This is a genomic window from Sphingobacterium sp. ML3W (genome assembly GCF_029542085.1).
GTDB lineage: Bacteria > Bacteroidota > Bacteroidia > Sphingobacteriales > Sphingobacteriaceae > Sphingobacterium.
Genome location: NZ_CP107036.1, coordinates 2479142 through 2536468 on the forward strand (window position 1 = coordinate 2479142; position 57327 = coordinate 2536468).

A 57327-nucleotide genomic window follows, 5' to 3' on the forward strand; every position below is an offset into this window, starting at 1 on the left:
GGATCTGAATGCTGCCCTGGGTAAGATTTTGCGCATTACAAAAGATGGACAACCTGCATCGGGCAACCCATTTATCGGAAAAGCAAATGCACGACCAGAAATCTACAGTTATGGACATCGTAATCCGCAGGGGCTTGCTTTCCATCCTGAAACTGGTGATTTATGGGAAACTGAGTTTGGTCCACGTGGTGGGGATGAGCTTAACAAAATCCAGGCAGGCATCAACTATGGCTGGCCAACCATAACTTACGGAATTGAATATAAAGGGGATAAAGTTGGCGCAGGAATACAGCAAAAAGAAGGACTTGAACAACCAGTTTATTATTGGGACCCTGTGCTCTCTCCAAGTGGAATTACATTCTATACTGGACAAAACATTCCTGAATGGAAAAACAACCTCTTTATTTGCGGTTTAAGTAGCACGCATATTGCCAGAATTATTTTGAAAGATAATAAGGTTGTTGGCGAAGAACGTCTATTAGGCAGTGAAGGACAGCGGTTCAGAGATATTACACAAGGGCCGGATGGTGCCTTATATGCCATTACTGATCTTGGCAGACTATATAAAATAGATAAAAAGTAAATAAAAAAACAGCGATGTCCGAAAAGGTCAGACATCGCTGTTTTTTTATTCGTATCCCCTACAATTTTTCTTCAAACATCGACTAAGCTGTGGGTCGTCTTTACTTTTGGAAAGCTTCCTCAATGATGCTTTCAGGGAATTTAGCCATTAACCCTTTAGTTGAAACTCGCGTTTTCCTCTATTTTCTCAATTTTATTACTCCCATTACAAAATACTAAATCACAAAAAGTCACTGGGCACAATCTAAAGTTTGGCTCGATTATTGATCTAATATAATCGAAACAATAAAATATTATATGGTAAAAAAAGAAAAAATGAAAAAATTATTAGAAATTAACCCCTTATCATTCTATGTGACCAACTGGGGATTTATCAACAACACCGAACCAAAAAGAACGCGCAAAACCAACCAACCCTCTCCGAAAAATTAAGCGTTCTCCTCCAAACAATTTCAATCAAATTTATTAAAATCATCTGCTGATATCCTCCATACGGATATTAAGTAAGAGATTTATTCTTTTACTTATTCCGTAATTAGAGGATATCAAATTATGCAAAATAAATTGCCAATAAAATCACAATAACGATACAGGCTATCATGATGTATTTATTCAATTGGCTATTTTTCTCTCCTTCATCACTTTTATAGTGATAATCACGTTTATTCGGCAAATTCATAAGTCTGTTTTTATTAATGATGAAGTTACGGACTTTTTTCCATATTATTCATGATGATAAGGTTCACCTTTCATAATTGAAAACGCCCGATAGAGTTGTTCTGTAAAGAATAAACGGATCATCTGATGCGAAAATGTCATTTTTGACAAGGACATTTTGGAACTGGCACGGTCATAGATCTTTTGATCAAACCCGTATGGACCACCAATAATAAACACCATATGTTGCACACTATTGATCATCATTTTCTCCAAATAAGCAGAAAAATCCAAAGAGCGAAACTCTTTACCAAACTCATCCAGTAGTATGACCATATCCTGTGGCTGTAATTGTTTTAAAATCAATCCGGCCTCTTTGTCTTTCTGCTGCTCCTCAGAAAGACTTTTGCTATTTTTAATGTCCGGTATCACAACGATATTAAAGTTGACATAGAACTTTAGTCTTTTGATGTATTTGTCGATTCCTTCGATCAAGTATTTATCATCTGTCTTTCCAATACAAAGTAACGTTATTTTCATAGTATCAATCAAGTTCCCAAAGTTCCGATTTTATTTAAAATATACGTAAACAAAAAGCCACAAAACAATAAACAAAGATATTCGTTTAGTTATAGAACATTTATTTTCGCAACATATGCACAAAAACCAAATTTTAGTATGAAAAAAAATAAATCAATCTTTCTTATTGCCTTAAGTTTAATTAGCTTTCGAAGTTTCAGCCAGGAAGCTCCTACGGATACCACTAAAACATGGACAATCAAAGGTGAAAACACTTTTTTGATCAACCAGAGTTCCTTCTCCAATTGGGTCGCAGGGGGTGTCAATTCATTTTCGGGAAATCTTACATTAAATTATGATTTCAATTATAAGAAAGACAAATGGTCTTGGGATAACAAAGTATTAGCTGCCTATGGTTTAACTTTCCAAAAGGAATCGGACTGGCGCAAAAATGATGATAGATTAGTATTGAATAGCTTACTGGGACATAAAGCCTCAGAATATTGGCTGTATACCTTTTTTCTGAACTTTAACACACAATTTGCGGATGGATTTGATTATACCAAAACTCCCAAAGAGCGTATTTCGCGATTCCTAGCCCCAGCGTATTTAAGCTTTGGACCAGGTTTTGCCTACAAAAAATCTGACAACTTGAGATTTAATCTTTCACCTGCGGCAGTAAGATTCGTTTTTGTCAATGACACCCTCCTTTCTACGAGATACGGACTGGATGCGGGTAAAAAAGTAAGAACTGAATTCGGCGCATCTTTTGATGCCTATTATAAAGTAAACCTAATGGAGAATGTTTCCTTTGAAAATATCTTAAAACTTTATTCAAATTATCTGGATAAACCGCAGAATATTGACATAGACTATACCGCAAATCTCTTCATGAAGGTCAATAAGTTTATCACTGTAAACGCAGGGGTACAGATGATTTACGATGACAATACAGCCATTCCTGTTATCAAAGAAGGAAAAGAAATCGGAAAAAGGAACTCTGCTTTACAGATCAGACAGATCGTCGGCGCTGGGGTGACTTACAAATTCTAGTTGACTCAAGTAAAAATATACAACAATTCGTAGAAGATAACGAAGATAGCTACGATGGTTGATTAAACCTAGGTCAAAAAAAAGCCGAAATATGATATTTCGGCTTTTCCATTTATGGATACTGATGTAAAATTACAGATTAAAAAGGTGCATCGTCAGGCATATCATTCATGCGGGAAGGCATAGTAATGCCTCCGCTAAAGCCTGCTCCACCGAAGTCTTCACCAAAATTTGGTGATGGATTCAATGCCGAGGCAGAAAATGTGGTTGGAGCATCTCCAAAACCATCACCGCCACCCATTCCAGAAAACTCGTCTTCAAGATCGACAAATTTAACGAATTTACCTACGAAACGAAGTGGTACGATCCCTGTTTCACCATTACGGTGCTTGGCGATAATAACTTCACCGACACCAGCTGTTGGGCGTCCCTCTTCATCTTCAGTCAAACCATAATACTCTGGTCTATATAAGAAAAGTACCATATCGGCATCCTGCTCGATAGATCCTGATTCACGCAAATCCGATAGCATCGGCCTTTTACTATTTCCTGGTCTCGACTCCACGGCACGGCTTAACTGCGATAATGCCAGTACCGGAATGCTCAATTCTTTCGCAACGGACTTCAAAGCACGGGAAATACTACCGATTTCTTGCTCACGGTTACCACCGCCCTTGCCTTCAGCTTTACCATGCATCAATTGCAAGTAATCGACAATCACCATCTGGATATCATACTGTGCTTTCAGACGACGGCATTTTGCTCTAAATTCAAATACGTTCAATGCAGGAGTATCATCAATAATGATCGGTGCCTCCGTCAATCGACCGATACGTGAATGCAATTGCTGCCATTCGTGATCGGCAAGATTTCCTTTTTTCAGTTTCTCTTGTTCAATTTCAGTTTCACCAGCGATAAGACGATTAACCAACTGAACAGAGGACATCTCCAGCGAGAATACCGCAACAGCCTTACCATGTTCAACAGCAGCATTTCGTGCTACAGACAATACAAATGCTGTTTTACCCATGGCTGGACGGGCGGCGATAATCACTAAGTCAGAAGGCTGCCAACCGGAAGTCATGCGATCGAGTGCAGTTAAACCCGACGGCACACCTGTCAGACCATCTGTACGATCACGCAACATCTCAAGATTGGATATTGCTTCACGCATAATGTCATCCATCTTCCGCGAATCTCTTCTCAAGTTATTTTGTGCAATATCAAACAAGCTCTTCTCGGCATGATCCAAGAGATCAAAAATATCCGATGTCTCATCATATGAACTATTGATAATCTCAGTAGACACTTTGATCAGCTCCCTTTGAATATATTTTTGTGAAATAATACGCGCATGGTATTCGATATTAGCAGCAGAGACAACCCGATCGGTAAGCTGCGTGATATAATAAGCTCCACCTACCATTTCCAGTGCCCCCATTCTACGTAACTCGGATGTGACTGTCAAAATATCAATCGGCGAAGTCTTTTGAAATAAGCCAAATATAGCTTCAAAAATTTTCTGATGTGATTCCTTATAAAAAGACTCTGGTTTTAGAATATCAATAATCTCGCTCAGTGCATTTTTTTCAAGCATCAATGCGCCCAAAACAGCTTCCTCAAGATCTACTGCCTGGGGCGGTAGCTTACCCAAGCCGCTTACCATGTTGTTTAATTTGGTACGGCGCTCACCATAATTACCTCTTTTGTTATTATCCGTATTATTCGCTTCAAAATTGCTCTCGTTCATCATGATATTATATCAGAAATATAGCTTCCCAGCTCTTAAATTTAAGATGGGATAACAAATGTATAAAAAATAAAATTCACAAAGACGCTGAATTACAAACAGCATAATTAGTTCGTCAGACACCAACTGTCAAAACGCTTTGAAGGACACAGTTTTAACGATGCACTTTTCAACATTAAATGTTGAAAACATGTTGAAAATAAAAAACAGGCACTTAAAATCAATACATTAAAAAGTGTTGATAACTTAAGGTATTGTGAATAACCAAAATGATCGAAATTCAAAATGATTGGGTTTAATTCTGCCTGAACACCACGCTAGCATTGCTTTGTTAACGCGGAAAAGGCTTCAACTTTAAATCAAAAAACAAATCCCATTTTAAGCATTAAAAATATACTTATATTGTATATTTGTAAAATGACGCACGATTCTTCAACATTAAAGCCCTATAAAGATGCCAATGATGGCAAGAAAAAACAGGTAGCGGATATGTTCAACAATATTTCCCATTCCTATGATTTCTTAAACCACTTCATGTCCTTGGGGATTGATATTATATGGCGAAAGAAAGCCATTAATGCCCTAAAGTCCATTAATCCTCAGCTCATGTTAGATGTGGCGACCGGAACAGGTGATTTTGCATTGGAATCCATCAAGATATTGAATCCAAAAAAAATAATTGGAGTCGATATTTCTCAAGGAATGCTTGATGTGGCTAAAAAGAAAATCGCAAACAAAGGACTGGAAAATCAATTTGAAGTACAATTAGGCGATTCGGAAAGGCTTCAATTTGAAGACAATACCTTTGACGCTGTTACCGTTGCATTTGGTGTCCGTAACTTTGAAAACTTAGAAAAAGGATTGTCCGACATTTATCGTGTATTGAAACCCGGTGGTAAGGCCGTTATTTTGGAATTTTCGAACCCAAAAAAATTCCCTATAAAGCAGCTTTACAATTTTTACTTCAAATATGTAACACCGACTATTGGAAAATTCTTCTCAAAAGATGCGAGTGCTTACGAATATTTACCGGAATCCGTTGCTCAGTTCCCAGATGGACAGAAATTTGTTGCAATAAATAAAAAAGCTGGCTTCGACCAAACGATTGTGAGACCACAAACATTTGGTATCTGCACGATTTATATTGCGACAAAATAGGTCTATCAAGGACTCTTGGATTGAGTTTTATCAATAGATGAAATTACAGTCAGCAATGAGATTTACTATTTCAACTAGTTAAAAAATATGACAAAGACAGTTTTCATCACAGGAGCAAGTTCAGGTATTGGTCAAGCCTGTGCTGAAGTGTTGGCGAAGGAAGGTTACAATCTTTTGCTTTGTGCCCGTAGACTAAATCGGCTAGATATATTGAAGGAAAAATTGAATTCAATCTATCCCCACATCAAAATTCATACATTTGAATTGGATGTCAGAGATTCAGAACAGGTTCAAAACCAAATGAACGGTTTACCAGAGGAATGGAAAACAATCCATGTATTAATCAATAATGCAGGGCTTAGCCAAGGTCTGGACCCAATCCAGGATGGTGATATCGGTGACTGGGATAGAATGATCGACACCAATGTCAAAGGACTACTTTATGTCAGCAAAGCAGTCATCCCATTAATGGATACCGCAAATGGAGCACATATTGTCAATTTGGGCTCTATTGCAGGCAAAGAAGTATACCCAAATGGTAACGTATACTGCGCTAGCAAACATGCGGTAGACGCGTTAACAAAAGCGATGCGTATAGACTTACTTTCCAAAGGTATCAAAGTAACTTCTATCGACCCCGGTATGGTTGAAACAGAATTCTCTGAGGTTCGCTTTCATGGGGACAAAGAAAGAGCAAAAAGCGTGTATACAGGTGTACAGCCCCTGACCGGTACCGACATTGCCGAAACTATCCTTTTCGTCATCACCAGACCAGCTCATGTTAATATCAACGATCTATTAATAATGCCGACAGCACAGGCTACAGGCACGATTGTCAATCGAAAATAATTTAAATATCATGTCATTAGAAACACAAATAAATCAAGACATTAAAGCAGCAATGATTGCAAAAAATACGGCAGCATTGCGTGGATTACGTGCGATTAAAGCAGCTATTCTCCTCGCGAAAACGGAGAAAGGCCATGCAGAAGATCTGAATCAAGAAGCTGAAATTAAAGTTTTACAAAAACTGGTAAAACAAAGACGTGAATCTGCTGAAATCTATAAGACTCAAAATCGTGAGGATCTTTACCAAATCGAGGTAGAAGAAGAAAAAGTAATTGAAGCTTACCTTCCTAAACAAATGAGCAAAGAGGAAGTAGAGTCTGTTATCAAAGCGATCATCGCTGAGACCGGCGCTTCATCCATTAAAGAAATGGGAAAAGTAATGGGTGCTGCGAATCAAAAATTAGCCGGACAAGCTGACGGAAAAACAATTTCCGAAGTTGTAAAAAGCCTATTGGCATAATTTTCACTTTTAATAATACAAATTGAGTTACCGATCAATCTGTTTCAGTTTATGGTCGGTAACTCAATTTCCCCTCTTTATTCGCTATCATGCAATATAATTGGAAACTTAAGAATTTTGAAGAGCTAACAAACCGTGAATTGTACCGTATTTTAAAATTACGTACAGCGGTTTTTGTATTGGAACAAGAGTGTCTATATCCTGAACTGGATGATAAAGATTACGTCTGTCTGCATCTTTGGGCTGAGCAGGATGGAGAAATTGTCGCTTACACCCGTTTAGTCCCAGCTGGAATTTCATATCCACAACCTTCCATCGGGCGTGTTATTGTTGTGAAAGAAGCCCGAGGAACAGGCCTAAGTCAACTGCTTATGCATAAATCTATTGAAGCTACTTTAGACGCTTTTGGATCTCAGGATATTCAAATCGGTGCGCAATTTCACTTAAAGTCATTCTATGAGAAATTAGGATTTGAACAAAACTCTGAACCCTATCCAGATTACGGAATCCTTCACATTGACATGACTAAATCTATTATCAAATAGACTATTTTTATGAATAACATTGTAATCATTACTGCTGCCCTATTAGGCGCGTTGGCAATTATACTTGGCGCCTTTGGAGCACACGCATTCAAAAAAATTCTATCGCCCGAAAAATTGGATTCATTTGAAGTGGGTGTTCGCTATCAAATGTATGCGGCGATCACCTTATTAGTTCTTGGGCTAAATCTATCCTTTGAATATCAATCTGAAAGAGTTGCCTATTATTTAATTACATCGGGTACCCTTTTGTTTTCCGTAAGTATTTATTTTCTTTCCTTTGCAGAATATTGGAAAAAAAATCTAAAATTTCTTGGACCAATCACTCCGCTAGGTGGATTATTGATGATCCTCGGCTGGATTGCAATTATCATTCGTTTTTTATAACTTTGTCTAACATATGGCAATGATGTCTGCCTTGAACCGCCCTAATAAGCTGATGACGTCTACTTTTTAGTATAAAAACAACAAATTTTATATAAAGTGTAGACTTATGGCTATCAGAATTTTAAATCAACCACCTCAAATTAATCTCCATTTTATTTCTAAATGGCTTATTACTTGCTGCATAATAGGCTTTAGTGTTGGATCAATCTGTGCATTTTTTCTTTTTTCGCTAAATTGGGTCACACAATATAGAGAAAACAATTCTTGGATAATCTATGGATTACCACTTGCTGGTTTGGTTATTGCCCTATCCTATCAGCGCTGGGGCAACCCTTCAAGCAAAGGGAATAATCTCCTAATCGAAGAATATCTTCGTCCACAACGCAGGATACCGCTTGTTATGGCACCACTTGTACTATTCGGGACTTTACTTACTCACCTATTTGGCGGATCAGCCGGACGAGAAGGAACAGCAGTTCAGATTGGCGGAGCAATAGCCGATCAGCTCAACCGCTGGTTTGATTTCGACAAAACCGAACGACGCATCCTGATATCTATCGGTATTACAGCCGGTTTTGCTGCTGTCTTTGGTACCCCACTAGCTGGAACTATCTTCGGCCTTGAAGTTCTGCTCATTGGTAAAAAAAGATATTTTGGTATCCTCCCCTGCCTTCTCACAGCCTATATCGCAAATTTTAGCTGTCAATTATGGCATGTACCGCACACACATTACCCAATACATGAAATGATCCCTGCGCTTTCTTTAAGCACTATAGGATTTAGTTTGATTGCTGGAATTTTATTTGGCTTGGCAGCCTGGTTGTTCTCCCTCACCGGAGACTTCTTCAGTGCTCAATTTAAAAAGATCAAATCTCCGCTGCTCAGACCTGTTATCGGTGGTATCATCATTGTGATTACGGTGGTATTGCTAAAAAGCACAAAATATATCGGCTTAGGTATTCCAATGATTCAGGAGGCTTTCAGTAATCCCTCGGATTACTATGATTTCTTAATCAAATTGGTCTTAACCACATTTACCCTTTCTGCCGGTTTTAAAGGCGGAGAAGTGACCCCTTTGTTTTTTATCGGAGCTACACTTGGCAGTGCACTCAGTGGCCTTATCCCACTTCCGCTTGGATTATTAGCTGCGATGGGCTTTGTTGCCGTATTCTCTGGTGCTACAAATACACCCTTGGCTTGCATCATTATGGGCTATGAACTTTTCGGCGTCCAACCTGTTGTTTTTATAACAATTGCTTGTATAACCGCATTTATATTCTCCGGGAAAAAAGGAATTTATGTTGCCCAGAAAGGTGGAATTAAAGAAAAATTGTATCGAAAATTGAATTTGTAATACAGTCAATATAGAAAAAAGCATAAAACCAAGCTGTGTTTTATGCTTTTTTCTATATTTTTTCTGAAAGGCTTACAATAATTTACCTTGCAAAAAGAATGCTGCAACGGTAAAATAAATAATCAATCCCGAAACGTCCACTAACGTTGCTACAAAGGGCGCAGATGCCGTGGCTGGATCCAATCCAAATCGACGCAAGATAAATGGAATAAATGAACCAGACAGCGTTCCCCACAACACGATAAACACCAATGACACTGCTACTGTAAGACCTATGGCAATCCAATAAGGACCGTAGTCATACAGACCAAGAAAATGCCAGGCCAGTATCCGTAGGAAACCAATAGTACCTAATATCCCGCCCAAAATCAATCCGGAAGAAACTTCCCTTTTCATCACATACCACCAATCTTTGAGTTTCAATTCCCCCAAAGCCATGGCACGAATAATAAGTGACGCAGCCTGTGAACCTGAATTTCCACCACTGGAAATAATTAGAGGGACAAACAATGCCAATACAACTGCCTTTTCCAGCTCTCCTTCAAAAAATCCCATGGCTGACGCCGTAAGCATCTCACTGAAAAATAGTATAATAAGCCATCCCGCCCTTTTTTGCACGAGCTGAAGCAATGGTGTCTTAGTATAAGCCAGATCCAATTCCTCCATCCCCCCAAATCTTTGAATATCTTCGGTGTCACGGTCTTCGATCCGGTCCAACACATCATCAAATGTCACAATCCCGACCAATACACCAGCTTCGGTAACAATCGGTAAGGCACTTCGGTCGTATTTTTGGAAAATTTCGAAGGCTTCCTCCATGGGGGTGGAGGCTTTAATAGCCGCAAAATTATAATCGATTAAGTCCGAAATCTTTGTAGATCCATCAGATAATAGTAACTGACCGATTTTCAAATCATCAATCAACACATTTTTCTCGTCAACGACATAAATGAAATTGAGCGTTTCAGCTTTTCTTCCAAAGACTTTAATGTGCCGAAAGACATCATCCACCGTATAATAAGGACGTACCTGCACATACATTGGTGTCATCAACCGGGCAATACTATCCTCTTTATATCCGATCAGCTCCAGAGCCATCTGCTTTTCACGCTCGTTCAAGAGATTAATCAAATATTTAATTAGATCATCCGGCAATTCAGAAAGCAATTCGTTTCGCGTATCCGGCTTTAGATTATTCAGCAATTCGGACAACTCCTGCTCGGTCATTGATTTAATCAATGTATATTGGACATCTACTTCCAAAAAAGAAAAAATCTCCAATCTATCCTCTAACGGATAGTCCATAAAATATTGATGTTGCTCACCTTTATTAAGACGCGATATTTCTTCCGCAATATCGGCCGGGTGTAATGCTGAATTTTGTTCCATTGGAAGAAAGTTTTAATGGATTTAGCGCAAAAGTACCTTATTTTGTATGATATCCAATCATCTACAAAAGTATTTTTTAACGAAGAAAGACCCAATATTTATTTAAATAGGTTGCAAACTGATTTTACTTTATTATTAAGCTACAAAAAGAGTGCAGATTTTACAAAATCTTAAAAATTAATTAATCCAGGATCAAGTTCCACAGCGTCCATATTTGGTCTGAATAATCGGGCAGTTAACGTTCCTTCAAGTTTTATTTCACCTTGACTTACTTTGAGCCAGCTTCCTTCCCGAAGTCCGACGACAGGTTGCGAATTAAATTGATGAAACTCTTGGATACGGGTTTCCCGGGTTTCTCCTTTATGTGTCGAATTCATATCCGGATCCAAAAAATGCGGATTAATATTAAAAGGCAAAAATCCCAAAGCATTAAAACTAGGTGGATAGACAATAGGCATATCGTTGGTTGTACCAATTGTCAATCCAGTCAGATTAGATCCCGCGGAAGTACCTACATAGGGAGTTCCATTCCCTACCTGTACACGTAGTTGATGCACAAGATCCAGATCATACAAGGTCTTCAACAACAAAAATGTATTTCCCCCACCAACAAAAATTGCCTTTGCTTCCTGGATAGCCTTTTTCTTGTTCTCAAATTCATGTAATCCGGTTACCTTTATATTCTTATCGCGGAGAGCCTCCTGAACTTTCGCCGTGTACGCATCAAAAGAAATTCCGGATGGTCGGGCAAAAGGAACAAATAGCAGCTCATCCGATGCAATAAACTTTACAAAATCCTCTTTAATATATTCCAAGAATTCACTACCATGGACGGTACTTGTGCTTACGACCAATAAATTATAAACTGGATTGATCACCATATCTTATTTCTTAATATTATTAAACAAAAAAATGTACCTTTGGCTTCATTTATAACGAAGCCAAAGGTACATTTTTAGTTCCTGATTCTTTATTTTTTATCTGCAGACTTTTTCTCCGTACTCAATCTTTTATTTTCTTGCAGCGCTTTATGTAAAAGATATTCTATCTGCCCGTTAACACTCCTAAACTCATCCGCAGCCCATTTTTCCAATGCTTTGTACATTTGGTCATCGAGCCGCAACATAAAGTTCTTTTTATCTGCCATTTTATTCAGTTTATTGATACAAAGTACCGGTATTTACAATTGGGGTTGCAGCCTTTTCTCCACAAAGTACGACCATAAGATTACTGACCATAGCTGCTTTTTTCTCATTGTCCAATTCTACTATATCTTTTTCGGACAGTTTTTTTAGGGCCATTTCAACCATTCCTACCGCACCATCTACAATCTTGGAACGTGCAGCAACGATTGCAGCCGCTTGTTGCCTTTGTAGCATCGCCCCAGCAATTTCGGATGCATAAGCCAAATGGCTAATTCTAGCTTCTTTAATAATAACTCCCGCAGGTGCTAGACGATCGGCCAGCTCCTGCTCGAGGATATGATTAACGGTATCCCCTCCCTCACGCAAAGTGATCTCAGCCCCTTCATCCTCGAGGTTATCATAAGGAAAACTTCCAGCAAGATGCCGCACAGCAGCCTCACTTTGCGTACGTACGTAGGAAGTATAGTTACTAACATCATAAGCGGCTTTATAGGTATCCCCTACCTGCCATACAATGACCGCACCTATCTCAATCGGATTTCCCATCTTATCATTTACTTTCAACGTTTGCCCCTGTAAGTTGTCCGAACGTAGACTGATCTTAATGGTAGAATATAGTGGATTGACAAAAAACAATCCGTTTTCTTTTACTGTTCCAACGTATTTACCAAAGAAATTCAAAACACGTGAATGATTTGGATTAATAATCATCAATCCCTTCAGGATAAAAAATGTCCCGATCATCAAGAAGACGCCAAGTACAACATAAAGCGAACTTGTATCGACATTGGCAAACGAAAATATGGCAGCTATAAAAGAAACTACCGCAATCAACAGGGCTAAATAGCCCGACATAGGTTTAATCAACTTTTCCATAATTTATTAATATATATTTGATATCATTTTAATATCATAAATATAGCAAAAAATAATTCATATTTCAAAGCCAAAATTTTTATTATTATTTTTGATTATGCTCAAAAAGTCTTTTTTACCACTTGTGAATGCCAATACCAAAACGCTTATCCTTGGATCATTGCCGGGTGACCGATCATTGGAGCAAAATGAATATTATGCACATCCGCAAAATCGCTTTTGGAAAGTGATCCGGCATTTATATAATAGCCCAGATGCGACAAACTATGCTGACAAAGTAAACCTGCTAGTGGACAATGGTATTGGCCTTTGGGATGTATGCGCTGAAGCTTCTCGTCCCGGCAGCATGGATTTAGCCATCAAAGACGAAAGTCCCAATCCAATTATAGCTCTGCTTGAGGCAAACCCCAGGATCAAACTGGTCGTTTTTAATGGACAGAAGGCCTACAACTTATACCTAAAGTATTTTGAAAAAAAGGATAATATTACTTATATATGTCTCCCCAGCACAAGCCCTGCTAATGCAAAAACCAACCTCGAAAAACTCATCATACATTGGCGAGCGATCATAAGTGATTAAATTACGTAAATAAGGTTCGTTAATTCAGTGCTATTGCTTATTTTTGCGCTAAGATGTCAGATTTAAAATACAATCAACGAGGTGTATCCGCTGGAAAAGAGGATGTGCACAATGCGATAAAAAATATCGACAAGGGTCTGTTTCCCAAAGCATTCTGTAAAATCATTCCCGATATTTTGGGTGGAGATCAGGACTGGTGCAATATTATGCATGCTGATGGTGCTGGCACCAAATCTTCTCTAGCTTATGTCTATTGGAAAGAAACAGGAGATATTTCGGTTTGGAAAGGCATTGCACAAGATGCAATTATCATGAATATTGACGATTTACTCTGTGTTGGAGCAACCGATAATATTCTGCTATCATCCACAATCGGACGGAATAAAAATCTTATTCCTGGCGAAGTTATCGCAGAAATCATTAATGGTACAGAAGAAATATTGTCCGAACTTCGTGATTTAGGTATCGGTATTTATTCAACCGGCGGTGAAACTGCAGACGTTGGCGATCTTGTACGTACAATAATTGTTGATAGCACAGTGACATGTCGTATGAAACGTGAAGATGTTATTTCAAATCACAAAATCAAAGGTGGCAATGTAATTGTCGGTTTGGCATCCAATGGAAAAGCGAACTATGAGAAAGCCTATAATGGTGGGATGGGTTCCAATGGTTTGACCTCAGCGCGTCATGACGTTTTTAACAAAAAAGTAGCAGAGAAATATCCAGAAGCATATGACCCTGCAGTTCCATACGAACTTGTTTTTGCAGGAAGCCAAGACTTAACCAGTGACATCGTAGTTGAAACGGGCGAAAAAGTGACAGCGGGTAAACTCGTACTTTCGGCGACACGTACCTATGCTCCTATTATTAAAAATATATTAGATAAGTATCGTTCTCAAATTGATGGAATGGTGCATTGTTCAGGTGGAGCGCAAACTAAAGTCCTGCACTTTGTTGACAATGTACATATCATTAAAGACAATCTTTTCCCGATCCCGCCGCTCTTCGAATTGATACAGAAAGAATCTAATACAGACTGGAAAGAGATGTATAAGGTATTTAATATGGGACACCGTATGGAATTATATGTACCTGAAGCTATTGCTGCGGACATTATTACCATCTCTGAGTCGTTCGGCGTTCCAGCGCAAATTATCGGTCGTGTGGAAGAGGCAACTTCTAAAAAAGTAACGATTACATCTCCTTTTGGAGAATTTATTTACGAATAAAATAGGAATGCACCAACCTCTATTGAAGAGATTGGTGCATCTATTCCATTTGGTTTAAATGAAAGAAAAACTTCTCGTGGGTTGGAAAGAGACCCTAGATTTACCTGAATTAGGAATATTTGGCATAGAAGCAAAAATCGATACCGGTGCCGCTTCATCTGTTTTGCATTGTAATTCCTATAAAATCGTGAATGAAGACGGTCAGGACTGGATTCTCTGTGAACTAATTACCAATTTCGAGACCGAAGAAACCAAAGTTCTAAAATTACGGCTTTACAAAACTAAACTGGTTAAAAGTTCATTTGGTCAGGAGGAAAAGCGTTACTACATCCGAACCACAGCGAAACTTTATGATCAAGTTTTCAGTATCAAGATTTCATTTCGAAATCGCTCGAAAATGACTTACCCGATGCTTTTAGGAAAGAACTTTCTATATCGAAGATTTTTGGTCGATGTCTCCAAAGAAAATCTCTCCTTGAAGTCCCCGTCAAAATAAAAACAAATAGCAAAGCTATTTTGTTATCTTAGCACAAAAATATATTCAATATACAAACCGTGAAAATTGCCGTATTATCGACAGTAAAGAGTTTATACTCAACTCGTCGTCTCGTAGAAGCTGCCCAACAAAGAGGACACGAATGTGTTGTCATCGACCACAGTAAGTGTTACGTTGGCATTCAACAAGGTAAACCAAGTATTCATTACAAAGGACAGGATCTCAGTGGCATTGACGCTATTATTCCCCGAATAGGCGCTTCGGTTACCTTTTATGGTTCGGCTATCGTTAGACAATTTGAGGTGATGGATGTAATTTCCGCAAATCCAAGTCAAGCGATTACCAGATCCAGAGATAAATTGAGATGTCTGCAGATCTTGTCCGGTGCAGGTATTGGACTTCCGATTACGGGCTTTGCTCGTACAGCATCCGATGTCGACGATCTGATCAGTATGGTCGGCGGCGCTCCATTAGTGATTAAACTATTGGAAGGTACACAGGGGATTGGTGTTGTTTTAGCAGAAACTAAGAAAGCAGCTTCGTCTGTTATAGAGGCCTTCTACGGCCTTGGAAATAATATTTTGATACAAGAGTTCATCAAAGAGTCGAAAGGCTCTGATATCCGGGCTTTTGTGGTTGACGGAAAAGTTGTGGGAGCGATGAAACGTACGGCTAAAGAAGGTGAATTTCGATCAAACATACACCGGGGTGGCACAGCGCAGGTCATACGCCTAAGTAAGGCCGAAAGAGAGACTGCAATTGCTGCTGCAGCCCAATTGGGGCTTACGGTATGTGGTGTGGATATGATTCCTTCAGATCGCGGACCGCTGGTCCTGGAGGTGAATTCCTCCCCTGGGCTGGAAGGTATAGAAAAAGCCACAAAAAAGGACATTGCTTCTGAAATCATTCAGTACATCGAAAGACAATATGAAATGAAGCAGGCACAAATGCCTAAAGTGGTGAAGAAAAAGAAAAAGAGAGAGAGTAAACTATAATATCTCCGGATTAAAAGATAAAAGGGTTGACTGTGTACGCAGGCAGCCCTTTTATCTTTTTAGACAGCCAGATTTTTACTCCATAAAGATTATTAATGATCCTTAAATTAAGCTACAGTTAAGTCCAAATTTTACTTATCTTAGGTTAAATTATTAATTGATGAAAAGATTTAGCCATCTTCTACTAGCTTTTGTACTCGTACTAGCTGCATTCTCTTGGTCATTTAGCCAAACATCCATCCAAAAAACAGCATCACCGACTTGGCTTCGGTCCGTCACAAAAAAGCCCATAAAACCAAATTTGGATGATATTAGTGATGGGTATTACTATGAATTAATCGAGCATCAAATAAACTTAGCGAGCCAAACAAAATATTATAAGGACATAAAAGTATTATTTGATCAAAGTGGAATCGAAAATCTGGGACAAGTTCAGGTAACTTTTGATCCGCATTTCCAAAAACTTCAATTACATGAGTTGAAGATCATTCGTAACGGGAAAGATATTAACTTATTACCGCAAGCAAAATTCAATCTCCTGGCATCCGAAACGGAGCTTTCGAGGTCTATCTACAATGGAAGTCAGATGGCCCATTGTGTCCTGGAGGATTTGCGTAAAGACGACAAGATTGTATTTGCTTATTCAATAATTGGTGCAAACCCTGTATTTGAAAACAAATTTTTCGACACCTATTATTTACGCGGCTATGAGCCTACCGGCTTGGTTCATCTCAATTATATTGTACCTCAAGGTCGTAAACTTCAATTCAAAAGTTTCAATGGGGCTCCAGAAGTACAACAACAATCCACAGGAAGTACGACCAATTTCTTTTGGGAATTGACCGAAGATAAAACAGTACAATACGAAAATTATAGTCCGGCTTGGTATAGCCCTTTAAAATATATCCAGTGTTCAGAATTCAATACTTGGCTGGAGGTAGATCAATGGAACAATAGAATCAATCCCATCCCACAGATTGCTCCGTCAAGCGCACTTCAAACTTTCGTTAATCAACTGTGGAAAGAGTCAAACGGGCAACCCTATATGTACCTAAAAAAGGCCTGTGACTTTGTACAAAACGAAATACGCTATATGGGTATTGAGATGGGCGAATATTCACACCGGGCAAATGTACCTGAAAAAGTGTTTTCTCAGCGCTACGGCGATTGCAAAGATAAGTCAATGCTGCTGGCGACAATACTTAAAAACAAGAACATTGGCGTAGGACTGGTATTAGCCAATACCTATAAGGATCGCGGGCTACAAGAAGAACTCCCATCGCCTTATGCTTTCAACCACATGGTTATTGAGGTGAATGTCGACGGACGTTACCAATATATAGATCCAACCATCACCAATCAAGGTGGAGATATCAAAAACAGATATTTCCCTGCCTATGGAAAAGTACTCTCATCGATGGGTAAAGGGAAACTGACAGATGTACCGCAGAATATTACCGGAAATATTAAAGTCAGGGAAACATTGACACTTGAAGGCAAATTCGAAGCTACCCTTGATGTACAAACTATCTATCTCGGCAACGAAGCGGACAATATGCGTACTTATTTTCAAAGTAGTGCCAAAAACGATATACAGAAGCAATACCTGGAGTACTATGCGAAAACCTATCCCAAAATCAATAAAATCACCAATGTCCAATATAAAGATGATATTGAAAACAATCGTGTGGAGATCATCGAAAAATACAAAATAAAAAATATCGGAAAAGCAGAAAACGGATCTTCTAAAAAATATATTTCCATGTTGGGCACAAATATCAACGACAAGCTGCCCGAAATTATGGAAGATCGTATAGCTCCACTAAGCCTGCCTTTCCCAAATGATATCGAATATGAAATCTACGTGGTTAACAAGGGGAAAAAACTATTTGGCAGCCATAGAGAAAATAGTTTTTTCGACCGTAATGCCTACGTATTCGGTAAAACATTGGAGATAAATCCAGATAGTATTAAGATTGCTTATACCTTAGGTTTTCATGAACCCTTTGTTGAACAAAAAGATATGAAACAGTATTATACGGATTTTGCTGATCGCGACAATATCTTTTTCAATGGTTTTTATCTTGACGCTGACGGATATGCGACAGATGGAATAACGAACTTGGGTACACCCACATCATCGAAGGAGATTAATTGGTTCACCCTGCTTTTATTCATCGTCTCGGTACCGACTGTGATCTGGTATATTGTTAAAAAGTATAACAAGAACAAACCGATTATCATCAAACCCTATGATGAGGTTTATTACGATCAAATAGGTGGATGGATGATCGTACTCCTTATTGTGTTATTTATCAATATATTGACTTTATCTGGTATATTTTTCTTCCAGCAGTCCTTTTATAATTTAAACACCTGGAAAGCAGTTGATCAGGTAGACGGTATTTCATCCTTTTCATATAAAATTCTACTGCTAGTAGAAATGATTGGTAACGTATTGATCCTTGCTGGTTTGATTTATAGCGCTATCCTACTGATCAAAAAAAGGGATATTTTTGCCCAGACCTTCTTTATCGTCGCTCTATTTATGGCCATATTCTGTACAATGGACGGAATTTCATACTATTTTATTTTCAACGGATATTTAGATAAAACAGAAGACCTATTCACGACCTACAAAGACAATATTAGAGCGATCCTCTTTTTCTGTATCTGGGGAACTTACGCATATAACTCCGAACGTGTCAAAGGTACCTGTCTTCGAACATATGACGATGAAAATCCTATGCAGCGACCCATAACTCCTCACCCTTTTGATCAGGATTTCCTAAAGCCCTATCCCATACAAGAACAAAATACGGAAACTGCATCCGGAGAATATAAAACACAAAAAGACGAAGTAGATCAGGAGCAGCCAGATGATAATCAAAATAAAAAATAGATGCTATTTTTTCAACAAAAAAGGGTTTTGCATGATATCATGCAAAACCCTTTTTTGTTGGTGCCTTTTCAGCTATTTCATCTTCATCACCATATTATCAGCTCCCTCGGTAGATACCTTTACTTGGCCTGATTTGTTTTTAGTCGACTTGTAGTGAACGTGATTTTTAACACCTTCAATTTGCACTGTCTCTAAAGAGCCAATATTAACCATATTGTCTGCGCCCTCTATTGTAACAGTTGACACGTCGTTTCCAGTTACTGTATTACCTTTACCCTCAATAATAACTTTACTAACATTACCACGTATCACAACCTTATTATCGGCACCTTCTATTTGGATTGTCTCTCCTCCCTTTGCCTCTATTGTCCGGGTGTTACCCACACCCTCAATTGAAATAACTTTCCCTTGTTGATCAGATACAACTTTTATTGGAGCTTTATAACCTGGCCCCTTAGCCATAACCATACCACCTAATAAAAGAAGTGAAAATCCAAATGCGATAGTTCTTGTTTTCATAATTTTATATTTATAGCTACTTGTACAAAAATCAAACCTAACATTGAGGGAGAATGGTTATTACATCTAGTTTGATAATTTCAGTTGTTCAAAGGAGGCTATAGGGCCACCGACAAATAAAATACGATGAGCAGCTCCTCGCTATACATACAAACATCGTCCAAAAAAGACTACAGTGATCGAAGAGGTAACAAGTGACAACAAAAAAAGGAGCCCAAAGGCTCCTTTAATATCTCTAACAAATTGACAGCGGATTAAAAACTCTATTTTACTGCGTCTACAACTGCTTTGAAAGCTTCTGGGTTATTTAAAGCTAAATCAGCTAAAACCTTACGGTTCAAACCAATGTTTTTAGCGTTTAATTTACCGATCAATTGGGAATAAGAAATTCCGTGTTGACGAGCTCCAGCGTTGATACGTTGAATCCATAAAGCTCTAAACTCGCGTTTTTTGGTTTTACGATCGCGGTAAGCGTATTGTAAACCTTTTTCTACTGTATTTTTAGCAATAGTATAAACTTTGCTACGTGATCCAAAGTAACCTTTTGCAAGGCCTAGGATTTTTTTGCGTCTTCTTCTTGAAGCTACTGCGTTAACCGAACGTGGCATATTTTTAAAATTAGTTTGGTAAAAGGTGTCATGTATTTCAATGAACTTACGACCCTGTACCCGGTTAAAAAATTATTATTAAATAAAATCGAATAAAACTTATTTACCGATAGCAAGCATACGTTTTACGTTGCCCATGTCGCCATCAGATACATAACTTGTTTGTGTTAAGTTACGTTTACGTTTTGTGCTCTTTTTTGTCAAGATGTGGCTTTTGAAAGCGTTTTTTCTTGCAATTTTACCTGTTCCAGTCAATTTGAAACGTTTCTTTGCGCTGGAATTGGTTTTAACTTTTGGCATAATACTTATAAATTTTATATCAATCTGTTAGAATTCTTATTATTTTTTAGGAGCCTTTGGAGCTACTGTTAAAAACATACGTTTCCCTTCTAATTTGGGTAAAAGTTCTACTTTACCGTAATCTTCTAGTGCCTGAGCGAAGCGTAACAACAAGATCTCACCTTGATCTTTGTGTACGATAGCACGACCTTTGAAGTGTACGTACGCACGTACTTTCTCACCACTCTCAAGAAACTTAATCGCATGTTTCAATTTGAAATCAAAATCATGTTCACCAGAGTTAGGTCCGAAACGAATTTCTTTGATAACAGTCTGTTTTGCATTAGCTTTGATTTCCTTTTGTTTCTTCTTCTGTTCGTAAACAAACTTACTGTAGTCGATAATCTTACAAACCGGCGGTACAGCATTTGGCGAAATCTCCACTAAATCAAGTTCCAACTCATCAGCCAACTCTAACGCTTTACGCGTAGGGAAAACTCCTTGTTCCACATTATCTCCTACCAAACGTACCTCAGGTACCTTGATTAACTCATTAATGCGGTGATCTGGTTCTTTCTTTCTCATTGGTGGTCTTGGACCACCGGGTCTTTTTAATGCCAAATGTTTAAAAATTAAACGGTTATTTCCTTAATTAATATATCTCTAAATTCGTCAGCAGTCATAGTGCCTAATTCTACTGAGCCATGTTTACGTACAGAAACTGTGCCATTTTCCACCTCTTTTTCCCCTACAATCAACATATAAGGAAGCTTTTTCACTTCGGCGTCTCTGATTTTTCTGCCTACCTTCTCGTCACGTAAGTCTATCAGTCCGCGAATATCGGAATTATTTAGCGAATTCAAAACATTTTGCGCATATTCTTCGTATTTTTCTGACACTGGCAAGACGATAAATTGCTCAGGCGCAAGCCATAACGGAAATTGTCCCGCACAATGCTCGATCAATACGGCCACAAAACGCTCCAACGATCCAAATGGCGCACGGTGAATCATCACTGGACGATGTTTCATATTGTCACTTCCAGTATACTCTAATTCAAAACGTTCCGGCAAATTGTAATCAACTTGAATAGTACCCAACTGCCATTTACGTCCCAGGGCATCTTTTACCATGAAATCCAATTTCGGTCCATAGAAAGCTGCTTCACCATATTCCACAACTGTCGGCAAACCTTTTTCTTCAGCAGCCTCAATAATTGCAGATTCGGCCAAAGCCCAATTTTCATCGGTTCCGATATATTTAGTACGGTTTTCAGGATCACGCAACGATACCTGTGCAGTATAGTCATTAAATCCTAAAGCACCAAATACATAAAGAACGAGGTCGATTACTTTTTTAAACTCATCTTTTACCTGATCCGGACGACAGAACAAGTGTGCATCATCCTGAGTAAACCCACGCACACGAGTTAGACCATGCAACTCACCAGATTGCTCGTAACGATATACAGTACCAAATTCAGAAAAACGAACAGGTAAATCTTTATACGAACGAGGTTTAACTTTATAGATCTCACAGTGATGTGGACAATTCATCGGTTTCAACAAAAATTCTTCACCTTCGATAGGTGTTTTAATCGGCTGAAATGAATCCGCACCATATTTTTCATAGTGACCAGAAGTCACATACAATTGTTTATGACCAATATGTGGAGTAACTACAGGCTCATATCCTGAGTTCAATTGCGCTTTTTGCAAAAAATCAATTAATTTTTGACGTAGCGCAGCCCCTTTTGGTAACCATAAAGGCAATCCTGCACCAACTTTTTCTGAAAATGCAAAAAGTTCCAGTTCCTTACCTAACTTACGGTGGTCACGTTTTTTTGCTTCTTCGATGAACTTCAGATATTCAGTGAGTTCCGATGCTTTTGGAAAAGTTACCCCATAGATACGCGTTAACTGTTTACGAGATTCATCACCTCGCCAATACGCACCAGCGACGTTAGTTAATTTTATGGCTTTAATAAACCCTGTGTTTGGAATATGAGGACCACGGCACAAATCTGTAAATTCTCCTTGAGTATAGAATGTAATCTTTCCATCCTCCAAATCTTTAATCAGATCGAGCTTATACTCATCCCCTTTTTCAGTAAAATACGCTAAGGCATCTGACTTCGAAACAGCTTTACGCTCAAAAGTCTCTTTACGTTTGGCAAGTTCCAACATCTTGTCTTCAATAGCCTTAAAGTCATCCGAAGAAAATTCGCAATCGCCAAAATCAACGTCATAGTAAAATCCAGTTTCAATAGCCGGACCAATACCGAATTTAATCCCTGGATATAAAGCTTCCAAAGCCTCAGCCAATAAGTGAGCCGAAGAATGCCAAAAAGTAGATTTTCCTTTTGTATCATTCCAGGTTAACAACTTAACACTAGAATCTTCTTCAATAGCACGGGCAGAATCCCATACCTCACCATTCACCTCAGCCGCAAGAACATTTCTCGCTAACCCTTCAGAAATTGATAAAGCAATTTCTGCTGCAGTGATTCCTTTTTGATATTCTCTAACGGAACCATCAGGTAGTGTAATTTTAATCATTTACAACTATGATTTTTATATTGTTAAAAAATAGAAAACACAAAACAACATGTACAATTATGTTATTACACTTATGTTTTCAATAAATAAATTGTGAAACAAATTTAGCAAAAATTCTGGTAATAAACAGTTTTTTTATGATCTCTTACCCCTTTTGAACAATCCATCCCTTTTTATGTCCAAGTTTATTTTTTAAACAAAACACCTATCTGCTGTTAATGAAACCTAAGATCGTCATTAATTTTTCAACCCAATAAAAATGACACGAATTCTACCGAAAACAACAAGAGAAATTGAGCATATCATTAATATTTGCTACTTTTGCAGACTCAAATTTTAACTATGTCGAATCAAGTACCAGAAGACGGAACACGATTACCTTTGATGGAAGAATTTTACACCATTCAAGGGGAAGGTTACCACACCGGGACTGCTGCTTATTTCATCAGATTAGGTGGTTGCGATGTTGGATGCCATTGGTGCGATGTAAAAGAAAGCTGGGATGCATCTATCCATCCGCTTACAGCTGCAGATTCAATTATTGAAAATGCAAAAAAATATCCTGCTAAAACAGTTGTTATCACAGGAGGCGAACCTCTTATCTATAATCTGGACTACCTCACAAAAGGTCTCCACGCTGCGGGCATAAAAACTTTTATTGAAACATCTGGCGCTTATCCTTTAAGTGGAGAATGGGATTGGATATGCCTGTCTCCGAAAAAATTCAAAGCCCCAAGAAAAGACGTCCTCGATGCCGCAGGTGAACTCAAAGTTATTGTTTTCAATAAAAGTGATTTTGCCTGGGGAGAAGAATATGCACAATTAGTTGGACCAAATTGCAGATTATACCTTCAGCCCGAATGGTCCAAATCCAAAGAAATGACCCCGTCTATTATTGACTATGTCAAGGAAAATCCAAAATGGGATATCTCCCTACAGACACACAAATTTCTAAATATTCCGTAACCAGAATATAAAAATAATCAAAGCAAAAAAGCATTCAATCTACTTAGATTGAATGCTTTTTTTTATGGTGACTTATATTAGTCTTCTATTCAACAAAATCTAAATCACTTTACATATTCCTTTATAAACGTATCAAGTTCAAGTGTTTTGGTCTCCTCCCCTTCTTTATCTCTTACCAAAACTTTACCTGTACTATCTACATCCAAAAATAATAGACTAGGATTAATAATAATTTTCCCATTCTCATCCAACAAACCTATTTTCCCATCTTCCGAGAACATCAAATAATTATTTAAAAACTTACTTATATTTTCCTTCTTATCGAGCAAAACCTTTCCCTCTTGTGTGACCAATCCAAAATTTCCATCTTTTTGAAAAATAGCCAATCGTTCAGTCGCTGGAGTAAGCCAGTCAAATCCCGTTTTATTTACCTTGTTCCCCTTTTTGTCTAACAACCAGAAGTAATTATCCTTGTCTGAAACGATGGCAATCCGATCATTAAAATAGGCCAATGAAAAAAGTGAACACGGCAAAACCTCTTGTCCCGTTGAACTCTTTATCCCATAATATTCATCATTCGTATCATTATCTTTCACCATCACCCATTTAAGTGACTTATCCAGGGGAAAAGTATCCTCAAACAAACTTACATCCTCGCCTTCTTCCGTATGACTACTCCCTGATATATCCACAACTTTAACATCCTGAGGCAATTGAAAGCCTTCTACAGTTGAAACATTCGATACTTTAGTTGTCTCAAAACCCAAATCTGTATTTTGGCCCAACGACAGTTTAAGCACCGCTCCCGGGAGATCATTTACAAATGAAAAAGCAGTCATGTAGTATGTTGGCACCGCCTCAGAATACCAAACAGTTGCTTCCGCAGAATCCGCCTGATTTTTGATAAATAATTTTGCTTTTTTACAGGTCACACCAGCGACATCTTCAATCTCTCCTAAATCCTGTATCCATACATAGGGCCCTTCAGATTCTTTTAGTCTGTTACTAACAATTTTATAAGAAGGGTGATAAGATTCTGCTGTTACAATATCATCTCCTGTTGAAAAAGAATATGTTTTTGCCAATTTTCTATTCAAAATAGCATGCTCTTTCTGATTGACAACAGCTGAAGAATAATTGGCATCTGCTAAGACTTCAACATTCTTGTAGGCCGTCTTCCCTTTCAGAAAAGGCTCGTAAAACTCTTTTGCAAACTCTGGAATCTCATTTTCAAATTTTTCGGGTGAAATCTCACCTTTAAACACAAATTCCATCTGCCATTGTTTATCTTGCCCATGCACTACAGGAATAGACAATCCAAACAACAACGCTACTTTGAATAAATTCTTCATAAGAATGATAAATATGTAGCTAAATAACAAAAGATAGACCAAAAAGCCTATCCTTCCGCTATATTTTTTATTTAATTGCTTTTATCCCTTTCAATTTTTCATAAAAAAGACAAAAAAAAACAGTAAATCTTATATGAACTAGAATTACAATAATACAGTCTGTTTTGTTTTCACGGCTTCGTCACAAGCAAGCGCTATACGTAAACTATTGACCGCATCTTCCATGGAAGAAGACAGATCAATATCCCCAAGGATGGCCTGCTGAAAAAAGCGTTGTTCCCTGTTACACAACTCCTGATGATCTGGCTCATCGGCCAAGTTCACCCACTCATCTTTTTTAAAAAATTCATTATTCGCGTCTAAATCAGCATAGTGTACACGTAGACTTTCTGTTTGTGTATGCGCCGCCACAGAATCCGATTTACCCTCGTTGCTTGCTTTGTCAGCAACAATGGATACCGAACCCTTGGGACCGAAAACATCTTTTACAAAAAAGGCATTTTGACTCACCATAGGTCCCCAGCCCGCTTCGTACCAACCTACAGAACCGTCCTCAAAATGCAACTGAAGCTGACCATAATTATAGTTCCAATCTGGAATATCGTCCGTAAGCCGGGCGCCTATCGCCGAAACACGTACCGGCTTGACACCTACCATCTGACACATGACATCGATATAATGTACACCACAATCAACTATTGGACTTAGGCTAGACATCAAATTGCGATGGACATTCCACATGTAACCATGGCTTTGTTGATTAAGATTCATACGCATAACCAAAGGTTTCCCCATAGTCTTCGAAAGCTCAATAAATTTCATCCATGAGGGATGATAACGAAGAATATACCCTACAACCAGTTTTTTATTATACTTTATGGCGGCATTCACAACCTCTTCTGCCGATGTGACATCTTCAGCTAAAGGCTTCTCAATAAAAACATGAGCCCCCGATTCGAAAGCCTTAATAGCATAATCTTTATGTGTATCAGGATAGGTCGCAATACAGACAGCATCAGGTTTAGTTTGCTCCAATGCCTCTTCGTATGATTCGAAAAGCGCATAATCAGCACCTAACTCCGTATTAAGCTTATGTTTACTATCCCCTCTAGCGACCAAGCCAACAATCTCAAATCCATCCAAGTCGTGGTAGGCCTTCGCATGGGAAGCTCCCATATTACCACAACCTACAACCAATATTTTTATCACTTGCATCAATTATTCATTTAAACTTATTTCTATTTTATTTTCTTAACCCATCCAATGCAAAGGCCGACCCAGCCCCCAATACTGCCCCAGCGAGTACATCCGTTGGATAATGCACACCAAGATACATTCTGGAATAACCAACACTACCCGCCCAAAGTAAAGACGGAGCAACAACATACCATTTTGAGTACGCACGGGACAAGCTTGAAGCTGTTGCAAAAGCTGATGACGTATGGCCTGAAGGAAAAGAATAGCCACCGGCCGTACGAACAGATATAAAGTTCGGATATTTTTTAAAGGGCCGACTCCGCTTGATCAGATGTTTTATTCCGACATTAACCAATGCCGTCACAGCGGTACTACTCGCCACATACAGTGCATTTTGACGCATTGCCTTATCGTTATTGATAGCACCAGCAACCAATAGACCAACAGGCACAGCAACCTGCACACAGTTGTTGATATCAGAGAGTACTTTAAAAGTCTGTGTCTGGGGGTCAGATCTTGTCTCAGCTATAGATTCCAAAATACGAATATCTAACGTAGAAGCCGGTTTTTCCTGAGCAATTGCAGTACCCGTCAGGCATGTCACCCAGCTCATTAAAATAAATACTATTCTTTTCATCTACTATAGATTATTTTTGACATGATATTTGACTTTTTCAACTGCTTAATATTTTAATCAATAGAAGCTGTTACGAACAATGTATTTTCCGAGAGCTCCAATAGATGCAGTTTATGAGCAACATTAAGCTAAAAAAAACTTCACTTCCTAAAAATAAGGAAATTTCCAATAGTTGCCAGTCTATGTCTCAAACTTTATAGAAAATAATACGAAATTTTAAAAATCTGACGCCCCAACAGAACTAATCTTTTAACTTTTTAAAATGATAATTTTGTATTTCCCATTAATTTACTATACATTTGCTATCAGTTATTAATACAAACATGATCTATACCTACGTATATCATTTTCATTTGCATCATCGCCATGTGGCGATATGTTAATTTAATGTGTTCTTACGTAGAATACCCTCCCTCTAGTTTGATTTCTTATTATTAATAATTTACTGCTAACATTTATAAAGCGTTGAAAAATCTTAAAATTGCTATCCAAAAATCGGGTAGGTTAAACGAAAAATCTGTTCAATTACTGAAAAATTGTGGTTTAGATTTCGAAAACTACAAAAGCTCCTTGATTACTACTGTAGGCAACTTCCCTTTAGAAATATTATTTCTTAGAGATGATGACATCCCAGGCTATGTCGAACAGGGAATAGCCGACCTTGGTATTGTTGGTGAAAATATCATCGACGAAACAGAATCAAAAGTGGAATATATCAAACGACTTGGTTTTGGAAAATGTACCTTAAAATTAGCTATACCAAAAGATAGCTCTATTCAAGATATCAAAGACCTTAATGGCAAAGCGATCGCAACCTCCTATCCCAATATCCTTAAAAATTTTCTCGACGATTACCAAATCAATGCGGATATACGATTGATATCTGGATCAGTGGAAATTTCGCCTGGATTAGGACTTAGCGATGCAATATGTGATATCGTTTCCACAGGTGGAACATTGAAAAGTAATGGTCTAAAACCCTTTGCTGATGTCAAAAATTCCGAAGCTATTCTGGTTGGTAGAAAGGGACTCGAAGGAAATGAAATCCTTGCCGAATTAGTTCAGCGTATAGAATCGGTTCTATTGGCTAAAGAAACCAAATATGTGGTATTGAATGTCGAGAAAAAGAACCTTCCTGCCATCACTTCTTTATTACATGGGGTAAAGAGTCCAACTGTAGTTCCATTAGCGGAAGAAGGCTGGGTAGCAGTACACACCGTAATTACAGAAGACGATTTTTGGGACAAAATCAATAAATTAAAAGCAGAGGGTGCCCAAGGTATCGTTGTGATGCCGATTGAAAAAATCATTCTCTAAACTTGACCGATTCTTACGATCATGCTAAAAAAATACGAATACCAATCTTTAGGAAAAACGGAACTGCAACAATTGGTTGCTCGGAATACAGATCCGAACAATTCAATCCAGGAAGTCGTCCAAGATATTATTCAGCAGGTACGGGTGCAGGGCGATACTGTCTTGCGTGAATATGCTGCAAAATTTGACAAAGTACAACTTGACAAACTCTTTTTGGACGAAGAAGATATTGATGAATTAGCAACTACCATACACCGTGACCAACAGCGTGCTTTGGAAATAGCATTCCAAAACATACACAGGTTCCACAGCACACAGCTTAAAAGAGAACGTACAGTAGAGACTATGCCTGGTGTGAAGTGCTGGCGGGAAATACGTCCGATTGAAAAAGTAGGGCTTTATATTCCTGGCGGTTCTGCCGTTTTACCTAGCACGCTATTGATGTTAGGTATACCTGCCAGAATTGCAGGTTGTAAAGAGATTGTAGTTTGTTCTCCTCCACAATCCAATGGAAAGATTAATGGCTTTGTTGCGTATTGTTTAAAATTGCTCAACATTAAACGTATCTATCTTGTTGGAGGCGCACAAGCAGTTGCTGCCATGGCCTTTGGCACCCAATCTATTCCTAAAGTTGACAAAATCTTCGGTCCGGGTAACCAGTTTGTCACGAAGGCCAAATCAATTATACAGGGGCTCACTAACGTTAGTATAGACATGCCTGCGGGACCATCTGAAGTGCTTGTGATTGCTGACGAAACAGCCAATCCGGCATTTGTTGCAGCAGACCTTCTGGCGCAAGCAGAGCACGGCATAGACAGTCAAGCCATTTTAGTCGCAACCTCTACGGTTATAGTAGATGCCGTTAATACACAACTTGAAACACAACTTGCTGTATTGCCGCGGAAAGAACTTGCTTCAAAAGCAATCGAAAACTCGTATGCAGTCACGGTTGGAAACCTCCAAGAGGCCATCCAATTTTCAAATGAATATGCTCCGGAGCACCTTATTTTAGAAACAGATCAGTGGGAATCCTTGACACGCCATATCAGCAACGCAGGTTCGGTTTTCTTAGGACACCTTACACCGGAGAGTGCAGGCGACTATGCATCAGGAACCAACCACACTTTACCGACATCCGGATATGCTCGTTCCTATTCTGGTGTTTCAGTCGATTCTTTTGTAAAGAAAATAACATTTCAGCATATCAACGAAACCGGACTCCAACAGATTGGATCCACAGTTGAAATACTCGCTGAACTTGAGGGCTTACATGCACATAAAAATGCTATATCCATCCGAAATAAATAAGTTAGTTCAGTCGAAACCAAACAAGGCATAAACTCAACGGGGTCTCTAAAAAAATTTGAGACCCCGTTGAGTTTAATTCTATTCGTACCCCCTATTACCTTTTTTTATTATTCGATCTTCAGGGTCCGTTTTTACCTCTTTTCCGTTCCTTTTTCTATCAGTTGTAACGCAATACAAAAAACAAATGCAGATTACCTTCCAAAGGTATCGTAATTGTCTGTCGCATACTTCTCAAATCTTGTAAGAAGCGCAATATTATCTTTCTCCAACGGGCTCAGATCCGAACTTACATCTTTCGAAACCGGTACATACCAATCTACTGGATCGAAAAACTGACGAATAGAGGGCTTCGTAAAAGCATAACCATGCCGTGCAAAAATTGTATTTCGAATAATCTCTAGATCTAATTTTTTCAGGTTTTTCAAGTCTTTCTCCGCCAATTTCTGCTTAGAAGCATTTATACTGAACACAGCCGGCGATGCGGACCGATAATATTCCATCACATAAGTATAAGTAGAATCACCATCTTGATCTGTCGCTTCTTTCTTTTTCGCGTTGATCCAATCGACCAAAGTTCCATATTCTTCATCTTGATTATTTAACATCAGATTTGGATTATAGGCAAATTGCTTTTTCAATAATTTGAAATTTCTTTTCTTAATCTTCACCCCTTGGTCGTAAGCGACCCAACTCCCAATTAATGTATCATTCTTCAATTTTATTTCAAAACGACCATCTGATTTCTTATCACCTGGCTCATCCAACAATAGTTGCATCGCATTCCCGTCGCCCTCAAGTTTTCCTGTCAACGAACGTAGATTTCCTTTGACCACATTTTGTCCAAAAACTTTCCCTTTATCTGTTATTTTTTTGATGGTCAGGTTTATTTTTGGACTATAATCCGTATTTGGCAGCCCCTCACCATCTTCAAGGGAATTTTCATCAATCACAAAATTCCCCACCCAATTGCCATAAAGCTCCTTATGAGTCTCCTGTTCAAGCAAAACAGAATCTTGTGCTTTGGGCTCAACAGCCTTCTTATTTGTTCGTTCTTTACAGCCGATCATGGCGGAAAGCACTAATAATAAATAGATATTCCTTTTCATATCTCTATAATTTGTCTTGTTAAGCTAATGAATTTATCCCATTTATGATCTGGATACATCATGATGGTTTCTTAAATTATGATTTTTTCGATAAATAATAAACTCAATAAGTAATAAATTAGGCACCCAGCCCAGCCAGGCAATAATCTGATAAAGATCCATCGGATTCGGTTGAAATAGGTAAACCAAAATCACTTTCCAGAAACGCAATGTGAGGGCTGAACAGGTTAGTGCAAAACTACGCAGCATAAAATCTTGGTGTACATTAAATTTCTTCTGAACGGCCAGACGAACGGCCTGAAATGTAAAATAGAACCATCCCAAAGCAAGCAGTTCAAAGGAAATGACCGCAAAGAAGCCTCCATTAGCGACAGATCCGATCAATACCCCTGAAGGTGCAGCAAAGCCCAAAATACTAAATACATAAACATAACCAATCCTCCGATGCAGTTGCGGATATTTCTTCAGAAGCCCCGAATTAAATTGAGTAAAACCAGCAGGTAAGGCGAGTATCGCTGTACAGACATGTAAATAGAAAGCATATTTATACCACCAAAACGCCTCAATTTCCGTTTGTTTTATCATCAGAAAATTAGCATCCAATGCAAAACTATGGTACCGCCATGTAATCTCTGCCATCAATACACAGCTGTAAGCAAAAAGCAAAAGCCAAAATCCTTTCAATATCGAAAATTGAGCTTTTTTAACCATAGTTAGTTTATTTACTTCGAATAGCTTCGACTGGATCTAACCGAGAGGCCATCAAAGCAGGTACGATACCTGATATCAGGCCAATGAAGGTAGAAAGTGATACCGTAAGAACAACCATTTTTACACTGACAACAATTGCGACACCCGTTGCTAGTTGGACGATAAAAGCAAGAAAATAGACTACAGCAAGACCAATCCCACCACCCAGTAAACAAAGCACAATAGATTCGATAAGGAATTGCGATAAAATAAAGAAATTTTTAGCACCCAAAGCTTTTTGGATACCGATAATATGTGTCCGTTCCTTGACACTTACAAACATGATATTGGCGATACCGAAACCGCCAACTAAAATTGAGAAAATACCAATAGAAAATCCAGCAAGATTAATAATACCAAAAAGCTGATCTAATGCACCTGTAATCATTGTTGTCTGGTTGATAGAGAAATTTTCTTCACGTTGGGGAGAAATACGACGGATCGACCGCATCAATGTCTTTGCCTCACTTTCAGCTTCACCCAATGTATAACTCGACTTGATGACCATGGCTATACTTGGAGAAAAGTTATCATAATTGACAAGATTTCTAGCCAATTCAAATGGAATAAAAGCAGTATCATCGGGTGAAGTATTAATTAACACACCATTGCCCTCTTTTTTTAAGACACCGATAACCTGAATTTTCCTACCCAACATACTAATATACTTACCGACTGGTTCCTCATTCGGAAAAAGTCCATCCGCGATATTAGCTCCCAGTACTGTGACTAGCGCTCCACCTCTGGATTCACTTTCCGCAAAATATCGACCGTCAACAATATTTAAGTTTTGGATATATAGATTTTCATAGGTCGCAGCATTTACCGATGAACCTTGGGCGGAATTGTTTTTATACTTAATCGTTGTGTTACCGATATTAATCATATAAGCCATATACTCCGCTGTTGTCATACGGCTTCTTAAGTCCTGGTAATTATTATACGTAGGTTCAGGTCTGTTCAAATACTTCCACCAAGGATAATTTGGGCCACCATCCCAAGGCCATTTCTCTATGTAAAGTGTCTTACTTCCTATCTTTTTTACAGATTCCTCAATGTTATTTCGTAAGGTATCCACCGCCGAAAACACACCTATAATGGTAAAAATACCAATAGTCACGCCCAGCAAGGAAAGCATGGTACGTGTACGATTGTCCTTTAATGCAGAAAACGCAAACTGACAACTTTCCAATATCAATCTAAGGAATAACATAATTGCATTCTAAAATACAATATAGTTTTGATTTAATGTCAAAATCAATAAAAATATATCTATAAATTAGAAATAAGACCTTTTGATACCCAAAAAAGTTATAACTTTGTATGCTTTTTGCAACCTAGTATTTGGTGCACTGTAATGCACTGAAAGGCAGACATTAAAATATATATCATTAAAGATGAAGTTATCTCAATTTAAATTCAACTTACCAGAATCATTGCTTGCTTCTGAACCTTCTGAAAATCGTGACGAATCGCGTTTGATGGTCCTACATAAGGATACTGGTAAAATTGAACACAAAATTTTCAAAGATGTATTGGACTATTTTGACGACAAAGACGTCATGATATTAAACAATACAAAAGTTTTTCCAGCACGCCTATACGGTAATAAAGAAAAAACTGGAGCTACGATTGAAGTTTTCTTGTTACGCGAATTGAACAATGAACTTCGTCTTTGGGATGTATTGGTTGATCCAGCACGTAAAATCCGTGTCGGTAACAAATTGTATTTCGGTGACGATGACTTGTTAGTGGCTGAGGTTGTCGACAATACTACTTCACGTGGACGTACAATCAGATTCCTATTCGATGGTACTGACGAAGAATTCCGTCGCAACATCGAGATATTAGGTGAGACACCACTTCCTAAATACATCAAACGTAAAGCAACTCCAGAAGATAAATTCCGTTACCAAACTATATATGCCAAAAATGAAGGCGCTGTAGCAGCTCCGACTGCTGGTCTTCACTTCTCTCGTGAATTAATGAAACGTTTGGAACTTAAAGGTGTTGATTTCGCTGAAGTAACATTACACGTTGGCCTTGGTACTTTCCGTACAGTGGAAGTTGAAGATTTAACGAAACATAAAATGGACTCTGAGCAATTTATTATCACCGATGAAGCTGCAAAAGTAGTAAACAGAGCAATTGATAATAAACGCCGCGTTTGTGCTGTAGGAACAACGTCCATGCGTGCGATCGAATCCTCTGTCTCTGCAGATCATCATTTGAAGGCTGCCTCAGATTGGACAAGTAAATTTATCTATCCTCCTTACGATTTCAGCATTGCGAATTCAATGGTGACCAATTTCCATACTCCGGAATCAACTTTATTGGTAATGATTGCAGCATTTGCAGGATATGAAAATGTGATGAATGCTTATGAGATTGCTGTAAAAGAAAAATATAGATTCTACAGTTATGGCGATGCGATGTTGATCATCTAATCACTTTAAGTAAACAATATCTCTAAACGTGGGTAGCAACAAACTATCCACGTTTTTTTAAATAGTAACTTTCAACCACTGTCCATGAACTTTGTCATTATCGTTGCCGCTGGAACGGGGAGTCGTATGAATAGCGATTTGCCGAAGCAATTTCTTGATTTAAACGGTCTACCGGTAATTATGCATACTATCGACCATTTTCACCAATCATCAGATATTTCGGAAATTATCTTGGTAATCAGCAAAGAAATGGAACAATTCTGGATAGATTTATGCTCAAAGCTGCAATATAGCACGTCAGTACATTTGACTTTTGGTGGTAAAACTCGCTTTGAAAGTGTAAAGAATGGTATCGAATATATTCAAGAAAATTTTGAAGTAGGAACCACCGATTATATTGCCGTACATGATGGAGCCCGTCCTATCGTCTCCACCTCATTAATTGCCAGGGCATTCCAGGGAGCCTATGACTACAAAGCAATCGTTCTTGCGCAAAAAAGTGTCGAATCAGTACGACTTGGCAATAATACATCAAATAATGCTACCGACCGAAATCAGGTTTGGTTAATACAGACCCCACAGGTATTTCAGGCAGAATTGCTTATAGAAGCTTATCGCCAAAAAGAAGACCCTTTATTTACAGATGATGCTTCGGTGGTCGAAAAAATGGGCAATCGCATTTCGATTGTTGAAGGAGATTCCAAAAATATAAAAATCACCTATCCACAAGACCTACAAATTGCCCAATTTTATTTGAATCTGATATAATACTGAATTGATTAGGCGTTACCGCGAATTACACGCAGTAGCACGACGATAATTGCAATCACCAATAGAATGTGAATAATATTTCCACCTCCTGCATAACCTCCAAAAAAGCTGATCGCCCAGATGATCACTAAAATAACGGCGATGATGTACAATAAGTTTCCCATTTCTTTATAATTTAATACCTAATTCTGTTTTTGTATATAGGTATAACAACGAGAAATGGACTATAGTTTTATATTAAATAGAATTATCAATATTGATCTGTAGTCTATCGTAAGCCAAGTACATGTTTGGAGGTAGTTCTTGTGAGACTTCAGCATGTAATCCCATCCGGTGTCCAATATGCGTAAAATAGGTTTTTTCCGCTTGAATATCTTGTGCAAATTCAATGGCTTCCTGCAAGGTCAGATGGGAAATATGGGACTCTTTTTGCAGCGCATTGACCACCAGAATTTTTACACCCTCCAATAGCCGTCTCGATTCCCCTGTAATAAATTTGGCATCTGTAATGTAGGCAAAATCGTCTATCCTAAATCCAAGCACAGGCATTTTATAATGCAATACTTCTATCGGCATGATCTCCTTCCCAAACAAGAGCAATGGCTCACCAGCTTTTATTTCTTCTAGGTCTAACCGAGGAGCACCCGGATATTTAATTTCCGTAAAGGCATAATAGAACTCTCGTTTTAAAGCATCGTGAAGCGCTTCTGTTCCATAAATAGAGATAGAAGAATGCTGTTGATAATTAAACGCTCTAACATCATCCAAGCCCGCAATATGGTCTTTATGAGAATGTGTCATCAACACCGCATCCAGATGCATTACCTTCTCCCGCAACATCTGATATCGAAAATCAGGTCCGGTATCTATGACGAGAGTATGATTATTATATTCAACAAGAATGGAAGAACGTAATCGCTTGTCATGTTTGTCTTGAGATTGACAGACTTGACATTGGCACGCAATAACGGGTACCCCCTGTGATGTTCCGGTTCCTAAAAATGTTATTCTCAAACTGCTGTTTTTGATTTCAATACCTCTTCATAAATTGGAAAGAGTTTTTCTGAAATGGACTCTAAATCAATCTCCACATCCAACAGAATATTCCATAAAGATTGGATTTTTATCTCCAGATTCGAAAACTTATTCACAACCACAACTTTTGTTGCCTGTAACATACAGGCCCCCGTACGGAATGATCCCTTTTCATACCTAACTTTATAGCCCTGTTCCTTAAAAAACTCCTCTATCTTTGCTAAACTGCTCTGTGTAAACGGCAACAAAATCTCTCCTTCTTTTTAATTTCTTCCTCAGTATTCCAAACTTAGATAAATTTGCTTTTATATACAAATAAATTCAGCTATACGCGTTTATTAGACATTTAAGAGGTCTTTAGAATTTCTCTTTTTTCCAAAGCTTTTAATGGATTTCAATCAATTTAAGAAGCTCTTTCCCAAAGGTATCCCAGCTATATTTTTTCTTCTCGTCAATGATATTTGTTCTGAATTGTGCTTCTTTATCATGGCGATAAAAAGACACAATTCCTTCCGCTATGCTATTAACATTTGGTTCCACGACATATCCCACAGAACCATCTTGTACCAACTCTGGTAAGCCCCCTACATTGCTGACAATCATGGGTAAATCAAAATGGTAAGCAACCTGAGTAATACCACTTTGCGTCGCACTTCGATAGGGCAAAACAACACAATCAGCTGCCGAAAAATACCGTCCAACTTCCTGATTCGGAATAAAATCAGTATGCATATAGATAGACTTTTCCAAATGGTGTTTTTTGATAAGTGCTAAATACGGTGCTGGGTCTCCGTAAAACTCCCCGGCCAACAATAATTTGATATTTAAATCCCGAACCCTTGCATCGGCTAAAGCCTCCAGCAACATATCCAAACCTTTATATTGTCGAATAAATCCAAAAAATAAAATAACCTTATCTTGCTGATCAATATGGAGCAATTTACGCGCATCGAGTTTGCTCAGGTGAAGACCATAATTATCATAAAGAGGATGTGGTGTATAGACAGCTGGCATCTGCGGGCTCAATGTCTTTAAATCAGCCAATACGCTTTTGCTCATGGTAACACAGGCATCAACTGATTTTAAGAAATAACGGATTAAAGACTTATCTCCAAATCTTTGCTCGTGAGGAATGATATTATCTGCTATACAAACAATTTTGGTATATTTATTTTTTCGTACCTGCCTTTGAATAGTACCTAAGCAAGGACCAAAAAAGGGCATCCAAAAGCGAACGATAAGTAAATCATATTTCGCCCTCCTTAGTTCTCTGCCCACCTTAAACCAATTCAGCGGATTGATTGAATTAACTTTCGTCTGTATATTCAGGCCAGCTGGAGCCGGTTCATCTGAGTATTGAGATTTACCAGGAAAGAGAAAGTTGGGATACTGTAATGTAAAAGAATAAATATCAACCTCATGCCCCAATTCTTGAAAGTGGGTCGCCAATCGTTCGTTGAAAGAAGCGATCCCCCCTCCCCTCAAAGGGTAGGCAGACCCCAGAATCACAATGCGCATAATGATTAAATGACTTTTTCGATTTGATAATCATTTCGATCCGAACTACTTCTTGAAACCAGTTCAGCTAAAAATCCGGTCAAAAACAATTGGGTTCCTAGAATAATCGCCGTCAATGCAAAGAAAAATAATGGCTGATCAGTGATATCCCTAAATGGCGTACCACTGGCGATACTCATCAGTTTGTGACAGATTAAATAAACGGAAATAAATAAACCAGCTAGAAAACTCATAACACCCATGACACCAAAGAAATGCATTGGCCGCTTAGCGAATTTTCCAACAAAAAATATAGACAGCAGATCTAAAAATCCTTTAACAAAGCGTCCTGGTCCAAATTTCGTCGTACCATATTTACGCGGATAATGTTGAACGATTTGCTCCTGAATATTTGTAAATCCTGCCCACTTTGCAATGACTGGAATATAACGGTGCATTTCACCGTACACCTCTATATTTTTGACAACTTCCTTTTTATAAGCCTTAAGGCCACAATTAAAATCATGTAAATTGTGAATCCCCGACATTGATCTCGTTACGCCATTGAATAATTTGGTCGGAATTGTTTTTGTTAATGGATCATAACGTTTTTGTTTCCATCCTGAAACTAGATCAGCTCCTTTATTCATAATTCGGTCATACAATTCCGGAATCTCATCCGGACTATCCTGTAAATCCGCATCCATGGTGATCACAACATCGCCCTGAGCTGCTGCAAACCCTACATTTAAAGCAGCGGATTTTCCATAGTTACGTCTGAATTTGATGGCCGAAATATTGCCATTTTGCAATTTTAATTCTTCAATGATCTTCCAAGAGTTGTCTTTACTCCCATCATCAACCAGAATGATTTCATAAGAGAAATGATTGGCCGCCATGACACGGTCAATCCAAGCGGTCAATTCGGGTAAAGATTCTTCTTCATTAAATAATGGAACAACAATAGAAATATCCATGTGAATGTTAATCATGCTAAAAATGTACTATTTTAATACAAACAAAGGTATTACTTTTCTCAGCAATACCTTGTAGACTATATTTTATTTTATAAAACCTAATTACTTTGCTGCACGAATGCTTGCTTTTCCCTTTTTGAGAGTGCCGATAATAACAATGCAAACACAAACTGAAATAACAGGGTGATAGCCAAACCCTTAAATATTTGGCCCAAGGTTATCTTTCCAATCGCATCAACTTGTTTTTCCAATTCCGCAATTTTTGAATCAATGACCTCATCAGGTACATTATTCTTTTCCATATATTCAATGGTCACATTAATGGTGTGCGTTACGACTTTTTCCTGCAAAGTCGGATTCACAAAGTTAACGTACACCTGCGTACCAATAGTAGAAATAATCGTCGAAATAGCCAACATCATAAAGATGGATTTAAGCGCTATGGAAAAACTCCAATAACCACCATTTGCTTTTCTAAGAGAAAAAGAAAATAATGCGGAGATAATAACAAAAATACCTGTATTGACAATAAAGGACATAGACATAACTCCCCAGAAGGAATTCAGGTCTTTAACAACAAAAAGAACGATCAGTCCAAGAACAAAGGAAATCACGCCTAAAACGACGCCATAGATAATACTCTTCTTCTTGTCAATTACCGCATCAAATCCGGCATTACTGGGGTTGATTGAATCTGCCATAATTATTTACTATAATAAGTACTAAGAACTTTGTAGAGAGCCAAATCAAATGCTTTATTGCTTGATGCAGCAGCATACTCATCAAATTGCTTATCATCTGGATTCAATTCACCAAAGAAACTCATTACCGGATAGAACAATTCATAAACTTCGCTTCGAGGATTAATTCCCTTAGCCACTTTTGCAATTTCAGCATAAGGACTATCTACCAAGATTTGGTTAGCAATGATATCCTCATAAATTTCATGTTCATCTTGAAACTCATCTTCATCAACCAGTAAAAACTCTTTTAAGAAATCATCTAGTTCCGGCTCTATTTCGTCATCTTTACATTCACCTAAATAAAGGAAAATATTCAGCAACTCCGTTCCACGGTCTATCGTTTCATCTTCAATAGCCTCCCATTCTTCAGAATCCAAGTAGTCATCCTCAAGCTTGAGTACATCACTAGAAAAGAAATTCATCAATAATAAGTCGACATAGACTTCACGAAGTTCATCAAACAAAGGATAGTCGTCAAAAGACTGGTCTAGCAGTTTCAATTTCTCCAGATAGGTCGCATCTGTATTGAATACTTGGATCAGTTTCTCTAGAAATTCTGGGGCGGTGGAAATCCCATCAACCTTTCCATAATTTAAAACACCCGCTTCTACAGCAGCTTTTATATTTGCTTCCATGGTTTAATCGTTTTTAATGATTTGATTATTATTGATGACCAATTCGACAGCCCCCTTTAAAGTCTGCCCGAATAGTGGAGAATTTTTTGATTTGGATCTATTTGTCTTTTCATCGAAATTCCAAGATTTCGCAAGGTCAAACAAAACTAGATTCGCGATTGCACCTTCTTTAATTTGCGGAATAGCTAAGCCAAGAATTTGTCTTGGTCTAACAGCCAGACTGTTTACAATCTGTTCCTCATTTAGTCCGGCACGAACTAACAACGGTAATACTGTTTGTAATCCGATTATACCGTTTTTAGCAATATGAAATTCCACATTTTTATATTCTATTTCTTGTGGAGTATGTTGTGATACCACCGCATCTATTACACCATCCTTTATACCTTTTATCAACGCTTTCGCGTCAGCTTTGGTCCTCAATGGTGGGCTTACTTTATAATTGCTATCAAAACCAACGATATCCTCATCCGTAAACACTAATTGATGTGCAGCTACATCACAAGTTACCCGAAGGCCCTTCGCTTTAGCTTTTTTAATTAAATCTACAGCTTCAGGTGTACTGATTGATGCAAAATGGATTGGAGCTTCTGTATATTCCGCTAGATAGAGATCACGGGAAACCATCAATGATTCCGCAAGGTTAGGAATTCCTTTCATTCCCAAATAAGTGCTCATTGTGCCCTCATTCATTTTATTTCCCCCTGCCATAGACTCATCTTCAGCATGTGAAAAGATCAGCCCTTCAAATCCTTTTGCATACAACAAAGCTCTACTCATTAATCCAGCTTGTTGCACACTCTTATTTCCATCACTGAATGCAACTGCACCATTTTGCTTCATATCGTACAGCTCAGCCATTTCTTTGCCTTCACGCTTCTTACTAATTGCACCAATGGGATGTACATCGACAATATTCCCTTTTGCCGCATTAACGACAAGCGCTACCTCAGACCGGCTTTGAATTGCGGGCTCAGTATTAGGCATCACCGCCACAGCGGTAAAACCTCCAGCAGCGGCGGCAGCCGTACCTGTGCGGATATCTTCTTTTGTTTCCAAGCCCGGCTCCCCGAAATTGGCGTGTAAATCGAAAAATCCAGGCGATAGAACCTTACCTGTTCCATCGATTGTCTCTACGTTTTTATCAGCTACTTTGATGGTGTTTCCAATCTGTGCAATCTTCCCTTTTTCGATAAATACGTCAACAGTCTGCTGATGATATTCGTTACCCGGCAAAATTACTTTAACAGAAGTAATCAATAAGCTTTTCATATATGAATGTGATTGAAATTAATAGGATACAAATTGTCTGTTGAAGCATGTAGCGTGTTCCATGATGATAAACAAAAAACGAATTTATCACTATAAATTGTATAGCTATAAACAGATTTTTCGCGTGATGCTTTTGATTGCTTCATTTCGAGAAACAAAGTTACAAAATACAATTTTATTATAGAACACTAAAAATAGATTTCAGTGAACATTCATTAGGAATTTTCTCCCCACTGATAATGTTTAAAATCAAATCCCGCTAAACTTAAAATTCGATCGACCACAGTCTCAGCCAACTCCTCCAAAGTTTTTGGCAGGCTATAGAAAGAAGGAGAAGCGGGACAAATAATTCCACCGGCTTCAGTAACCAGTTTCATATTCTGAATATGGATAATACTTAATGGTGTCTCCCGTGTAACCAAAATAAGCTTCCGTCTTTCCTTTAACATCACATCCGCTGCACGGGTAGTAAGATCTGAAGAAATTCCATAGGCGATTCTTGATAAGGTTCCCATAGAACAAGGACAGACAATCATGGTGTCAAAACGCGCCGAACCCGATGCAAATGGTGCAAAAAAATCACTTTTATCGTAGAACTTGAAAGGCACATCTTGATAGCTCTCATCTCCCAATTCAGCCCGCCACACATCCTTCGCATTATTAGACATCACAATCCCGACCTCCGCTAGCTGAGATTTTAGTGAATTCAGTTTTTCCAGCAACAACTTCGCATATATAGAGCCACTAGCTCCTGTAATAGCAACAACAATTTTTCTTTTGGACATTTCCTTTAAATATAAAACAAAGCTATAAAAAAAGGGTCGAAGTGAGAAACACCCGACCCTACATCTACCTATGAAAAACATGCCCTTGGGAGGGGCTTAACAAAAGTACATCTACTTTTTAATTTTCAAAAATATTATATGAATTACTACACATTTGTGTATATAAATTTTAAAAAAATGCCCATTTCAGCCCTGTTCCAATCCCAAGTATTTCAAAAAATTCATATCCGACACTATTTTTCATCCATTTACAGCTAGCTGCTGTAGCAAATAAATTCGCTATTCAAACAGTTATTTTCATTAATAAAACCTATTTTAGTGGAAGAGTTAAGCAATTACATTTTGAAAATGAATCTTTCTGTTTTAGAACAATATATTGAAGAAGGAAAAAGTCACGACATTGATCTATTATTGATCGGAAACCCTGAATTATTACAAGAGACAACCAGTCATGGCATTTCCCCTTTATTATTAGCATGTTATTATAACAAACCACAAATTATCCGGATACTTTTGCAACATACCAAATCGATGACTATCCATGAGGCCTGTGCCGCAGGATTAACCGCATACGTGGAAGCAATTATCCAACAAGCCCCATCTGTCGTCAACGAATGGTCTTCCAATGGTTTTACACCTTTGACACTAGCAACCTATTTTAACAAGGCTGATATCGTCCGTCTATTATTATCCAAGAAGGTAGACCCAAATATAGCCAGTAGAAACGAACAGCTTGCCTATCCCTTACATATTGCCGCATCAAATAATAATGAAGAAATTGGCAAAATGCTTATTGAAGCTGATGCTGATGTCAATGCAATCCAAGCAACAGGCGAAACTGCATTACATTTTGCTGCCCAACATGGAAATATAGACTTCATTGTAGCCTTATTGGAATTTGGAGCAGACACGCAAATTGTCAACCTAGCGGGGTTTACGCCTGCTGACCTCGCTTTGGGAAAAGGATATAAAGAAATCGCCGAAATACTGGCAAATTAACCATTTCGCAAAATTTCGGCACCGATCCTACAATGAAGGCATTGCTTCTTGTCGCAATATAATTTCTTCAACTGTAATATTGCCTGGCTTTGAGAGGCATTTTCAGCAGTCCATTCGAATTCTTCAAACTGTTTTACGATCGTATTTTTTTCAGCAGGTAACGTCTCCATAAAGTGGATAGCTCGGTCGATATATTTCTCTATCCCATAATACTTCCCATAAGCAAAAAGAAAGAGCACTACCGCATTAACAATGAGAATATCAATTGTACCTTTTCCTATTTTCCCAGAATGTTCAATGGACGTCTTTCCTCCTAGTGAAAAACGACACTTCCAGTATTCATTTAACGGTTCTATACTAAACAACGATCTTGCTTCCTCCACATTCTCCAAGCTTAAAATCGTTGAAAGACTCAATGATTTCTGGCTAAATAATACGACTAACTGTGCTATACGAATTTCAGGAAAATTATAAGGTCTCATTCTCAACTTTTTCCATCCCCCGTTTACCACTACAATTTCATGAATACGCTGCTGATAAATAAACTCTTTATAGAGTAAATTAGCATATTCATCATCTCCTTCACTGGGCAAAAAGCCACCTGTTCCAAAAAAAATCGCTTCGATCTTCAATATATCAGAACGATATTTATGTAATAAGGACAATGGAAGTTTCTCTCCAAGCTCCTGAAATGTTTCAGCATTCACCTTTAACCCCATGCACCTACACATCCAGATCCAGAAAACCTTCTCCCAATCATTTTCATAATCAGACAACAAATCAAAAATCACCTGAACTTTCATTTCCAAACGCTCATAAGACAAGGCATCCAGCCACATCGTCTTCTTCAACGAATCAACGGAACCAAGCTGCGACTGACAAGGAATCCAATTTGTGGTATTCATCATCGTCGAATACTTATTGAGTAAATGCGGATCCACATATTCCGAAAGCAAGATGGTCGGAATAACACTTCCATCCCTGCGATGTATGACTTTATCATTTACCCAAACAACATGAAGTATGACATTATTATATGCATTATCATCCTGATGATGGTGCCGATCCCAGTCCGACGAACGAATATGGATCTCAACATTTCCATACCATTCCTTGTCTCCAAGTATGATATGAGACATTAAAAAATCCGGCCCTGCGTTCAGGTTATGCTGACCAAGGTTTATCACAGTCAACGGCTCTCCATCACTAGATAGCAATCCTATTGTATTGAATAGCCGTAGTTTCCAGATAAACTGCATTAAGTTTTCTGTCACCACCATAATTGTATTCTAAAAAATTAGATCCTGCAGATCAAAGGTTTATAATTTCCTAAATATACAATTTATCGGAATCATTTCACATAAACTACAAGCGAATCATTGGAAATCATTTGCTTTTCAAGAACCCTACCATTCAATTTTGGAGCAAGTATACCAGTATGCAGTTCTGTCTCAGATTGAAATACCCGTGCTTCATCCCAGAGACCAGCATCAATAAATGTTTGTAAGGTCTTCGCTCCTCCTTCAATGATAATAGACTGCACATCCATCAGGTACAATTGATAAAGAATGCTTTGTGGTAAATATAGACCATAGTTTTCAAGTTCAATATGCTTAATGTGTCCTTGCCAGTCTGTTTTTTTTGCATTAAACACAATGGTATCGGCTTTTTCATCAAAAATCTTAGCCTCTTGTGAAATGACTAAATCTCGATCTATCAACACACGAATTGGATGTTTACCTTTCCAATGCCTAACCGTCAAACTGGGATTGTCAATCCGAGCTGTATGGGTTCCCACTAAAATTGCATCCTCTTCTGCGCGCCAGCGATGAGTCAGTTGTTGGCTAGCTGCGTTGCTAATCCAAACCTGTTTATCCTCTTGACCTATCAAGCCATCTTTAGATTGGGCCCATTTTAAAATAACATAGGGGCGATGTTGGCTAATTCGTGTAAAAAAACGGCGGTTGAGCCAGATCGCCTCTTTCTCCAAAAGCCCAATTTCAACCTCAATACCAGCCTCTCTTAGTATTTCAACACCTTTCCCATTGACCTTCGCATAGGGATCCAAACAAGCCACAAAAACTTTTAGCGGCTTTAGGTCGGCAATCATATTCGCACACGGCGGTGTCTTACCATAATGTGCACAGGGCTCAAGACTCACATAAAATGTACTTGCAGCCAATAATTCTTTTGCCGTATCACCATACCTGTCCAACACCTGACTGACAGCATTCACTTCAGCATGAGGACCTCCGTAAGGGGAAGTATACCCCTCCCCTATAATTTGGTCGTCATAAACGATAACTGCACCCACCATGGGGTTTGGGCTGACAGATCCTGCTCCTAGTTGAGCGAGGTCCAAGCAGCGTTGCATATATTGCCTGTGCATATTCATAATGCAAATCTATGAAAATCGTACCTTTGACACATGAGAATACTTCAAGATTTCGAATTAACGTTTCAACATGAACTAAATTCCATATATGACAAGGACGAAATAAAATCCATATTTCTACTTGTTGTGGAAGAACTATTGGGTATAAAAAGAATAGCATATCAATTGAAAAAAGGTGATTTAGTATCAGAAACGCATGCTATTCGCTTTCGGGACATTATTCAGGATCTCAAAAAAAACAAGCCTATTCAATATATTTTAAATAAGGCCGATTTTTATGGGGAATTTTTCGAAGTGAATGAATCCGTTCTGATACCGAGACAAGAAACAGAGGAACTTGTTGATTTAATCATAAAAAAACATGCTAGCTCATCTGGGTTAAAGGTCATTGATATTGGAACTGGTTCGGGTTGTATCCCTATTATTTTATCAAAACACTTAAAAAAACCACAGGTTACCACAGTAGATATTTCCAAAGAAGCCATCAATACCGCCAGAAAAAATGCGCAACGACTAGGACAAACCATTCGTTTCATCAATGCCGATATTTTAGAATGGGATTACGTCTTTTCAGACCAACAATACGATATTATCGTTTCCAATCCCCCTTATATCACACCAAATGAAAAACAGTACATGCAACAGAACGTATTAGCTTATGAACCTGAACTCGCTTTATTCATTGAAGAAAGTGCACCATTGATCTTTTATGATGTGATTTCCTCTTTTGCATTAAAACATTTGGTACCTAATGGCGATCTTTATTTTGAGATTAATCAATATCTGGGACCGGAAACAAAGGAACTCATAGAGAAAAAAGGCTTTGATCAAGTTCAGCTTATCAAGGATATCAATGGCGCTAACAGGATAATTCATGCAAAAAAGAGGGGCTAGCAAAAAATAATCTTTTTATTTATTAGACAGTTACCACCGATAAACCAAATTTTAGAACCAATAATTTGGAGCATATCGAAAGAAATTATACCTTTGCATCACTTTCAAAAACAGAAAGGATTCCGTAGCTCAGCTGGTAGAGCAATACACTTTTAATGTATGGGTCCTGGGTTCGAATCCCAGCGGGATCACAATAAAAAAAGCTAATCGCAAGGTTAGCTTTTCTTGTTTATACAGCTCAGGGCTCGAGCTGTAGTAACTTAATAAAACTTACAATACTTACTTCAAAAGCGTTCCTAAGTTCATCAAAATTGAACTTTTGTTCAAAGTCTACATTAGCTATATCAGATATTTCTATCACTTCGAACTCAATATCACCCATCCCAGTTCCAAAAATAATTTCTCGATTAATTTTATAATTCTTATCATCATCAATTTGCAGTATGATGCTTAAAGTTATATCATTAGGTCGCTGTCCATTCTCATCTTCTACATCCTCTTTAAATGTATATGATATAGAAAACGTAAATATTTCTTTTTTACCTCCTTCGAGCGAATGAAGTATAAAGTTGTTCTTTTTTCTATAAATCACCTCTTTCTTTACTAATGATTCTACACCTGATTTAAGTAAACCAATATTAAGATCATTTTCTATTCGCAAAATTTCTCTATTTATAAATGATTTTAAATTCATTAGATTTTATTTATAATTTACATCCATATTCACATTATTTCGTTGCAGATAATCATCAACAGATTTAAGGCTTCCATGCTCCTTTCCATTTTGTATTATTTTTCTAAATTACCCAAATCAACTTATTAAAATATCGGTAACACCAATTTTTTCAAAAAACTTAGCTCTCGATTATTTAACTTGAGTTTTTATCGAAAGCCCCAGCGTACTTCCAGTCCTTTTAAAGTGATCAATATCTCTTAAGCTAATACAGTAACCCATTCAAGCCCCCCTCTACCAACTCGACCAGACCCCATTAGACTCTCCAGAACGTCATATTCATGCTGAATACCTAAAGGAATTCGAAATAAGGGCTAGCCAAATTCGATCCATCGGAAACTTAGTAAGATATACAGAAACCATGAAACTGAGCTATTCGCGAGATATATTGAAAACTATTTGCATTTTAAATTGTCGTTATTATATAGAAAACAAATAATAGATCCATTATGAAAAAAATAGTGCCATTCTCCTTGATGTCAAGTACGCTATTATTAATGACAAGTTGCTCTGTGATAGAGAGTATTTTTAAAGCCGGTGTTTGGACAGGTATACTCATCGTTGTTGTTGTCGTTGCGCTTGTCATCTGGCTCATCAGTAAGCTTTTCGGCGGGTCCAAATAATATGTAGGAAGGAATCTTTCATGAAAATTGAAAGATTCCCGACCCTCTGTTCATTTCCACTTCGATCTCCTTTTCTCTATATCCCTCCCCCTCAACTCCCATAAATAAGTCTACTACATTGAATTACTGTCGGTTTTTGCAAACTCCATTTGAAAACCTCTTTTTTATGTTATCTTTATAATTTAATAATTCATCATCGGAGTACAATTAAACCTGCGAAGCAGCATTCATAAAATAATTCATTCGCTATTCAATAGCGAATAGCGAATGAACAATGATAAGAAATGGAGAGGAAAGAGAACATGAAAAGAATTACCTTGAAAGAGATTGGAAAACAATTAAACCTGTCACCGGGGACTATTTCCAAGGCGCTTAATGATAGTCATGAAATCAGTTCGGAAACAAAAAAAATGATTCTAGCTTACACGCAGAAGATTAACTACATACCAAACTTTTCGGCCAAAAGCCTAAAAACTGGGCGCTCAAATACACTAGCTATTATTGTCCCTTTTATTTCAAGTTCGTTCTTCTTCGATTTTTACGAAGAAATCTCCCTGATACTATCCCAAACAAATTACCAGTTAATCCTACTCCAAACTTTCAACGATGAAAAAAAGGAAAAAGAAGCACTGGAACTCTGCGTACAAAGTAATATTGATGGTATTATCATTTCACCCGTAAAAAATGATTCCAGCTTATCTTTGTTGATGTATATCATGGAGCAGATATGCCCGATCATTATTTTTGACAGAATAAATCACCAACTTGACACCTTTAAAATCGGCATACAAAATAACAAGGTTATCTATCAAGCGACAGAAGAAATGATAAAAAATGGTCGCGAAAACATCATTTTACTACTGTGCAAAGACATTGGAGGTAATGCCAGCAGAATCAAAGGCTACAAAGATGCACTCTTCAATTGCTCAATTCCTTATAACGAACAAAATATTGTAGAAATATCTTATTCAAGCCCCAAAGATGATATTGATGAAGAGCTCGAAAGAAAAATAAGTAGTTTATTAAGCAACCCCATACCTCCAGATGCACTTCTTTCGACCACGGACACCTTATCTTTAAAAGTCTTACATATATTAAATAAGTTAGCCGTAAAGATTCCAGAAAACATGAATTTAATAGGCTTCAGCAACACGCCTTTTGCGAATAGCTTGAACCCATCCTTGACTACTATTACCCAACCAACACGTCTTATGGCGGATAGATCCGTTGAGCTGCTGCTAGAGATGTTAAAAAATAGAAATAAAAAAAATTATTTCGAATTTGAAACTTATTTTTTAGACTGTAAAATAGAACATCGAAAATCAACTTCTGTATTTCGTGAATAAGCAGCGATCTTTTTAGACCAATATGAAACGGACGTTACCCAATTACCAACTTAACACCATTATATTCATTTATAAACATAAAATACAATATGTCTTTCAATTCCGATAACCATCCAGGAAACAACTCAAGGAGATCATTCCTAAAAAAATCCAGCATCATTGCCCTCGGAAGCTCCCTCCCAACCTCTTCGTTGTTCTCCTTTACCAACCAATCAAAAGATCAAATCATTAAAGTGGGACTTATAGGCTGCGGCGGCAGAGGCACGGGCGCAGCAATCCAAGCTCTACAGGCCGATCCAAATTGTCAAATTACGGCTATGGCAGACGTTTTCCAGGACCGTATGGACGAATCCTATGCCGCTTTGATGGAAGTTCGTCCAAAGCAAGTAAAAGTTGACAAAAACAACAAGTTCTTAGGTTTCGATGCCTTCGAAAAAGTCATCAATAGTGATGTAGATGTGGTATTACTAACCTCTCCTCCAGCATTTAGACCACTGCATTTAAAAGCTGCTGTTAACGCAAAAAAACATATTTTCTGTGAAAAACCCATGGCCGTTGACGTACCGGGACTACATAGCGTATTACAGTCAGTAAAAAAAGCAAAAGAATTAAACTTATCACTTGTTTCCGGCTTCTGCTTCCGCTATGATCTTCCAAACCGAGCGACATTTACTAAAGTTTTAGAGGGAGCAATAGGCCAAGTAAAATCAGTTAGTACGTTTCGCTATGGTGGCGAAGCGACTTATATCGACCCACGTCCAGAATGGAATAAAATGACCCAACAAATGAGAAACTGGTTTTATTACAACTGGCTTTCAGGCGATTTTATCGTAGAACAAGCAGTACACAGCTTAGATATGATGTCTTGGGCCATGGGGGACGTCATGCCTATTTCAGCGATGGGTACCGGGGGCAGACAAGTCCGTGTAGATTCAAAATATGGGAATATCTACGACCATTTTGCGATAGAATTTAAGTATGCAAATGGAGCCATCGGAACACACTTCTGTCGACAACAAGCTGGAGCCACCCCCAGAAACTCCGTGAGCATGTTAGGAACAGAAGGTATGGCCGAGGTCATAATTGGCGGAAAACATACAATAACTGGGAAAATGGACTGGAATTACACCGGAGAAAAAAACAATATGTACCAAACGCAACATGATGAGTTGTTTGCTGCAATCAGAAGTAACAAACCGATCAATGATGGCGAGTGGATGACCAACAGCACACTACTAGCTATTTGGGCACGCATGGCAGGCTATACAGGTCAAAACCTAACCTTTGATCAAGTAATAAATTCGAAAGAAAGCCTTGGCCCGGAGTTATCGTCTTATAATTGGGAACTTAACATAGACGGCCCCCCTATTGCTACACCTGGAAAGACAAAGTTTAGCTAACCTCCAAAACCTTATGAAAAGACTTATTTATTCTATTTTCAGCATTTTATTGCTTAACAATAGTAACCTCCTTGCCCAAAAAAACACCTTATTTAATTTTGGTCAGGAAATCCAATGGGACGACTGGGTATTAAACAAGAAGAACCCAGAAAAAATTCATTGGATCAATGTCAATACAGACCCTGAAACATGGCGCATTGAGAAGGGTAATCTCATTTGCAAGGGAAAACCAATAGGCGTAGTGCGCTCGTCAAAACAGTATGAAAACTTTATTATCCATGTCGAATGGAACCATCAATACGCTGGCGGTAATTCTGGAATTTTCGTTTGGTCAGACGCCAAACCTGATCCATCCGGCAGGTTACCGGGAGGTGTAGAGGTTCAAATGCTCGAATTGGACTGGGTAAATCAGAATCATATTGATGGTAAGCAAGCGCCAATTGCCTACGTACATGGCGAACTCTTTGGCGTTGGTGGCGTTACGACAATACCGGACACCCCCCGTGGTACACGCAGTAAATCCATAGAAAACAGAGCTAAGGGAAAAGGCGAATGGAACAGATATACAATCATATGTATTGACGGCACAATCAAATTAGCTGTCAACGGAAAATTTGTCAACGGAATACGCAATTCAACTGTAAAAAAAGGCTACCTCTGTCTCGAATCTGAAGGGTCAGAGATTCATTTCCGTAATTTTAAACTGATTGCACTCGAACCCGGTGTCACAAGTGACCAACAGGTCGCAGCACTTATTACCCCATAGGTCACAATATACCAAAAAGCTCAAAATTCAAACAAATGGAATTTTGAGCTTTTATACAGCAAATACCCTTCACAGGACCTTGACAACCAAAATCAGTGCAAAAGACTATTTGATCAGATTACGCAATGCATGCACTGGCAAATCAATTTTTGTATCGTTCGACAAACGTCCTTTCAATGTATTCCATTGCAAACTATCAAGCCGGACAGAAGAAACACCTTCCGTTTTGATATCCAAAACATCGACCCTAGATTTATCGCCTTTTCTATTAAAATAGATCTCCGAATTCTTAGCAAGGATATCGGCAGTCTTGTAATCCACTCGCGGCAACCCTAGATTGGTATTTGTGATATCAACATGTAAGTGACTGACAGGCGCCGTATTTTTGTCGTCACGGTATCCAAAATCATCTATATGCGAATTCGTCAAAACCAAATTAAGCGTATTGATGACCGTTTCTCCACTTAAAGAAAAATTCTCAACACTGTCACCAACAATAGTGAACTCATCAAGTTTTGCGGAAAACTCGTTTATATCCGCCTTCTTCAATTTTATACTTTTCAGATCAGGTGTAAAAATATAGACCGACTTATAATACTTGTCACCACCCGCTAAAAAATCCAGCATCAGAAAACCATCAGCATCTACCTTTGCCTTTACAAAATCCGCCTGGCTCTTATTCACCTTCACCATAAACTTATCACTTTTCACCACATGTAAATTGATCCCCCTGGCATCCGAACCAAGGATTTGCAGTTTATCAAATTTACCTACAGGAAACGACCGAAAATAAACATCCACCGCATCAGGGTTTGACACCTCCTTTTCTACATTTGTGTTATAAACGTTTGCATCTACCCTATTGATCCGAACAAAATAAGAGGCTACCAATGTCGGAACAACAAAAAGGAATATTGCGAGCCCTATCAATAATTTAGTACTTAATTTCATGATTCATTTTGATTAAAATTCTGTTCAACAAACTGTCTGTAACGTTGCTCCAATTCAGTTAGACCAATTTCCAATAAATAAATATTCCGAAAGAACAATGGAAGATCCTCTTCCAAAAAAACCGTCTTCCGGTAAGATTTAACATTCCGGACAGAATCCTCGGTCAAGAAAAAACCGATTCCGCGTTTATTCGCGATAATCTCCTTCTGTTGCAGCATATCATAGGTCCTCATAACTGTATTCGGATTAACCTCCAATTGAACTGCCAGCTCCCGTACCGAGGGCAGCTTGTCGTTCGTTTTCCAGGTTTCCATTAAAATATGATCACATACATATTCCGCAATCTGTAGATAAATCGCTTTGTTGGCATTAAATTCCATATTAAATCTCCTTCTCTTTTAACCTTAAAAAGGCAATCCCCCAGAATATCAATGTGAGCGCTATTCCTGTCACTGTAATTAGCCCAAAGATGTGATTTGAATCTGACCAATAATTATCATCCATGCGCCCCACTGTATTTTCCGTTTGTGTTTTCATGAGATACACAAAAAAAGACATCCAGACCACGCAATAAAGCAACAGTGAGATCGCGGTCTTAATATATTGATAGCTCTTAAAAACAATACCCCCCATTAAAAATATTGCATTCAATACGACAGGTAAAAAACAGGCATAATACGCGCCACTCGGATAATCAACACTAAAAAAATATTGCCAGAACTCCACCGTAACCTGTTCACCAAGTTCATTTACCTCCGTTCTAATGGAAGGGCCAAAACCTCGCAAATAGGAAATGAAGGCTAGATCGATCAGATAATAGATCAGTAGATATGAGCTGATCCCAACGATCACCGTATAGAAAATACCGACCAGAAATTTCTCCAACTGAGAAGCAGGTATCATCAATTCAAAAATAGCTTTTGTCTTACGCCCCAGATCAGCAAAATAACTACTCGAGATCACAGTCATAAAAAACAATCCCAATACACAGAATAAAGGTGATCTAAAATTCAATACTGAATATACATGAGCAGAATCATTCTGAAGATGATCGTAATTGGTTCCTACATTGAATGCATAAAAACAAAAGATTACGCCCGCGATCACACCTATTGACATCAGATATATTCGTCCAAAACCGACCCATTGCCTACGGATCAGCGCAAAAAAACGTGTAATATTAAACAGGTTTGACATATTCATCAACTTTAATGAGGTTTGTAATTTTTTCCTTTTGTTGTAACACCGCATTGAACAACAACTCCAGATCAAGTTTGGAATCTTCCGCCAGTATATTTGGAAGAATCACATTGAAGCCTCCAAGCGCCTCCTCCGCATGCAGCACATCAAAAGATAGTTCCTTCAGCTTTTTAAAACAGAGCTTATCGGTAATCAGGTTAACAGGTGCATTCAAAGCCACCTTATGCTCATCAAGCAGAATAACCGCATCAATCAGATTATCCAGATCACGTACCTGATGAGTTGAGATAATTACGCAACGGTCGTCTGTGATGGCCGAAGCCATAATTTTACGAAACTGCGCTTTAGAAGGAATATCTAACCCATTCGTAGGTTCATCCATGATAATGATTTTCGTATTGGAAGCCAAACCGAAGGAAATAATGTATTTCTTTTTCTGACCATAGCTCATCTCCGCCAATTTTTGTTCTACCGGAATTTCAAATTCTTTGATCAAGCGATAAAAATGTTCCCGGTCAAAATTGGGATAAAACCCAGCATTGGCTTTTAAAAATTGTTCCGATTTTACTGCAGGCAAATAAAACTCCTCGGGAATAAAACTGATCTCCCGCAACAAAGAAGGCTCCCGTCGAGTTGGGTTGTGCCCCAAGACCTCAACCACACCCGATACTGGATACACCAAACCAGCAATATTTTTCAGCAAGGTGGACTTACCCGCGCCGTTTTTCCCAAGCAATCCATAGATATGCCCCTGCTTCAAGATGAGATCCATTTGAAGAAAGAGTGGCCTGGATTTACTATAACTGAAATTTAGATTTTGGATAGTAATCATACTACTGTATTATTTAATTAATACACTAATATAGATACTAATTCTCGATGTTTCCAAAAAATATTTTAAAAAAATAAATCTGTACCCCCTATTTAATGGCTATCGGGTCGAGAGATCTGCACATATATTACAACTAAGAATCGGCAAAAAAAAGGAAACAATAAGTTCATATAAAAACCATATTTATACTGATAAAAAGATAATTAAATAAAAATATTATGAAATTCATAATGAAAAAACAAGGTCAGAATACATTATTTTCGTGCATACCTAAAACCGCTTCAATACAAAAAACTTAAAATTAGCGCCTTAAAAACACTTTTTCATTCCAATGAAGGAAAGATGCAATTACTCGCAAAAAGTCTCTCAAATCGCTTAAAAAACATTAAAAACCACATATTACACAACCTAAGCACCAAAGTAAGTTAAAATTGGAATTCGCCACCCCATCTTTGAGCTAATCTCTCTATACAATCTGGCCAAAAACCGCATCTGCAGGGCTCAGAAGCCAATTAACCTTAAGTTAATACCGACCACACGATAATCTTAAATAATTAATAATCAAAATTATAAAAATATTATATAAACAAAATAATCATATTAAATTCAAACCTCATTTTATCATCTTCTCATTCAACGATAGAACTCAGCAATCATTTTTACCCGAATCTGCTTCGCAGTCACCACAATAATCAGCTTGCTGAAGTGTTTTTTTTATATATTTTATGTTCATCTTTGTATCGCTATGACTTCTATTTACGCCTTTATTTTAGCATTACACTCCACCTGGCGATGGATTGTTTTGATCATTCTTATAGTTAGTTTATTACGTTTTGCTTATCAAAAAAAGAAGATACTCCCCTTCACCCCTACCGATAATTTCTTAAAAAAGGTGGTCATTATTGCTTTTTATATGCAAGCATTAATGGGTATCATACTCTATATATTAAGTCCGATCACACAATATTTTCTAACACATTTCAAAACGGCTGTACACTTACGACAGATCCGTTTTTTCGGAATGGAGCATAGCAGCATGATGATCCTCGCAGCAATCTTTCTGCTCATTGGTAGTCTAAAAAGCAAAAACGCCGATACAGATGATCGACGTTTTAAAATTTTACTCATTTGGTTTGGTCTCGCTTTATTGATCGTGTTAAGTTCTATTCCCTGGGAATTTTCTCCTTTGACCAGTAGACCAAGTTTCCGTTCTTTTTGATCAGCTATTCTTCCACTCTCCTTTTCGTTTATCACGCATTGCCGCCATCCCTTCTTTGAAGTCAGCTGTCTGACGAAGTTTAGCAAGCTCATCCAAAAGAAACGCATATTTATCCGTCAACGAATTTTCTTTCAATTTACGAAGCGCCCCAACCCCCTTTGCAATAGCCAAGGGTGCATTCGCTACAATAGTTCTTTTCAATGTATCTAATTCGGCCTCCTCTGGCTTTAAAATTGCATAAAGCAACTCCTTTCCCAGCGCCTCTTCTGCCGAGAAAGACCGACCTTGAATACAAAGATCCATTGCTTTACGTTCGGGCATATACTCCAGGAGCAACGCCAATACCTGAAAAGGGAAAAGACCGATCTTCACTTCCGGCAACGAGAATCGCACATGCGGCATAGCAAACAAATAAGTACAGGACAGGGCAATTAAAAACCCACCTGCAATCACATCCCCCCTAACGACACATATCGACGGTTTATCTAAATTAGCAAACAGTTCGGCAAGCGATTTCTCTACCTTGGGAATCCGAGGATTAACTTCATCAACCAACGGGTCTTCAAAAGCTTTCAGATCCATCCCGGCACAAAATACTGGTCCTTCGGCTTCAACCTGTATCAGACGAACCTCCGGATCCGAATTGGCTAATGCCAAAGCATAGGCAATCTCACTCACCATGGTAGGACTAAAAGCATTCCTTTTCTCCGATCGCGCAAGCGTCAATATAAACACATGCTGTTCGCGTTGTACCTTTATGAAATTCAATTTTTCCATTTATTCTATCTACAAGATCATCTGTCTAAAGCTCTCCTCCAAGGTCATCTTTTCTGTCAAACTCCCCCTACCGAAAATATCCAGCAAAATTTCCGAAGGAATATTTCCGACCAAATCATCTTTGGCAAATGGACATCCACCGTAACCCAACAATGCCCCTTCAAACTTACGGCAGCCGGCATCGTAGGCAGCCTGAACCTTTGCAAGGCTATCTTCCCGCCTTGCATGAAAATGCGCTCCTATAGCGAGCTGCGGATAACGCATAAGGACAAGACCGAAGAGATCGGTAATCTGTCTGACATTCGCCTCTGAAGTCGTATCCGCCAGAGAAAATTCGGCTACACCAAGCTGCATAAGCCGATCGATCCATTCTTCGACCAGATCTACTGACCAGAGGTCACCATATGGATTGCCAAAAGCCATGCTGATATACACCACTAATGTCTTACCATAGGTATCAGCCAAGGTTTTCATTTCCTTCAATTGCTGATAAGAATCATCCAGCCCCCTATTCGTATTGCGCAACTGAAAGGTTTCTGATATAGAAAAAGGATAACCTATAAAATCTATTTTCTCCTCCTGAACAGCCTCTTGGACACCTCTCAGATTGGCGACAATTGCCAATAACTTTACCCGATCATTCTTCAAAACACCATTCAGGACTTCTTTTGTGTCCGCCAACTGCGGAACCGCTTTTGGAGAAACAAACGAACCAAAATCAATCACATCAAATAAGCCACTTTCTATCAACGTATTGATATGTTTGACCTTCTTATCTGTCGCAATAAAATTATGCAGCCCCTGAATGGCATCTCGTGGGCAATCGACCAATACAACCGGATCTTTCATATTATACTATAAAATATCTTTCTCAATTTCCCGGGCAATCACCATCTTTTGGATACTGGAAGTCCCCTCACCTATTGTACATAATTTGGCATCACGAAAGAACTTCTCCGCAGGATAATCTTTTGTAAAACCATATCCACCAAAAATCTGTACAGATTCATTTGAAACACTTACTGCTGCTTCAGAAGCATACAGTTTGGCCATCGCGCCAATTTTGGATACGCGTTCACCATGATCTTTGAGATAACCCGCTTGACGAGTCAATAGCTCACTGGCCTCCACTTGAGTAGCCATATCTGCCAGGGCAAATGAAACAGCCTGAAAATCGTAGATCTTTTTACCAAACTGCTCTCTTTCATGTGCATATTTTAACGCACATTCATAAGCACCACGTGCAATACCCAAAGACAGGGCCGCAATGGAGATTCTTCCCCCATCCAAAAGCTTCAGAGCCTGCACAAATCCTTGACCTTCCTCACCGATGAGCTGATCGCGATGAATCCTACAGTTATCAAAAAATAAACATGCCGTCTCCGAAGCACGCATGCCTAATTTATTCTCTTTTTTTCCTGCAGTAAAGCCTGGCGTGTCCTTTTCAACGATAAAAGCGGACATTCCTTTTTTATCACCCTTTTGCCCCGTCCGAGCGATCACAACA

62 protein-coding genes, 1 tRNA gene and 1 riboswitch (2 of these 64 only partly in view) are annotated in these 57327 nt (G+C 38.3%); of the genes, 26 read left to right on the forward strand and 37 right to left on the reverse strand.

Annotated elements, in window-relative coordinates; genetic code table 11:
* On the forward strand, positions 1 to 583 hold the final stretch of the coding sequence (locus OGI71_RS10595) for a PQQ-dependent sugar dehydrogenase (protein WP_282255408.1). 668 nt of this gene lie to the left of the window's left edge; the window shows 583 of its 1251 coding nt (coding positions 669–1251); its start codon lies beyond the left edge, outside the window; its stop codon occupies positions 581 to 583.
* Between the two features lie 549 nt (positions 584 to 1132).
* On the opposite strand, the gene OGI71_RS10600 is transcribed toward OGI71_RS10595, so the two are convergent.
* Both OGI71_RS10600 and rlmH read right to left on the reverse strand, forming a co-directional pair.
* On the reverse strand, positions 1133 to 1261 hold the full coding sequence (locus tag OGI71_RS10600; RefSeq protein WP_262507815.1) for a hypothetical protein: 129 nt from the start codon (positions 1259 to 1261) through the stop codon (positions 1133 to 1135).
* 44 nt (positions 1262 to 1305) lie between these two features.
* Entirely contained in the window at positions 1306 to 1779 is a 474-nt protein-coding gene (gene rlmH / locus OGI71_RS10605; protein WP_077435332.1) for a 23S rRNA (pseudouridine(1915)-N(3))-methyltransferase RlmH, read from the reverse strand.
* A 138-nt stretch (positions 1780 to 1917) separates the two neighbouring features.
* Here rlmH and OGI71_RS10610 point away from each other — a divergent pair, with 138 nt between their 5' ends.
* Positions 1918 to 2811 carry a DUF3078 domain-containing protein gene (locus OGI71_RS10610; RefSeq protein ID WP_282255410.1) on the forward strand — a complete coding sequence of 298 codons (894 nt, stop codon included), beginning with the start codon at positions 1918 to 1920 and terminating at the stop codon, positions 2809 to 2811.
* Between the two features lie 139 nt (positions 2812 to 2950).
* On the opposite strand, the gene dnaB is transcribed toward OGI71_RS10610, so the two are convergent.
* Positions 2951 to 4564, reverse strand: a complete 1614-nt coding sequence (gene dnaB, locus OGI71_RS10615; protein ID WP_282255412.1) for a replicative DNA helicase — start codon at positions 4562 to 4564, stop codon at positions 2951 to 2953.
* Between the two features lie 414 nt (positions 4565 to 4978).
* Between dnaB and ubiE the strand changes: the two genes are divergently transcribed.
* The 6 genes from ubiE to OGI71_RS10645 all read left to right on the forward strand — a co-directional run bounded on the left by ubiE (position 4979) and on the right by OGI71_RS10645 (position 9311).
* Positions 4979 to 5719 carry a bifunctional demethylmenaquinone methyltransferase/2-methoxy-6-polyprenyl-1,4-benzoquinol methylase UbiE gene (gene ubiE / locus OGI71_RS10620; protein WP_282255413.1) on the forward strand — a complete coding sequence of 247 codons (741 nt, stop codon included), beginning with the start codon at positions 4979 to 4981 and terminating at the stop codon, positions 5717 to 5719.
* A gap of 87 nt (positions 5720 to 5806) precedes the next feature.
* Positions 5807 to 6568 (forward strand): SDR family oxidoreductase, encoded by a 762-nt coding sequence (locus OGI71_RS10625; RefSeq protein WP_223578794.1) that lies wholly within the window; start codon positions 5807 to 5809, stop codon positions 6566 to 6568.
* Positions 6569 to 6578: 10 nt separating this feature from the next.
* The gene (locus tag OGI71_RS10630; protein ID WP_259182937.1) at positions 6579 to 7028 is read left to right on the forward strand and encodes a GatB/YqeY domain-containing protein; all 450 of its coding nucleotides are present in this window, start codon (positions 6579 to 6581) and stop codon (positions 7026 to 7028) included.
* Between the two features lie 89 nt (positions 7029 to 7117).
* Positions 7118 to 7573, forward strand: coding sequence for a GNAT family N-acetyltransferase (locus tag OGI71_RS10635; protein WP_282255414.1), 456 nt, complete (start codon positions 7118 to 7120; stop codon positions 7571 to 7573).
* Between the two features lie 9 nt (positions 7574 to 7582).
* Entirely contained in the window at positions 7583 to 7957 is a 375-nt protein-coding gene (locus OGI71_RS10640; RefSeq protein WP_282255415.1) for a DUF423 domain-containing protein, read from the forward strand.
* A 6-nt stretch (positions 7958 to 7963) separates the two neighbouring features.
* Positions 7964 to 8026, forward strand: a riboswitch (Fluoride riboswitch).
* A gap of 37 nt (positions 8027 to 8063) precedes the next feature.
* Positions 8064 to 9311: a chloride channel protein gene (locus OGI71_RS10645; protein ID WP_282255416.1), complete on the forward strand. Its 1248-nt coding sequence runs from the start codon at positions 8064 to 8066 to the stop codon at positions 9309 to 9311.
* Positions 9312 to 9383: 72 nt separating this feature from the next.
* On the opposite strand, the gene mgtE is transcribed toward OGI71_RS10645, so the two are convergent.
* The 4 genes from mgtE to OGI71_RS10665 all read right to left on the reverse strand — a co-directional run bounded on the left by mgtE (position 9384) and on the right by OGI71_RS10665 (position 12721).
* Positions 9384 to 10700: a magnesium transporter gene (gene mgtE, locus OGI71_RS10650; protein ID WP_120258367.1), complete on the reverse strand. Its 1317-nt coding sequence runs from the start codon at positions 10698 to 10700 to the stop codon at positions 9384 to 9386.
* 170 nt (positions 10701 to 10870) lie between these two features.
* Entirely contained in the window at positions 10871 to 11581 is a 711-nt protein-coding gene (pepE, locus tag OGI71_RS10655; RefSeq protein WP_282255417.1) for a dipeptidase PepE, read from the reverse strand.
* Positions 11582 to 11670: 89 nt separating this feature from the next.
* Positions 11671 to 11847 carry an Arc family DNA binding domain-containing protein gene (locus tag OGI71_RS10660; protein WP_282255419.1) on the reverse strand — a complete coding sequence of 59 codons (177 nt, stop codon included), beginning with the start codon at positions 11845 to 11847 and terminating at the stop codon, positions 11671 to 11673.
* A gap of 10 nt (positions 11848 to 11857) precedes the next feature.
* Positions 11858 to 12721, reverse strand: coding sequence for an SPFH domain-containing protein (locus OGI71_RS10665; protein ID WP_282255420.1), 864 nt, complete (start codon positions 12719 to 12721; stop codon positions 11858 to 11860).
* 97 nt (positions 12722 to 12818) lie between these two features.
* Between OGI71_RS10665 and OGI71_RS10670 the strand changes: the two genes are divergently transcribed.
* The 5 genes from OGI71_RS10670 (at position 12819) to OGI71_RS10690 (ending at position 18926) form a co-directional block, all read left to right on the forward strand.
* A complete protein-coding gene (locus OGI71_RS10670) occupies positions 12819 to 13301 on the forward strand; it encodes a DNA-deoxyinosine glycosylase (RefSeq protein WP_282255421.1) in 483 nt (160 codons plus the stop codon).
* Positions 13302 to 13354: 53 nt separating this feature from the next.
* Positions 13355 to 14533: an AIR synthase related protein gene (locus tag OGI71_RS10675; RefSeq protein WP_282255422.1), complete on the forward strand. Its 1179-nt coding sequence runs from the start codon at positions 13355 to 13357 to the stop codon at positions 14531 to 14533.
* A gap of 58 nt (positions 14534 to 14591) precedes the next feature.
* Positions 14592 to 15029 (forward strand): RimK/LysX family protein, encoded by a 438-nt coding sequence (locus OGI71_RS10680; RefSeq protein WP_120258373.1) that lies wholly within the window; start codon positions 14592 to 14594, stop codon positions 15027 to 15029.
* Positions 15030 to 15088: 59 nt separating this feature from the next.
* Positions 15089 to 16024, forward strand: coding sequence for a 30S ribosomal protein S6--L-glutamate ligase (gene rimK, locus OGI71_RS10685; protein ID WP_077435364.1), 936 nt, complete (start codon positions 15089 to 15091; stop codon positions 16022 to 16024).
* Positions 16025 to 16184: 160 nt separating this feature from the next.
* A complete protein-coding gene (locus tag OGI71_RS10690) occupies positions 16185 to 18926 on the forward strand; it encodes a DUF3857 domain-containing protein (protein WP_282255426.1) in 2742 nt (913 codons plus the stop codon).
* 72 nt (positions 18927 to 18998) lie between these two features.
* Here the strand turns inward: OGI71_RS10690 and OGI71_RS10695 are convergent, their stop codons facing one another.
* The 5 genes from OGI71_RS10695 to thrS form a co-directional block, all read right to left on the reverse strand.
* On the reverse strand, positions 18999 to 19445 hold the full coding sequence (locus tag OGI71_RS10695) for a DUF3060 domain-containing protein (RefSeq protein WP_282255427.1): 447 nt from the start codon (positions 19443 to 19445) through the stop codon (positions 18999 to 19001).
* 263 nt (positions 19446 to 19708) lie between these two features.
* Positions 19709 to 20053, reverse strand: a complete 345-nt coding sequence (gene rplT, locus OGI71_RS10700) for a 50S ribosomal protein L20 (RefSeq protein WP_046674462.1) — start codon at positions 20051 to 20053, stop codon at positions 19709 to 19711.
* Positions 20054 to 20152: 99 nt separating this feature from the next.
* Positions 20153 to 20353: a 50S ribosomal protein L35 gene (gene rpmI / locus OGI71_RS10705; RefSeq protein WP_002993964.1), complete on the reverse strand. Its 201-nt coding sequence runs from the start codon at positions 20351 to 20353 to the stop codon at positions 20153 to 20155.
* 39 nt (positions 20354 to 20392) lie between these two features.
* The gene (gene infC, locus OGI71_RS10710) at positions 20393 to 20953 is read right to left on the reverse strand and encodes a translation initiation factor IF-3 (protein WP_120258375.1); all 561 of its coding nucleotides are present in this window, start codon (positions 20951 to 20953) and stop codon (positions 20393 to 20395) included.
* An 11-nt stretch (positions 20954 to 20964) separates the two neighbouring features.
* Positions 20965 to 22890: a threonine--tRNA ligase gene (thrS, locus tag OGI71_RS10715; RefSeq protein ID WP_282255436.1), complete on the reverse strand. Its 1926-nt coding sequence runs from the start codon at positions 22888 to 22890 to the stop codon at positions 20965 to 20967.
* 342 nt (positions 22891 to 23232) lie between these two features.
* Here thrS and OGI71_RS10720 point away from each other — a divergent pair, with 342 nt between their 5' ends.
* Complete coding sequence (locus OGI71_RS10720; RefSeq protein WP_121121488.1) at positions 23233 to 23856, forward strand: 7-carboxy-7-deazaguanine synthase QueE; 624 nt, start codon at positions 23233 to 23235, stop codon at positions 23854 to 23856.
* 104 nt (positions 23857 to 23960) lie between these two features.
* On the opposite strand, the gene OGI71_RS10725 is transcribed toward OGI71_RS10720, so the two are convergent.
* From OGI71_RS10725 to OGI71_RS10735, 3 genes are all read right to left on the reverse strand, one after another.
* Positions 23961 to 25208 carry a hypothetical protein gene (locus OGI71_RS10725; RefSeq protein WP_282255437.1) on the reverse strand — a complete coding sequence of 416 codons (1248 nt, stop codon included), beginning with the start codon at positions 25206 to 25208 and terminating at the stop codon, positions 23961 to 23963.
* Between the two features lie 144 nt (positions 25209 to 25352).
* The gene (locus OGI71_RS10730; protein ID WP_282255438.1) at positions 25353 to 26423 is read right to left on the reverse strand and encodes a Gfo/Idh/MocA family oxidoreductase; all 1071 of its coding nucleotides are present in this window, start codon (positions 26421 to 26423) and stop codon (positions 25353 to 25355) included.
* A gap of 28 nt (positions 26424 to 26451) precedes the next feature.
* Entirely contained in the window at positions 26452 to 27042 is a 591-nt protein-coding gene (locus OGI71_RS10735; RefSeq protein ID WP_282255439.1) for a phosphatase PAP2 family protein, read from the reverse strand.
* 465 nt (positions 27043 to 27507) lie between these two features.
* Between OGI71_RS10735 and hisG the strand changes: the two genes are divergently transcribed.
* Both hisG and hisD read left to right on the forward strand, forming a co-directional pair.
* Positions 27508 to 28359 (forward strand): ATP phosphoribosyltransferase, encoded by an 852-nt coding sequence (gene hisG, locus OGI71_RS10740; RefSeq protein WP_120258380.1) that lies wholly within the window; start codon positions 27508 to 27510, stop codon positions 28357 to 28359.
* 21 nt (positions 28360 to 28380) lie between these two features.
* Entirely contained in the window at positions 28381 to 29667 is a 1287-nt protein-coding gene (gene hisD / locus OGI71_RS10745; protein WP_282255440.1) for a histidinol dehydrogenase, read from the forward strand.
* A 191-nt stretch (positions 29668 to 29858) separates the two neighbouring features.
* Here the strand turns inward: hisD and OGI71_RS10750 are convergent, their stop codons facing one another.
* Genes OGI71_RS10750 through OGI71_RS10760 form a run of 3 tightly spaced genes read right to left on the reverse strand, consistent with a single transcriptional unit; the run spans position 29859 to position 32736 of the window.
* On the reverse strand, positions 29859 to 30773 hold the full coding sequence (locus OGI71_RS10750) for a YARHG domain-containing protein (RefSeq protein WP_282255441.1): 915 nt from the start codon (positions 30771 to 30773) through the stop codon (positions 29859 to 29861).
* Between the two features lie 42 nt (positions 30774 to 30815).
* Complete coding sequence (locus tag OGI71_RS10755) at positions 30816 to 31484, reverse strand: DUF2306 domain-containing protein (RefSeq protein ID WP_282255442.1); 669 nt, start codon at positions 31482 to 31484, stop codon at positions 30816 to 30818.
* A 7-nt stretch (positions 31485 to 31491) separates the two neighbouring features.
* Positions 31492 to 32736 carry an ABC transporter permease gene (locus tag OGI71_RS10760; RefSeq protein ID WP_282255443.1) on the reverse strand — a complete coding sequence of 415 codons (1245 nt, stop codon included), beginning with the start codon at positions 32734 to 32736 and terminating at the stop codon, positions 31492 to 31494.
* 184 nt (positions 32737 to 32920) lie between these two features.
* Here OGI71_RS10760 and queA point away from each other — a divergent pair, with 184 nt between their 5' ends.
* Both queA and OGI71_RS10770 read left to right on the forward strand, forming a co-directional pair.
* Positions 32921 to 33970, forward strand: coding sequence for a tRNA preQ1(34) S-adenosylmethionine ribosyltransferase-isomerase QueA (gene queA, locus OGI71_RS10765; RefSeq protein WP_282255444.1), 1050 nt, complete (start codon positions 32921 to 32923; stop codon positions 33968 to 33970).
* Between the two features lie 84 nt (positions 33971 to 34054).
* Complete coding sequence (locus OGI71_RS10770) at positions 34055 to 34738, forward strand: 2-C-methyl-D-erythritol 4-phosphate cytidylyltransferase (protein ID WP_282255445.1); 684 nt, start codon at positions 34055 to 34057, stop codon at positions 34736 to 34738.
* A gap of 11 nt (positions 34739 to 34749) precedes the next feature.
* On the opposite strand, the gene OGI71_RS10775 is transcribed toward OGI71_RS10770, so the two are convergent.
* From OGI71_RS10775 to OGI71_RS10815, 9 genes are all read right to left on the reverse strand, one after another.
* Positions 34750 to 34905: a lmo0937 family membrane protein gene (locus tag OGI71_RS10775; protein ID WP_120258385.1), complete on the reverse strand. Its 156-nt coding sequence runs from the start codon at positions 34903 to 34905 to the stop codon at positions 34750 to 34752.
* Between the two features lie 73 nt (positions 34906 to 34978).
* Positions 34979 to 35755 carry an MBL fold metallo-hydrolase gene (locus OGI71_RS10780; RefSeq protein ID WP_282255447.1) on the reverse strand — a complete coding sequence of 259 codons (777 nt, stop codon included), beginning with the start codon at positions 35753 to 35755 and terminating at the stop codon, positions 34979 to 34981.
* Positions 35752 to 36024 carry a hypothetical protein gene (locus OGI71_RS10785; protein ID WP_120258387.1) on the reverse strand — a complete coding sequence of 91 codons (273 nt, stop codon included), beginning with the start codon at positions 36022 to 36024 and terminating at the stop codon, positions 35752 to 35754. Before OGI71_RS10785 ends, OGI71_RS10780 begins: the two co-directional genes overlap by 4 nt.
* A 136-nt stretch (positions 36025 to 36160) precedes the next feature.
* On the reverse strand, positions 36161 to 37294 hold the full coding sequence (locus OGI71_RS10790; RefSeq protein ID WP_282255449.1) for a glycosyltransferase: 1134 nt from the start codon (positions 37292 to 37294) through the stop codon (positions 36161 to 36163).
* 5 nt (positions 37295 to 37299) lie between these two features.
* Positions 37300 to 38250 carry a glycosyltransferase family 2 protein gene (locus OGI71_RS10795; protein WP_120258389.1) on the reverse strand — a complete coding sequence of 317 codons (951 nt, stop codon included), beginning with the start codon at positions 38248 to 38250 and terminating at the stop codon, positions 37300 to 37302.
* A gap of 98 nt (positions 38251 to 38348) precedes the next feature.
* Positions 38349 to 38951, reverse strand: coding sequence for a DUF4199 domain-containing protein (locus OGI71_RS10800; RefSeq protein WP_282255450.1), 603 nt, complete (start codon positions 38949 to 38951; stop codon positions 38349 to 38351).
* 2 nt (positions 38952 to 38953) lie between these two features.
* Entirely contained in the window at positions 38954 to 39628 is a 675-nt protein-coding gene (locus OGI71_RS10805) for a hypothetical protein (protein ID WP_282255451.1), read from the reverse strand.
* Positions 39629 to 39631: 3 nt separating this feature from the next.
* Positions 39632 to 40900, reverse strand: a complete 1269-nt coding sequence (locus tag OGI71_RS10810) for a dihydroorotase (RefSeq protein ID WP_282255452.1) — start codon at positions 40898 to 40900, stop codon at positions 39632 to 39634.
* A 215-nt stretch (positions 40901 to 41115) separates the two neighbouring features.
* Positions 41116 to 41685 (reverse strand): UbiX family flavin prenyltransferase, encoded by a 570-nt coding sequence (locus OGI71_RS10815; RefSeq protein ID WP_282255453.1) that lies wholly within the window; start codon positions 41683 to 41685, stop codon positions 41116 to 41118.
* Positions 41686 to 42003: 318 nt separating this feature from the next.
* Here OGI71_RS10815 and OGI71_RS10820 point away from each other — a divergent pair, with 318 nt between their 5' ends.
* Positions 42004 to 42684 carry an ankyrin repeat domain-containing protein gene (locus OGI71_RS10820; RefSeq protein ID WP_282255454.1) on the forward strand — a complete coding sequence of 227 codons (681 nt, stop codon included), beginning with the start codon at positions 42004 to 42006 and terminating at the stop codon, positions 42682 to 42684.
* Here OGI71_RS10820 and OGI71_RS10825 read toward each other — a convergent pair.
* The gene (locus OGI71_RS10825) at positions 42681 to 43964 is read right to left on the reverse strand and encodes a DUF2851 family protein (RefSeq protein WP_282255455.1); all 1284 of its coding nucleotides are present in this window, start codon (positions 43962 to 43964) and stop codon (positions 42681 to 42683) included. The genes OGI71_RS10820 and OGI71_RS10825 overlap by 4 nt on opposite strands.
* Positions 43965 to 44035: 71 nt before the next feature.
* The gene (ribD, locus tag OGI71_RS10830; protein WP_282255457.1) at positions 44036 to 45079 is read right to left on the reverse strand and encodes a bifunctional diaminohydroxyphosphoribosylaminopyrimidine deaminase/5-amino-6-(5-phosphoribosylamino)uracil reductase RibD; all 1044 of its coding nucleotides are present in this window, start codon (positions 45077 to 45079) and stop codon (positions 44036 to 44038) included.
* 33 nt (positions 45080 to 45112) lie between these two features.
* On the opposite strand from ribD, the gene prmC reads away from it, so the two are divergent.
* Together prmC and OGI71_RS10840 are read left to right on the forward strand one after the other, a co-directional pair.
* Positions 45113 to 45973, forward strand: a complete 861-nt coding sequence (gene prmC, locus OGI71_RS10835; protein WP_282255458.1) for a peptide chain release factor N(5)-glutamine methyltransferase — start codon at positions 45113 to 45115, stop codon at positions 45971 to 45973.
* A 118-nt stretch (positions 45974 to 46091) separates the two neighbouring features.
* Positions 46092 to 46164: transfer RNA gene (locus OGI71_RS10840), tRNA-Lys, on the forward strand.
* A 47-nt stretch (positions 46165 to 46211) separates the two neighbouring features.
* On the opposite strand, the gene OGI71_RS10845 is transcribed toward OGI71_RS10840, so the two are convergent.
* Positions 46212 to 46667, reverse strand: coding sequence for a hypothetical protein (locus OGI71_RS10845; RefSeq protein WP_282255459.1), 456 nt, complete (start codon positions 46665 to 46667; stop codon positions 46212 to 46214).
* A gap of 488 nt (positions 46668 to 47155) precedes the next feature.
* On the opposite strand from OGI71_RS10845, the gene OGI71_RS10850 reads away from it, so the two are divergent.
* The 4 genes from OGI71_RS10850 to OGI71_RS10865 all read left to right on the forward strand — a co-directional run bounded on the left by OGI71_RS10850 (position 47156) and on the right by OGI71_RS10865 (position 50841).
* Entirely contained in the window at positions 47156 to 47329 is a 174-nt protein-coding gene (locus tag OGI71_RS10850; protein ID WP_208642464.1) for a hypothetical protein, read from the forward strand.
* A 302-nt stretch (positions 47330 to 47631) separates the two neighbouring features.
* A complete protein-coding gene (locus OGI71_RS10855; protein ID WP_282255460.1) occupies positions 47632 to 48675 on the forward strand; it encodes a LacI family DNA-binding transcriptional regulator in 1044 nt (347 codons plus the stop codon).
* Positions 48676 to 48764: 89 nt separating this feature from the next.
* Positions 48765 to 50075 carry a Gfo/Idh/MocA family oxidoreductase gene (locus OGI71_RS10860; protein WP_282255461.1) on the forward strand — a complete coding sequence of 437 codons (1311 nt, stop codon included), beginning with the start codon at positions 48765 to 48767 and terminating at the stop codon, positions 50073 to 50075.
* A 13-nt stretch (positions 50076 to 50088) separates the two neighbouring features.
* Positions 50089 to 50841, forward strand: coding sequence for a DUF1080 domain-containing protein (locus OGI71_RS10865; protein WP_282255462.1), 753 nt, complete (start codon positions 50089 to 50091; stop codon positions 50839 to 50841).
* A 105-nt stretch (positions 50842 to 50946) separates the two neighbouring features.
* Here the strand turns inward: OGI71_RS10865 and OGI71_RS10870 are convergent, their stop codons facing one another.
* The 4 genes from OGI71_RS10870 to OGI71_RS10885 are packed head-to-tail and all read right to left on the reverse strand — an operon-like array spanning position 50947 to position 53824.
* Complete coding sequence (locus OGI71_RS10870; RefSeq protein ID WP_282255463.1) at positions 50947 to 51792, reverse strand: hypothetical protein; 846 nt, start codon at positions 51790 to 51792, stop codon at positions 50947 to 50949.
* Positions 51789 to 52172: a GntR family transcriptional regulator gene (locus OGI71_RS10875; RefSeq protein ID WP_282255464.1), complete on the reverse strand. Its 384-nt coding sequence runs from the start codon at positions 52170 to 52172 to the stop codon at positions 51789 to 51791. The genes OGI71_RS10870 and OGI71_RS10875 overlap by 4 nt, the downstream gene beginning before the upstream one ends.
* A 1-nt stretch (position 52173) precedes the next feature.
* Positions 52174 to 52989: a hypothetical protein gene (locus OGI71_RS10880; protein ID WP_282255466.1), complete on the reverse strand. Its 816-nt coding sequence runs from the start codon at positions 52987 to 52989 to the stop codon at positions 52174 to 52176.
* Positions 52973 to 53824 carry an ABC transporter ATP-binding protein gene (locus OGI71_RS10885; RefSeq protein WP_282255467.1) on the reverse strand — a complete coding sequence of 284 codons (852 nt, stop codon included), beginning with the start codon at positions 53822 to 53824 and terminating at the stop codon, positions 52973 to 52975. Before OGI71_RS10885 ends, OGI71_RS10880 begins: the two co-directional genes overlap by 17 nt.
* Positions 53825 to 54569: 745 nt before the next feature.
* Here OGI71_RS10885 and OGI71_RS10890 point away from each other — a divergent pair.
* A complete protein-coding gene (locus OGI71_RS10890; protein ID WP_282255468.1) occupies positions 54570 to 55043 on the forward strand; it encodes a hypothetical protein in 474 nt (157 codons plus the stop codon).
* On the opposite strand, the gene OGI71_RS10895 is transcribed toward OGI71_RS10890, so the two are convergent.
* The 3 genes in view from OGI71_RS10895 to OGI71_RS10905 are tightly spaced (at most 9 nt apart) and all read right to left on the reverse strand, a layout consistent with a single transcriptional unit that may run on beyond the window.
* Positions 55044 to 55820: an enoyl-CoA hydratase-related protein gene (locus OGI71_RS10895; RefSeq protein WP_282255469.1), complete on the reverse strand. Its 777-nt coding sequence runs from the start codon at positions 55818 to 55820 to the stop codon at positions 55044 to 55046.
* A 9-nt stretch (positions 55821 to 55829) separates the two neighbouring features.
* Positions 55830 to 56669 (reverse strand): hydroxymethylglutaryl-CoA lyase, encoded by an 840-nt coding sequence (locus OGI71_RS10900; RefSeq protein WP_282255470.1) that lies wholly within the window; start codon positions 56667 to 56669, stop codon positions 55830 to 55832.
* 6 nt (positions 56670 to 56675) lie between these two features.
* Positions 56676 to 57327, reverse strand: partial view of an acyl-CoA dehydrogenase family protein gene (locus OGI71_RS10905; RefSeq protein WP_282255471.1) — the 3' portion only. 497 nt of this gene lie beyond the right edge of the window; only the last 652 of its 1149 coding nucleotides appear in the window; the start codon falls outside the window, past its right edge; it ends in the stop codon at positions 56676 to 56678.

What these genes read in the sequence shown, in the direction of transcription:
- OGI71_RS10670 (WP_282255421.1), top strand. Translation starts at nt 12,819, where the DNA reads ATGCTCAAAAAGTCTTTTTTACCACTTGTGAATGCCAATACCAAAACG.
- OGI71_RS10865 (WP_282255462.1), top strand. Translation starts at nt 50,089, where the DNA reads ATGAAAAGACTTATTTATTCTATTTTCAGCATTTTATTGCTTAACAAT.
- hisD (WP_282255440.1), top strand. Translation starts at nt 28,381, where the DNA reads ATGCTAAAAAAATACGAATACCAATCTTTAGGAAAAACGGAACTGCAA.
- dnaB (WP_282255412.1), bottom strand. Translation starts at nt 4,564, where the DNA reads ATGATGAACGAGAGCAATTTTGAAGCGAATAATACGGATAATAACAAA.
- OGI71_RS10875 (WP_282255464.1), bottom strand. Translation starts at nt 52,172, where the DNA reads ATGGAATTTAATGCCAACAAAGCGATTTATCTACAGATTGCGGAATAT.
- OGI71_RS10815 (WP_282255453.1), bottom strand. Translation starts at nt 41,685, where the DNA reads ATGTCCAAAAGAAAAATTGTTGTTGCTATTACAGGAGCTAGTGGCTCT.
- OGI71_RS10890 (WP_282255468.1), top strand. Translation starts at nt 54,570, where the DNA reads ATGACTTCTATTTACGCCTTTATTTTAGCATTACACTCCACCTGGCGA.
- rlmH (WP_077435332.1), bottom strand. Translation starts at nt 1,779, where the DNA reads ATGAAAATAACGTTACTTTGTATTGGAAAGACAGATGATAAATACTTG.
- queA (WP_282255444.1), top strand. Translation starts at nt 32,921, where the DNA reads ATGAAGTTATCTCAATTTAAATTCAACTTACCAGAATCATTGCTTGCT.
- OGI71_RS10690 (WP_282255426.1), top strand. Translation starts at nt 16,185, where the DNA reads ATGAAAAGATTTAGCCATCTTCTACTAGCTTTTGTACTCGTACTAGCT.
- mgtE (WP_120258367.1), bottom strand. Translation starts at nt 10,700, where the DNA reads ATGGAACAAAATTCAGCATTACACCCGGCCGATATTGCGGAAGAAATA.
- OGI71_RS10895 (WP_282255469.1), bottom strand. Translation starts at nt 55,820, where the DNA reads ATGGAAAAATTGAATTTCATAAAGGTACAACGCGAACAGCATGTGTTT.
- thrS (WP_282255436.1), bottom strand. Translation starts at nt 22,890, where the DNA reads ATGATTAAAATTACACTACCTGATGGTTCCGTTAGAGAATATCAAAAA.
- OGI71_RS10800 (WP_282255450.1), bottom strand. Translation starts at nt 38,951, where the DNA reads ATGGCAGATTCAATCAACCCCAGTAATGCCGGATTTGATGCGGTAATT.
- OGI71_RS10645 (WP_282255416.1), top strand. Translation starts at nt 8,064, where the DNA reads ATGGCTATCAGAATTTTAAATCAACCACCTCAAATTAATCTCCATTTT.
- OGI71_RS10845 (WP_282255459.1), bottom strand. Translation starts at nt 46,667, where the DNA reads ATGAATTTAAAATCATTTATAAATAGAGAAATTTTGCGAATAGAAAAT.
- OGI71_RS10630 (WP_259182937.1), top strand. Translation starts at nt 6,579, where the DNA reads ATGTCATTAGAAACACAAATAAATCAAGACATTAAAGCAGCAATGATT.
- rplT (WP_046674462.1), bottom strand. Translation starts at nt 20,053, where the DNA reads ATGCCACGTTCGGTTAACGCAGTAGCTTCAAGAAGAAGACGCAAAAAA.
- OGI71_RS10880 (WP_282255466.1), bottom strand. Translation starts at nt 52,989, where the DNA reads ATGTCAAACCTGTTTAATATTACACGTTTTTTTGCGCTGATCCGTAGG.
- OGI71_RS10635 (WP_282255414.1), top strand. Translation starts at nt 7,118, where the DNA reads ATGCAATATAATTGGAAACTTAAGAATTTTGAAGAGCTAACAAACCGT.
- OGI71_RS10760 (WP_282255443.1), bottom strand. Translation starts at nt 32,736, where the DNA reads ATGTTATTCCTTAGATTGATATTGGAAAGTTGTCAGTTTGCGTTTTCT.
- OGI71_RS10810 (WP_282255452.1), bottom strand. Translation starts at nt 40,900, where the DNA reads ATGAAAAGCTTATTGATTACTTCTGTTAAAGTAATTTTGCCGGGTAAC.
- OGI71_RS10735 (WP_282255439.1), bottom strand. Translation starts at nt 27,042, where the DNA reads ATGAAAAGAATAGTATTTATTTTAATGAGCTGGGTGACATGCCTGACG.
- ubiE (WP_282255413.1), top strand. Translation starts at nt 4,979, where the DNA reads ATGACGCACGATTCTTCAACATTAAAGCCCTATAAAGATGCCAATGAT.
- OGI71_RS10770 (WP_282255445.1), top strand. Translation starts at nt 34,055, where the DNA reads ATGAACTTTGTCATTATCGTTGCCGCTGGAACGGGGAGTCGTATGAAT.
- OGI71_RS10680 (WP_120258373.1), top strand. Translation starts at nt 14,592, where the DNA reads ATGAAAGAAAAACTTCTCGTGGGTTGGAAAGAGACCCTAGATTTACCT.
- OGI71_RS10755 (WP_282255442.1), bottom strand. Translation starts at nt 31,484, where the DNA reads ATGGTTAAAAAAGCTCAATTTTCGATATTGAAAGGATTTTGGCTTTTG.
- OGI71_RS10610 (WP_282255410.1), top strand. Translation starts at nt 1,918, where the DNA reads ATGAAAAAAAATAAATCAATCTTTCTTATTGCCTTAAGTTTAATTAGC.
- OGI71_RS10625 (WP_223578794.1), top strand. Translation starts at nt 5,807, where the DNA reads ATGACAAAGACAGTTTTCATCACAGGAGCAAGTTCAGGTATTGGTCAA.
- OGI71_RS10795 (WP_120258389.1), bottom strand. Translation starts at nt 38,250, where the DNA reads ATGGATATTTCTATTGTTGTTCCATTATTTAATGAAGAAGAATCTTTA.
- OGI71_RS10850 (WP_208642464.1), top strand. Translation starts at nt 47,156, where the DNA reads ATGAAAAAAATAGTGCCATTCTCCTTGATGTCAAGTACGCTATTATTA.
- OGI71_RS10855 (WP_282255460.1), top strand. Translation starts at nt 47,632, where the DNA reads ATGAAAAGAATTACCTTGAAAGAGATTGGAAAACAATTAAACCTGTCA.
- OGI71_RS10675 (WP_282255422.1), top strand. Translation starts at nt 13,355, where the DNA reads ATGTCAGATTTAAAATACAATCAACGAGGTGTATCCGCTGGAAAAGAG.
- OGI71_RS10900 (WP_282255470.1), bottom strand. Translation starts at nt 56,669, where the DNA reads ATGAAAGATCCGGTTGTATTGGTCGATTGCCCACGAGATGCCATTCAG.
- OGI71_RS10805 (WP_282255451.1), bottom strand. Translation starts at nt 39,628, where the DNA reads ATGGAAGCAAATATAAAAGCTGCTGTAGAAGCGGGTGTTTTAAATTAT.
- OGI71_RS10750 (WP_282255441.1), bottom strand. Translation starts at nt 30,773, where the DNA reads ATGAAAAGGAATATCTATTTATTATTAGTGCTTTCCGCCATGATCGGC.
- OGI71_RS10600 (WP_262507815.1), bottom strand. Translation starts at nt 1,261, where the DNA reads ATGAATTTGCCGAATAAACGTGATTATCACTATAAAAGTGATGAAGGA.
- pepE (WP_282255417.1), bottom strand. Translation starts at nt 11,581, where the DNA reads ATGGTGATCAATCCAGTTTATAATTTATTGGTCGTAAGCACAAGTACC.
- OGI71_RS10860 (WP_282255461.1), top strand. Translation starts at nt 48,765, where the DNA reads ATGTCTTTCAATTCCGATAACCATCCAGGAAACAACTCAAGGAGATCA.
- OGI71_RS10885 (WP_282255467.1), bottom strand. Translation starts at nt 53,824, where the DNA reads ATGATTACTATCCAAAATCTAAATTTCAGTTATAGTAAATCCAGGCCA.
- OGI71_RS10730 (WP_282255438.1), bottom strand. Translation starts at nt 26,423, where the DNA reads ATGCAAGTGATAAAAATATTGGTTGTAGGTTGTGGTAATATGGGAGCT.
- OGI71_RS10870 (WP_282255463.1), bottom strand. Translation starts at nt 51,792, where the DNA reads ATGAAATTAAGTACTAAATTATTGATAGGGCTCGCAATATTCCTTTTT.
- OGI71_RS10790 (WP_282255449.1), bottom strand. Translation starts at nt 37,294, where the DNA reads ATGCGCATTGTGATTCTGGGGTCTGCCTACCCTTTGAGGGGAGGGGGG.
- ribD (WP_282255457.1), bottom strand. Translation starts at nt 45,079, where the DNA reads ATGAATATGCACAGGCAATATATGCAACGCTGCTTGGACCTCGCTCAA.
- OGI71_RS10660 (WP_282255419.1), bottom strand. Translation starts at nt 11,847, where the DNA reads ATGGCAGATAAAAAGAACTTTATGTTGCGGCTCGATGACCAAATGTAC.
- OGI71_RS10775 (WP_120258385.1), bottom strand. Translation starts at nt 34,905, where the DNA reads ATGGGAAACTTATTGTACATCATCGCCGTTATTTTAGTGATCATCTGG.
- OGI71_RS10640 (WP_282255415.1), top strand. Translation starts at nt 7,583, where the DNA reads ATGAATAACATTGTAATCATTACTGCTGCCCTATTAGGCGCGTTGGCA.
- OGI71_RS10825 (WP_282255455.1), bottom strand. Translation starts at nt 43,964, where the DNA reads ATGGTGGTGACAGAAAACTTAATGCAGTTTATCTGGAAACTACGGCTA.
- OGI71_RS10695 (WP_282255427.1), bottom strand. Translation starts at nt 19,445, where the DNA reads ATGAAAACAAGAACTATCGCATTTGGATTTTCACTTCTTTTATTAGGT.
- rpmI (WP_002993964.1), bottom strand. Translation starts at nt 20,353, where the DNA reads ATGCCAAAAGTTAAAACCAATTCCAGCGCAAAGAAACGTTTCAAATTG.
- OGI71_RS10665 (WP_282255420.1), bottom strand. Translation starts at nt 12,721, where the DNA reads ATGGAAAAGTTGATTAAACCTATGTCGGGCTATTTAGCCCTGTTGATT.
- OGI71_RS10725 (WP_282255437.1), bottom strand. Translation starts at nt 25,208, where the DNA reads ATGAAGAATTTATTCAAAGTAGCGTTGTTGTTTGGATTGTCTATTCCT.
- prmC (WP_282255458.1), top strand. Translation starts at nt 45,113, where the DNA reads ATGAGAATACTTCAAGATTTCGAATTAACGTTTCAACATGAACTAAAT.
- OGI71_RS10720 (WP_121121488.1), top strand. Translation starts at nt 23,233, where the DNA reads ATGTCGAATCAAGTACCAGAAGACGGAACACGATTACCTTTGATGGAA.